A 57,671-nucleotide genomic window follows, 5' to 3' on the forward strand; every position below is an offset into this window, starting at 1 on the left:
GCGCAGATGATGAGAATAAACTTCTTTCTATTATCGTATCACAGCAAAGTTTGTAGGGGAAATATGGCATTCAAGATAATGCTTTTCTAATTCCGTAAATCGTATCACAGCAAAGTTTGTAGGGGAAATATGGCGAGCTTAAACGCGGAGGGTGCGAAATTTGGATCGTATCACAGCAAAGTTTGTAGGGGAAATATGGCTTATCGGTTGTAAGTTCATCGTTACGATCCATCGTATCACAGCAAAGTTTGTAGGGGAAATATGGCAACAGACCTTAGCCGTTTAAATTGGGCGTTCATCGTATCACAGCAAAGTTTGTAGGGGAAATATGGCGAGCAAAACAACCTTTGCATCTCCAAGCAAATCGTATCACAGCAAAGTTTGTAGGGGAAATATGGCACTGCCTTCGGCAGAGGATACTAGTTCTTTATCGTATCACAGCAAAGTTTGTAGGGGAAATATGGCCTCGCTCTTTGCCACTAATGTGGCAGGGAAATCGTATCACAGCAAAGTTTGTAGAAGTGATCATTCTCTTGTTGGATGGACAGTATTTACCGTGTTTGTCATAATTATGGCAGCAACATAGTTTACTAAAAAGACCACAACGATGTTTGCGCATCGCTGTGGTGCTCATAATAGACAGGTTCCCAATATGAGGATCAGCGTCACGTAAGGAAACAATTCACCAGAGCTGCCAAACTCAAGGGTGGATTATTTTTTTTGTGACATAGAATACACCAATGTATTCAATGCAACATTTAATGTTGGAAAGTTAATCATGACCACAAGCGTCTCAAATGTAGTCACTTTGCAGCATCGCCCTTCCGTCATTGGGTTATACCGTGACTGGAACAAGAAACAGGAGGCTGACCACCCTTGAAAACATTATTCTATTATTTGTTTATTATAGAATACGTGCGTTCTAGGAGTAGGAGAGAAGTAATTTAATTTGGGAATTATATCACGGTCAAAGCAGAGTAGGATATCCAGTGGAGTACTAGTCATGGGAAAAGGTAAGCAAAATATAGTTGAGGAAGTGCGTCTAGCTTAGACGCACTTTTTCATCGTATTAAAATCTATAAGGGAAATATGGCGTAAGAGAATACAAATTATTGAGAGATTAAATCATCATATTCTCAATTTGATTGTAATGTCACTACTATATTCTCTTACGACTCAAAATATGCCGTAACAATAAACATATATTTTTAAGCACCGCCATATGTTACACTAAAAATAAAAACCGGACCAGAGGAATGTATGAATATGGATAATCTATTGAAATACCGCTCTACTATCAAGTCTCGTCCATTTCTATATAAGGAAACAAAGAAGATGGCGGCGCTTTTGCTTCAAGGTTTGAATGAAATTGAAATAAAAGAGCAAGTCGTAAAGGAGAATATCTTCCAGGTTAACTCGGAGGCGCGGAAACGGGAAATATCATCCGTAATTATAGCCAGACTGAAGCCGCTCGATGATCTTGTTTTGAAAAAAATCGTATACGGTGATATGGACACGAGTAAATTATTAGTTATTTACACAATTATAAAATCAGATCGGCTGTTTTTTGAATTTATGCGGGAAGTATTTAGTGTGAAGTTGTCGACACTTGATGCAATGCTAACAGATTTAGACTTCACATTGTTTTTTGAAAATAAAAAGCAACAGAACGACACAGTCGGATCATGGAAAACATACACATTTTACAAATTGGAACAAGTTTACACACGAATTCTCGGTGAGGCGGGTCTGTTAAGGAAAAAAGACAAACAACGTGAGATTGTATATGGGATAATGGATATAGATGTAAGGGATCATCTTATTGGAATTGGGGATCGAGTGTATATTGAGTTATTGGTAGGTGAAGTGAAATGATGTCAATTCAAGAGCGGCTGGATGCAATATTGCCGAAAATTATGTCCCCGACATTCCGGGATAGTAAAGGAATGGGCAACGAAGTGGGTTACCATATTTTCGATTATGATCCGATACACGAAATGCTTGTCCAGGATCACATTCTATATATGAAAGAACAGGTTAACGGCAAAAGGAATGGCCTTACGATTCGTGAATTTGATTTATATGAAGTGACCATTGAGATTCTAGTGCAAAAAGGTTATCTTCAAAAGAATTTTAATATGGAGAAAAAAAAGGGGAGCGACTTCGTTTTGAACGCGACCCAAAAAGTGTTAAGACTTACGCTGAACAATGATTTAGTCATTGAATATATAGCGAATCGGATTCAGCCAAATGACATCGTCTTCTTGACGGGTGTTGGAAAAGTGTTTCCCATTATCCGATCACATACGATTTTGAACAATATACATAAAGCGGTCGACCAATTACCTGTAGTGATGTTTTTCCCGGGTCAATATGATGGACAAACATTAATGCTTTTTAATGAATTGAAAGATGACAATTACTACCGTGCATTTCCACTGATTGATTATAGATAGGAGGATTATACCATGGAAATTAAAAAAATGTTTGCAAAATCGATTGAGCGAGATATTAAAGGGGTTATTAAAATTGGCAATGAAAACGACGATATTCACCAGGAATTAGATGAGTATGTTGTAACGAATGAATTGGAAAAACACATAGGAGACTTCTTTTCTTCCTATAAAAAAGGTGTGAATGGTCATACTGATGAGGTAGGGGTATGGATTTCGGGTTTCTTCGGATCTGGGAAATCACATTTCTTAAAAATTTTATCGTATTTAACCGGTAATGCATCGGTAATGGGTCAAAAAGCAATCACCTATTTTGATGATAAAATCCAGCATACAGGTATTTTAGATGATATGAAATTGGCTGGCGAGACGACAAAAGACATTATTCTTTTTGACATTGATGCTAAAAGTGAATCGGATGCGAAAAATGATAAAAATGCCATTGTCAAAGTGATGAATAAGGCATTCAATGAAATGCAGGGCTTTTGTGGAGCAATTCCTTGGATTGCCGATATTGAACGACAAATGCTAAAAAGGAACGAGTACGATAGTTTCAAAGAAACGTTTAAAGAGATTTCAGGGAATGAATGGATCGAGACACGCGAGGACTTTTATTATGAAGAAGATGCCATTATTAAGGCACTTTCAACAACAACGAAAATGAGTGAGGATGCTGCACGGAATTGGTTCGAACGTGCGGAAAGTGAATATACAATTAGTATTGACCGTTTTGCGCAGCGTGTGAGTGATTATATAGCTGCAAAGGGTGGAAATCACCACGTTTTGTTTTTTATCGATGAGATTGGTCAGTATATTGGGGAAGACTCACAGCTCATGCTGAATTTGCAAACAATCATTCATGAATTTGGCTTGAAATGTAAAGGAAAAGCATGGGTAATCGTTACAAGTCAGGAAGATTACGATTCCTTTATGGCTGTAAAAGGGAATGACTTCTCAAAAATTCAAGGGCGTTTCGATACGAAACTCAGTTTATCGAGCGCTTATGTCGATGAAGTGATTACAAAGCGATTGTTGCTGAAAAACATGTATGCGCAGGACATGCTAACACTTATGTACCAGCAAAAGAGTTCAACGATCAATAACTTATTAACGTTTTCAGAACAAACAGCGACGATGAGAAAATATGGAAGTGAACAGGAATTTGTAGATGTCTATCCATTTATCCCATACCAGTTTAATTTATTACAACGGGCCATTACGGAAATCGCCAATCATTCGAACACGAGTAAGCATCAGTCACGCGGTGAGCGTTCGTTACTAAGTTCGTTTCAAGAAGCGGCTCTTCAATACGCGGGAGAAGATGAAGGGACGCTTGTACCCTTTTCTACTTTCTATCGCCCAATGGAATCTTTTCTTGAATCGAGCGTTCGTACAGTCATCATTCATGCGTCAAAAAATGAGCATTTAACAGTATATGATGTTGAAGTACTAAAACTCCTATTCTTAATGAAGTACGTGAAGGAGGTACCTTCTACACTAGAAAATATCGCTACTTTGATGGTGGATCATATTGACGTGGATAAGATTGAGCTGAAAAAGAAAATTGAGAAATCGCTCTTACGCTTAGCCAAAGAAACCCTTATTCAAAAGAATGGTTTCGAGTACATATTTCTTACAAATGATGAGCAAGATGTTGACCGAGAAATTAAAAATATTCACATCGGCACAGCGGAGGTTATTCAAAAAATAGGTGAAGTATTGTTTGGGAATATTTACACGGATAAAAAGTACCGCCATTCGCAGAAGGACCACTTTGACTTTAATGAGCTGATTGATGACCGACCAATTGGGTCACAATCCCATGATATTGGGTTACGTATAGTAACGCCTTATTTTAATGTAGGAACTGACCTTGATTCAGCTGAATTACGGTCCATATCTATGCGTGAAACAAACGTGATTGTTCATCTGCCATCAGACACATCCTACCTGGAGGAAATGGAAGAGGTATTAAAAATCCAATCATATTTGAACATCAAAAGTGGTGTGTCACTTTCACAAGTTATTGAAGACATTAAAGTACGAAAATCACGTGAAGTGACAGAACGAAAAAGCCGTGTACAAACATTTTTAACAGAGGCTTTGAAATCGGCTGATATTTATGCGAATGCACAGCAATTGAGCATTAATGCCAAAAATCCTGTTGAGCGAATTAATGAAGCGTTCAAAATGCTCATCAATGCGTTATACCACAAGCTCCCGTACATGACGCATCACATTGAATCGACAAAACAACTCCAAGAATTATTGGAGCAGCCGTCCATACAAATGGCAATGCTAGGTGAGTTAGAGGAAAATCAACTTGCATTACAAGAACTAGATACCTATATAGAACGTTTAAGTTCTCGGAATCAGCCACCCACTGTGAAAAACATGACGACCCATTTCTCAAAACAGCCATACGGTTGGAATGAAATCGACACAACCGGGCTATTGATCCGATTATATAAAACGCAGCAGGTGAAGCTATTATTGAACAATTCTTATTTGCAGCCGGAAGATAAAGAGATGCTGTCTTATCTAACGAAACGTGATTACGTCGATCGAGTTGTTGTGCAAAAACGTGAACGTATATCATCGCTGATAATAAAAGGTGTAATGGATTTAAGTCGGGATCTCTTTAATGTAACCGCATTACCGCAGGACGAAGACAGCCTTATGGAGACGTTTATACACTTGCTCAAAAAGGAAAAAGAGCATATAGGTACGCTCATCGCCCATTATGCCCATCGTAATTACCCTGGTGAAGAAGTTTTAATAGACGGAGAAAAGCATATCAAGGAGTTACTGGAGATACGGGACACCGCTACATTCTATGCCAAAGTTCGTGAACTACGTAATGAGTTGAAAGCGTACGCGACTAATGTTGAAGAAGTGAAAAACTTTTTTGATAATCAACGTTCCATTTATGACCGTGCCCTTGATAAGCTTATGTTGTTTGAAGGTAATGCAACGTATGTCAATGATGAAGAACTGTTGAAAACTGTAGATCAGATGAAGAAAGTCATCAGACATAGGGAACCTTACGATACGATTCAACAGCTACCTGACCTTTATCAGTCTTTTGACGATCGCTTTGTTGACTTACTAAAAGAAGAATGTAAACCGATTAAAACAAGCATCGAAGAAGACCAGCATGTGGTGATAGAGGAGTTAGAACTACACCCCAATGTAAAATCAATCTTTGTGGAAAATGTACGGGATCAATTTCTTTCGTTAAAGGATCGTTTAGAAAGTGTAAATAACTTTTATGAAGCGATTGCTATGCAAACAGAAAGTGATCGGTTGAAAGTCCGTTTTATGCATGCGATTCAGCAAAAGTTAGCCGAACTCAGTGCGGTACCTGTTCAGATAGAGCCCGAAGATGATTCCGCGGAGCCGGTACAACCAACAAAACCAGCAAAAAAGACAAAAACGATAAGTAAAATGACCATGCTTCGCGGCACAACGAAAATCGAGTCCCATGAGGACATTGATAAATTCTTACAAGATCTTCGGGCGAAACTAGAGGCAGAGTTTGATGAGGATACGATAATTACATTAGTATAACTTGCTTCGGTGAAAGAAATTACACCGAAGTGCAATTGATACTGGGAGAGCACGCTCTCCCTTTTTTTGCAGAGGGGGAGAATGAATGAACAAAACAGCGATTAAAAACTTTGCCGTTACTGCTAGAAGAAAGTTAATAGCAGATATTACGCAAAAAGCGTATCAATTAGGGATTACGCAAGAAGAGATTAAACAACCTGAACTATTCGAAGAAGGCTTCCGGATCAATCAACAACTTTATAAGAAATATGAAATAGAGCAACGTCAAAAACTCATTGATGAAATATCGGGTAAAGGCTTCGACCACGTGATTGAAGAAGTTGCCTACACTTGGTTCAACCGCTTTATCGCCATTCGTTTTATGGAAGTAAATGATTATTTACCGACGGGGATACGCGTCTTTTCTTCTTTGATTGAAGGAAAGACGGAGCCTGACATTGTCACGGAAGTAAACTTAGTTGTGGATGAATTGAATTTAGACCAACCGATTGTCTATCGACTTCAGGATGAGGGCGATACGGCCGATTTGTTCAAGTACGTCTTAATTAGACAGTGTAATAAGCTTGGTAAAATCATGCCTGGCATGTTTGAGAAGATTCATGATTACACGGAATTGTTGCTACCGGACCAATTGCTCGTTGATGGGTCCGTCGTGAGAGATATGGTAACAATGATTGGCGAGGCAGACTGGAAGCAACAAGTCGAAATCATCGGTTGGTTGTATCAGTATTACATTTCTGAGAAAAAAGATGAAGTATTCGCGGGGCTGAAAAAGAATCAGAAAATCACCAAGGAAAATATCCCAGCTGCGACACAGTTGTTCACACCAAAGTGGATTGTTCAGTATATGGTTGAGAATTCACTCGGGCGTCTTTGGTTGGAATCACACCCCGATGATGTATTACAACAACAATGGGCGTATTACCTGGAAGAGGCCGTGCAGGAACCAGCAGTTCAGGCAGAATTAGAAACATTGAAAAATCCAAACTTGAAACCAGAAGACATTACGGTTCTTGATCCATGTATGGGTTCGGGCCATATTTTAGTCTACGCATTTGATGTACTTCATGAAATTTACGTATCCGCCGGTTACGCAAAAAGGGATATTCCGAAACTCATTTTGGAAAACAATTTGTATGGTTTGGATATTGATGACCGTGCATCACAACTTTCTTATTTTGCTTTACTTATGAAGGCGTGCAGCTACACTCCGAGGATTTTGGATGAAACTTTAATCATGAATGTATGTGCGATTCAGCAAAGTAATACTATCAATAAAGATGATGCCAAAAACGTTATTGAGCAAAGTGATTTTGAGGGGGATAAAGAATCTTTACAACAAGACGTAGAGTATATTCTAGATGTTTTTTATGATGCGAAAGAATTTGGATCGATTCTTGATGTGGCTATTGTGAATTTTGAACAGCTAGACGAATGGCTTAAGTACCTACAAAATGAAGCGTTCAATGATTTGTTTTTGGATCAATATAAAGAAAATCTATTGGAAGAATTCCCGCCATTCCTTCAACAGGCGAAAATCATGAGTAGTAAATATGATGTAGTTGTTACGAACCCACCTTACATGGCAGCCGATGGGTTTAATGCAACCCTTGATAATGAATTAACTAAAAGATTTCCAGATTCTAGAACGAATTTATATTCAGTATTTATGGAGAAGATTAAAAGCTTCAATATTAATGCGGGATACAATGCAATTATTACGCAACATTCTTGGATGTACATTACTTCATTTAAAAAGTTGAGAACAAAGTTAATTGATAACCAAACAATCTATAATATGGTTCATTTGGGGACAAAAGCTTTTGAAGAGATAAATGGTGAAAAAGTTGAAACTACAAGCTATGTCTTAAGAAATATACAAAGTGGTTTTTACTGTGGCGCGTACGTTCGACTTGTTGACTATAAGAATTTTAGACAAAAGGAAAGTGAGTTTTTCAATAAGGATAATAAATACTTTTATGTTCAGAAAGAGTTCAACAGTGTAAAAGGAAGCCCTATATCTTATACAATGACCAAAATCATTCGTGAAATATTTTTGGGAAATGATAATATTGGAAGTGTTTCTTATCCGAAAAAAGGAATGTTCACGGGTGGAAATAAGAAATTTATAAGACAATGGTATGAAATTGATATTAATTATTTTTCTGATTCTATAAGTGATTTATCGAATGCCTTTATGAGTAAATTGAGATATTTCCCACTTAATAAAGGTGGAGAATTTCGTAAATGGTATGGCAACAGGGAAAACGTGATAAAATTCGATAAAGAAAATTATGAACTGATAGATAAAAATGGGGGACATAGATCTCCGCAGTTTTACTTTAAGAAATCTTTGTCGTGGTCAAAGGTAACGAAAAAAAGTTTATCATTTAGATTTACGCCACATGGAGCTATTAACAATGATGCTGGTATGGCGATTTATCAAAAAGAACTAGATATAACTATGTTAATAGGGTTGTTAAACACAAAGGTTATTCAAAAAGTAATTAGTTATTATAGTGACACAATGAATTATACACAGGGTGATATTGTTAAAATTCCTTTTATTGACTACGGTGGAAATGGTGTTGTTATACAAGTAATAGAGAAGTGTATCGCTATTTCGAAAGAAGACTGGGATTCTTTTGATTTGTCATGGGATTTTAAACGACACCCATTACTAGTTCGATTTAAAGGGGAAAGAACAATTGAAAGTGCTTTTCGGGCTTGGGAGCGGGAAGCAGAGTATAGATTTAATATATTGAAATCTAACGAAGAGCAGTTAAATGAGATTTTCATTAAGCTATATGGACTTGAAGATGAACTAACTCCGGAAGTTGAAGATGCTGATGTGACAGTTCGAAAGGCCGATTTGCCTCGTGAAGTAAAATCCTTCATCTCTTACGCAGTGGGCTGTATGTTTGGACGTTATTCATTGGATCAAGAAGGCCTTGTATTTGCAGGTGGCGAATTTGAACCTAGTAAGTATACAACGTTTGTTGCGGATGTTGATAATGTGATTCCGATTACGGACAATCAGTATTTTGAGGATGATATTGCAGGACGCTTCTTTGAGTTTGTACGGATTACGTTTAGCGAGGAAACGTTTGAAAAGAATTTGGACTTTATTGCAGAGGCGCTTATTAAACGTGCAACGGAGACGTCAAGGCAGCGAATTCGTCGTTATTTTTTAAATGAGTTTTATAAGGATCATGTGAAAATGTATCAGAAGTGCCCGATCTATTGGCAATTTGATAGTGGGAAAAATGACGGGTTTAAGGCCCTCGTGTATATGCATCGCTATGAGCCGGGACTCGCCGCACGCGTACGAACGGATTATCTTCATGTGCTTCAGAAGAAATATGAAGCGGAAATGGTTCGATTGGATATGATGTTGGAAGAAGAAGTATCAGTAACTGATAAAGCGAATGCGAAAAAATGGAAAGAAAAGTTGCAAAAGCAATTGTTAGAATGTCGACAATATGATCAGGTTATTGCACATATAGCCTATCAAAATATTGATATCGACCTTGACGATGGCGTTAAAGTGAACTATGCGAAGTTCCAGCAAGTTGAAGTACCACAAGGTGAGGGGAGAAAGTCGGAAGTGGTGAATGTATTGAAGGAAATATGACGAAGCTTATTATTCGGAGGTGAATAATTTGAATGAACTAGAATTGAAGAACTTGTTAAATGAATTTAGAGGCCTCCCCGCTGAAAATGAATGGGTTGAATTTAAAGAAGCAAAAAATGATTATAGTTTTGATAACCTTGGGCAATACTTCTCCGCCTTAAGCAATGAATCAAATTTATTTTCTCAAGAATTTGGCTGGCTCATTTTTGGCGTTGAAGATAAAGAAAAAAAGATTGTTGGTACTAAATATAGGGAAAAGCGTTCAGAACTAGATCGTTTGAAACATGAAATTGCTCAGAGTACGGGAGGACTTACATTCATAGAAATACATGAACTCTTCTATCCTGAAGGAAGGGTTGTAATATTTCAAATTCCCGCTGCACCTAAGGGCATTCCAACACCGTGGAAAGGTCATTATTTCGGTAGAAGTGGTGAGTCCAAGGTAGCGCTTAATATGCAAGAAATCGAACAAATTCGAGGTCAATCTCAATATAACGACTGGTCCGCCGTTGTTCTGCCAGAGGTAACGATTGAAGATTTGGACAGTAAAGCGATTCAGCGTGCTAGAAGCGAATATAAAAAGAAAAATCCTCGTATAGCTGATGATGTGGATAGTTGGGATGATTTTACTTTTTTAAACAAAGTGAAATTAACGATTAAAGGCCAACTGACTAGGGCAGCAATATTATTACTTGGAATTCCCGAATCGGAACAATACTTGGTGCCCGCATCGGCAAGAATGACATGGATTTTAAAAGGGGAACATAATAACGAGTTGGATTATGAACATTTTGGTCCGCCATTACTATTGAATACAGATGAATTGTTTTCAAAAATACGTAATCTAAGGTATCGTTATATCCCTGAGCAAAGTTTGTTCCCACTTGAGATCTATCAATATGATTCTTATGTAATTCGTGAAGCTTTACACAACTGTATTGCGCATCAAGATTATACACTTCATAGTAGAATTAATGTTGTAGAGAAACCCGATGAACTTATTTTTACCAACGTTGGAGATTTTATTCCTGGAAACATTTCCAATGTAATTCATAGCGATACACCACAAGAATTTTATCGAAATCGTTTTTTAGCTGAGGCAATGGTAAATTTAAATATGATTGATACGATTGGTTCAGGCATTAAGAAAATGTTCAATGAGCAGAGAAAGAGATTTTTTCCGATGCCTGATTATGATTTGAGTAATCCAGGTAAAGTTGTTGTGAAAATTCATGGAAAAGTGATTGACTACAATTATACCCGTGTTTTGATTAATAATTTGAATATGGATTTAGATGCTGTCATTGCATTAGATAAGGTTCAAAAGAAACAGCAAATAACAAAGCAAGAACTAGCAATGTTACGTAAACTAGGAGTCGTTGAAGGGAGAGCATCAAATCTATACGTGTCAGCAGAGATTGCCGAGATTACAGGCGATAAGGAAACTTATATTCGAAACAAAGCATTTAATAGGGATTATTACAAGCAAGTAATCCATTCTTATCTCGAGCAATATCACCAAGCTACTAGGGAAAATATTAATAACTTGTTAATGGATAAAATTTCGGATTCTTTAAATGAGAAGCAAAAAAATAAATATATTGGTAATTTGTTATATGATATGTCGAAAAAAGACAAAAGTATAGTGAATATAGGCTCGCCCCGTTATTCCAAATGGGTATTGAACGATAAGTCTTAAAACTTTTAAAATGAGATTCAGGACTGTTTATTATTCCATGAGAACGACTAATCTTGGGATCTTTTCAAAACTTTAATATGTATTAAATTTAAACAAAGTTATTGCCAAGTTTTAAAAAGTTTTAGAAATAAGTTATTAAAGCTGTGGAAAGTCTCTAGGGCTGCTGATATGACAGGTTTTTTCTATAACTAATGGATAAAAACTAAAAGAACTAAGTTAAACTTAAGTTTTAGGATATTATAAAATGAATATCCTACGGCGGGCGGAAGTTTATTTGAAAGAAAGAAAAAAGAAGACGAAATAAGGACAGTGACTAGAATTGTGTACTGCCCTTTTTCATTTGGAGGTGAATCTGATGAAAATGTCTGAAATACAGTTATTATTGAAAGCCTCGTTTGAAAAGGAGCTTCTAAACCATCAAAAACGACATGTCGTCTTTTGGTATGACGCGGAAGGAGAATTCTTGGAAGACATAAAGGAATTAGTACTGGAAGGTGTCTGTATTTGGATGCTAACGGAAAATAACTTGTTCGCGACTAAGTATGAATTAGAAACGGTGGATCCCGGTTCACATTTCTTGTTATACGCGAATATGGAAAAGCCAGCGCCGCGTGAAGATTGGTTGCTGTCGATTTTGAAAATGGGTTCTGAATTCCAGACGGATCGGGTGACGATTATGATGCGGGAACTTGGGATAACGGATGATACCTTGCGTCCTGTTTTTAAGAAATATACACGGTTTTTCAATAATAGGACAAGGTATTCGGCGTTTACATCATATAAAACAAACCGTTATACGGAGGAAATGATTGATCTTACCGTTCTCGCGGCTTTGGTAAAAAGTCCCTTCAATACACTTGACGATATCATACGTACACTATTCAAACTGCACGGGGATGAAATGCATATAGCATGGAACATTATCGAGAAGTATGGTGATATTGAAACGTTTTGGCTTCTTGCGGAGCGTTATTATGGGTATTCATTGAAAGAAAAATCACTATCCTCGTTACTGAACCATTTTGTTTTGACTTATTTGTCAGAACAGGTCTCTTTCATCGATTTCCCTGATAGTTGGCAACAATATGTTTCGAACAAACCAACGAATGCAATAATCTATATAGATAGCTGGATGAATCATCGCACGGATCAATCTATTTTCAATGAGCGGATGGATGAGTTGTCCGAAGTTTTAAATGTTAATGCTTCAATAGAGGAATGGGAAATAGAAAAAGTTGCTGAAGCAGATACCTTTCGTGCGTTCGATGAGAATGTGATCCATTATTTGCAGAAACAGTTGATTTCGGGAGCCAATCAGTTCGATTCATATGAAGAACTGATCAAAAAAAGAAGACGTTTACATTGGTATCCCGAGTATCAACATGACTATGAAGCGATTGAGTATGCTAGGTGTCTAAGTAAGTTTGCACATGAGAAAAACCGGCATATACCCGAACAGCCTGCTAATGAGCTGTTCCAACTGTACGAAAATGATTATTTTCAAGCGGATCTGTATTATCGGAAATTCTATACTGCCTATGATCGAGTGAAGAATAAGGAACGTTTGTCGGCACTTCAGACGATTGTTGAGGATTTGTATACGAACTGGTTTTTGCAGGAGCTTTCGGTGAAATGGACAAGCAGTTTGGAACGACAACAGCATCAGGGCTGGCCCTTAAAGGAGATTGAACAGCAGTCAAATTTTTATCGTACATATGTACAACCATACGTTTCAGGGGGAGAAAGACTATTTGTCGTTGTGTCCGATGCACTTCGATTTGAAGTTGCAAAAGAACTTATCGATACGCTGAATCATGAACGAAAAGCATCCACAACATTGAAAGCCATACAAAGTGTTGTACCCTCTTATACAGATCTTGGAATGGCGGCCTTACTCCCGCATAATAAGATTAGATATGAGGGTCAAGACGTTTTTGTCGATGGGATACGTGCTACCGGAATCGCGAACAGGAAAAAGATTCTGAACCGGTCTGTTGAAGAAACATTTGCGCTAACCTACCAGGATTTTATCGTGAGAAGTAGAAGCGAATTACGACAGTTGTTAGTTGGCAAAAAGCTTATCTATATTTATCATAATGAGATTGATGCAAGAGGCGATCATGCGGCAACTGAAATGGGTGTCTTTGAAGCTGTCGATGACACGATGAATGATATCCGGCTTATTATCAATCAGCTAGTGAATGCTGTAAGTGCATCGACAATCATGATTACTGCCGACCATGGTTTTATCTATCAGCGAGATCAATTAGAAAAGCGGGATAAAATACCGAAAGAAGTAGATGACGCACGTATATCGACACGTAGATTTATATTGTCTGACCAAGAAGTGAATGTAGATAGCACATTGACCTATTCCATGGATTACATACTAGAATCTGACCAACAGTTGTATGCTACGGTTCCAAAAGGAGCTGACAGGTTTCAAGTGCAGGGGGCAGGTGCGAATTATGTACATGGCGGGGCGATGCTTCAAGAAATTGTTGTGCCGGTCATCACGTTTAAGAATGACCGTAGTAAACATTCAGGGAATGATCTTCGAAAAGTAGAAGTGAAATTGACGAACCCGGTTCGGAAAATTACAGGTATCATCACATATTTGGAGTTTTTCCAAACGGAGAAGGTTGAGGGGAAAAGACGGCCGAATCGATTACTTGCTTATTTTGTGAATGAAGAAGGGCAGCGGATTTCCAATGAGAATATCATTATCGCGGATAGTCCTTCGGGGGATCCACGCGACCGAACATACAGGGAGAAGTTTGTCTTTAGAACAATGCGCTACAATCGAAAAGCCCGTTATTATTTGATACTTCAAGAAGAGGAAAAAACGCCGCATTCGATTTATGATAAAATCCCATTTTCAATTGATATAACAATTTCAGAGAATGGTAGTGATAAACACAGTGATTGAAAAGCGGAAGCATCTCGATGTATAGAGAGGCTTCCGCTTTTTCAATCCCCTAAACAAAACCACATCACCATTTAAAAACACCCAAAGCATCCAAAAACACAATCACAATAGCAAGAGGAGCCACATATTTCAATAAATAAAACCAGCCCGTAAAAAATAACTTCCCTACATTCGAGCCTTGTCTCATTTCCTCAAACAGCTCACTCTTCGAAAGTTTCAACGGAATGAAAATAGAAATCAACAGCGCACCAAGGGGCATCAACACATTACTCACTGTGAAATCGACCAAGTCGAAAAATGTCTTATCAAAGATTTTAACATCAGCCATGACTCCGTAGGACAAACAAGAAGGGACGCCTACGACAAAAATGGCCATGCCGATAATCCAAGTGAACCTTTTGCGTTTCGATGGATCATTTTTAGTCATCGTCGCAACAATGATTTCGATCATGGAAAAAGCCGAAGTAAGAGCAGCAAATAAAAATAAAAGCAAAAATGCTATAAAGAACAAGACCCCAAACGGCATTTGGTTGAAAACGGCGGGCAGTACGGAGAAAATCAATGTCGGACCTGCATCCGGCTCAAGACCGAATGAAAATACACCCGGAAATATAGCTAACCCAGCTAATAATACGATGACAATATTCATGGAAATAATCGATATCGCAGAACTCGGCAAGTTTTGCGTTTTAGGAAGATAAGAAGCATATGTGACCATAACGGACACGCCTAAAGTGAGTGTGAAAAATGCCTGTCCAAGCGCGAACAAAATAGTTTCCGACGTCAATTTAGTGAAATCTGGAACGAGCAGAAACTTTACCCCCTCCAGAGCGCCATCCAAACTAAGGGAGCGAATCACTAAAATGATGAATAAAACCAGTAAAGCGGGCATCATGATTTTACTCGCTTTTTCAATCCCTTTTTGAACCCCTTTAGCGACAACTACGATAGTTAGTACGATAAAGAATAATTGAGCAACCAGTGTAGAGAATGGGTTTGAAATAATCTGACCGAATAACGGACCGAAATCCTCTGTCGCAAGACCAGCCGTGCCTCCGCTCAACGCCTTAATCAGGTAAAGAATAATCCACCCGCCTACAACGCTGTAAAAAGATAAAACTAAAAAGCTGGAGATGACGCCGATTATTCCCGTAACATGCCAGAAAGAGCGGGGTGCCAGTTTTTTATAGGTCGAAATGGCATCACTTTGACTTTTACGTCCAATGATAAATTCACCGATTAAAAGCGGTAATCCTAATAACAGTGTGAATAGCAAAAAGACAAGTAAAAAAGCACCGCCCCCACCCGTACCTGCAACATAAGGGAACTTCCATATCGCCCCCAGTCCAATTGCCGAACCGGCAGCCGCCATGATGAATCCTATTTTTGACTTCCAATGTTCTTGTTGTTCCATAGTGTCCAATCCTTCCGATAACCAATCAATTCTTATATTGACTACTCTTCATCCTAACGTAATCATGGGTTGCTGTCACCCAACTAACAGGGGTGAAAAACTTGATTGCCAATAGCTGAATGACAAGTCAAATCAGCGAGGATTGGTTGTTTGGTCTGTTATACTATAAGTAAAGAATCACCGTTTGTTACTACTAAAAGGGGGCGAACAGAATGATTGGAAGAAATGATCCCTGCTCTTGCGGGAGTGGGAAGAAATATAAGAAGTGTTGCGGTTCCAAAGGGACGAACATCGTTGAAATGATTGTAAATGAAGAACTGGATAGAGTGCTGACCGGTTATTTCGATAATTACCCAGAAGGTACAGATCGTGAGAATATGATGAGAGTCATGCGGCAATGGGTGAGTCGTCTATCGGATAGTTGGGAAAAGGATCATATTGAAGAAGCTTCGAGTGAATTTTATTTATTTATCCAACATAAAGAGCTTTGGCATACATATTTAACACAGCAGATGGAGCTGGCAAAACGGGATGCAGTCCTTGCGGTATTAAAGGAATGGAACGAGCCATTCATGCTGCTCGCGGAAATCATACATGCCGATAAGGGGATGCTGACTGTACGTGAATTGTTCAGTGAAAAAAGTTATCAGGTAGCACGTAATGAGGGAATGCCGACAGATCCCGGCACGTTACTGTTTGGAGTTGTTCTACGCGACCCTCGAAAAATGGAAAACGCAATAGCGCCCGTGTCCTCCATGATGTTCCTCGCGAAATGGAGCAAGCAGACAAAGAAATCACTTGTAGAATTACGAAAAGCAGTCGCAGAAAAATCGCCCGAACAATTTTTACTGGACCATGCGCTCGATATATATGAGTTATTCATCAAAAGAAGTATGGCATCCATGAATGAACTTGTGGAAGAAGTGCTTGAACCATCACAACTTAGCGCCCTTACAGCTTTAGACGTGTCACTTCGGGAATTGGAACAAAGTGCGAACTCACAGGAAATTATGCACAAATTAGCAGTTGCTTATTTTTTAAATGACAATAAAGAAGTTCCGATAGAAGGGGATTTCTTGGCAGCTGCTGTGAAAACTGGAATGGAAATCGGTGCAGTCCAAGAAACCGGTCTTACTGAAGACGCGATTATGGAGTTATTTACTGCAACAAATGAAGGGTCTAAACGCTATGCAAAAGAGCTATCCACTTTGTACACGGACATGATGGACAGTGGGGATGAACCGATGGCTGAGCGTGTCTATGATATCGGGACCGATCCACGACCAACGGAAAAAGCGCTTTGGGAAACATCGATGACTACGGGAGGAGTTGTCCAGCCGGAACGTAAGCCCGGCATTGCAAAAGCGCGTGCACAACTCCTTGCATTTGAAGCCTACCTCGCAGAAACGGAAGAGGAACGTCGAAACTTAGCGGAAAAGGCAGCAATAATCGATGCAGCGAATCCCGATGTTCTACTCTTGCAAACGGAAATGGAAGAAGACGCTTCAAAGGTAGTGGAGCTGTATGAAAAAGCAATTGGACATGCAAGTCGTACCTTTGAAGCGGGCGAGAACCCATGGCAAAACATTCCGAACCGCCCATTTATGCGTGCAGCATTTGCCTATGGCGTTCATTTGTTTACAACAAGTGAGTACAATGAGGCCGCATGGATATTCAAAGACTTGCTGAAAATGAATCAAACGGATAACCAAGGTGCAAGGTATGAAGCGGTCGCTTCTCTTATTCATGCGAAACGTTTCACAGAAGCAGCAGAAATTCTTGTTCGCTACGAAAAAGGATCGCAGCACGATGCGACGTATCTGTATCTCGACTGGAAGCTTGAGTATGAAGGATCAGAAGGAAAGTCCGAAAGTGCCGATGATATGCTACAAGCGGCCGCAAAACTGAACGGCCATGTCCATCACTTAATGACGTTCAAGGTGCAGACCATCCCTTATCCAAAGTATGTAACTGTTGAACCGGGAAGTGTCGAAGAAGCGAGATACATTTGGTTATTGCTAAACGGCGGTAAGTAAGGGGTTAAAAAATAAATCATACAATGAAAAAAGAGCTATCCCGTACGCCAACCAACAGTTGACGTATGAGGTAGCTCTTTCGATTTCGTAACGTTATTTCCCGCCTAGCATGTTAAATAGTCCGCCTGCAATACTGCCTTCATCGGAAGATTTACCGCCCGGCGTTTGTGGGGCAGCCGCAAATACTCGACTTGCGAGTCTTGAAAATGGTAATGATTGAATCCAGACGCTACCAGGACCTTTCAATGTAGCGAAGAACAAACCTTCACCACCGAATAAAGCCGTTTTCACGCCTTTAACCATTTCAATATCATAATTTACATCTTTTGTCATTGCAACAAGACAACCAGTATCAACGCGAAGTGTTTCACCGGCACGGAGTTGTTTCTCAATTATCGTTCCGCCCGCATGAACAAACGTCATACCGTCGCCTTCAAGTTTTTGCATGATGAATCCTTCGCCCCCGAAAAAGCCTGCACCGAGTTTGCGTTGAAATTCAATGCCAATCGTTACACCTTTTGCAGCAGCTAGGAACGCGTCTTTTTGACAAACAATTTTACCGCCATACCGGCTTAAATCGAGTGGAATGATTTTGCCGGGATAAGGTGATGCAAACGAAGCATGTTTTTTTCCTGAACCCACATTTGTGAAAGTCGTCATAAACAAACTTTCACCAGTAAGTACCCGCTTTCCGGCGCCCATCAGTTTACCCATAATTCCTTTACCTGAAGAACCTGCACCGTCTCCGAAAATAGTCTCCATCTGGATACCGTCTTCCATCATCATTAAGCTGCCCGCTTCCGCAATAACTGTCTCTTGCGGATCAAGTTCCACTTCTACAAACTGCATATCGTCGCCGTAAAGCTTGTAATCAATTTCGTGATTATTCATGTTTGCCTCCATTAATACTCTATTTGTTAGTTATTTATACGTTCCGATTTGCCAAAGGTTTCATCGATTAGTCAAGCAGGCTCATTTTTTTTTAAGAATATCAATATATCTCCACAGATTGAAAATAAGTTCAAGTGCTTCAGGTTTGTGTTTCGTCTCGTGGAACGCTTCACGAAAAGAACGAATGACGCTTTCAAGTATGGGAATCCTTGGCTCATCTGAACGGATTTCATCAATTAGAAATTGCGTATATTGATATCCCTCTTGCTTTGTATCATCTTCTAAAAAATAGAGAAACCCGCTGAGCTTAGTGATCAGTCTATCCTTCATTTCATGTTGCGTCTCTTCATTAACGCTTAAATTATTTAATAGGTCCTTCCCAAGCATAAAATCATGGGTCTCCATCATATTTAGCATAACTGCATCAATCCGAGGCATAATAAAGAGAATTAGTGTTCTTGTATCAAGCTCTTCTTTCGAGCTGGCCGCACGAAAATGAATGATTTGCTGAATCATGCCTGTCATCATTACTGCACAATCAGTTGCATAGGGGATGGCCTCTTTCCCGTATATATCAATCAATCGTTGAGAGAGCCAGGAAAGTTCCCCCAGATGATGCTTTTTAATATAGTCCCTTAATTCAGTGTCCGCTGAGTAGAAAACAGCTTCATAGATCGGAAGAAGATTATTTTCACGGTTGACAAGCATGCGAATCGTTATTTGCTCAGCTAATATCCGCTTATTGGTAATATCCTGTCCGATAAGAAGTTCCCTTCTTCTAACTATCGACTCATCACGAGCACGTTCCAGTATTGCGATAAGACATTCATTTTTTGACGTGAAGTAGTTATAAAAAGTACCCTTTGATATTTTAGACTTATCAAGAATGTCTTGTACGGAAGTAGAGTTAAACCCTTTTTCTATGAATAGTTGTTGTGCGGCCAATAAAACTTTTCTTTTACGGTCATTCATGTAATCTTCCTTTTTATCATTTATTGTCGTAGCGGTAAGTATAATTTATACTACGAGTATAGCAGAAATTTATACGTTAATCCCTTTCAAAACAGCAATACGGACTTTTTTTATGTGAAAGCGTTTTCGTAAGTTGATTATTTTGGACTGTCGGTATAGAATGTTTAACATGATGTACAAAGGGTACAAATTCTATACGCAAGTATTAGTTGGAGGATATAAAATGGAGAATAGTTTAGATATCAAAAAAATGCACGAAAAACCACCTTATGCAATGATTGCAATCCTTTTCATAGGAGCATTTGTGGCTTTATTGAATAATACATTGTTAAACGTCGCATTGCCGACAATTATGGATGAATTCGCAGTTAGTCCAGCCACTGTCCAATGGTTAACAACAGGATATATGCTTATTAATGGTATTTTAATACCAGCGAGTGCGTTTTTCATCCAGAAATTTACGAATCGGAGCTTGTTCATAGCGGCGATGACATTTTTTACGCTCGGAACACTCCTTGCGATGCTTGCACCAGCATTTGGTGTACTTGTAGCAGCGCGAATGATTCAAGCGGTCGGATCTGCAATGATGATGCCACTTCTTATGAACGTTATGCTTACGGCATTTCCGATTGAACGTCGCGGCTCAGCAATGGGGCTATTTGGGCTTGTCATGATTACAGCACCAGCAATTGGTCCGACATTGTCGGGGTGGGTAATTGAACATTATTCATGGCGTACTCTTTTCGGCATCGTTTTACCATTTGCCATCTTGACACTCATATACGCGGTTGTGAAATTGCGTAATATTACACCAAACCGTGATATGAAATTGGATGTATTCTCGCTTGTTCTTTCAAGTATCGGTTTCGGAGGACTTCTTTATGGATTTAGTTCTGCGGGGGACAAAGGCTGGGACGCACCGATTGTTTACGGCACGATTATTATTGGCGCCATTGCACTCACTTGGTTCATCGTCCATCAACTTCGTATGAGTGATCCGATGTTGGATTTCAAAATTTACAAACACCCGATGTTTGCTTTAGCATCGGCAATATCAATCGTCTTATCGGTATCGATGTTTTCGGGAATGATTCTTACACCGCTTTATGTCCAAACAATACGCGGTATTTCACCTTTTCACTCAGGTCTGCTGATGCTTCCGGGTGCAATCGTGATGGGACTCATGTCACCGATTACGGGTCGATTATTCGACAAGTACGGTGCAAGGATTTTAGCGATTATCGGTCTTACCATTACTGTAATATCAACATTCTATTTGAGTAGACTTGGTTTGCACACAGGTTATTATTACTTGATGGCTATTTACACCGTGCGTATGTTCGGGATATCAATGGTTATGATGCCGATTATGACGAACGGCTTAAATCAGTTGCCGATGATTTCGAATCCACATGGTACCGCGATGAACAGTACGTTACAACAAGTTTCCGGCGCAATTGGTTCCGCGATCCTGTTAACGATTATGACAAAACGGATGGAATCTTCAGGTGCCGAACTTTTTGCAGAAGCGAAACAATCAGGCACAGCACCAACAAGCGCTGAGGGCCTTGCACAGTTAAAAGAGCAAATTGAAACGCAAGCGATGTTGGACGGCATTAATTTCTCGTTTTTCTTATCTACACTTGTCGCAGTGGTCGCGCTTATTTTGACGCTCTTTGTAAAACGTGTAATGCCTCCAAAGAATGATGGAGAGTATTGCGGTACGCAAGAGCAAAAATAAACGGTTTGACACAAGGAAACAGCAGCTCCGCACGGGTCCTACAAGGCCCATGCGGAGCTTTTTAAATTCTGTTATACTTAATGATAGAGCAAAAATTGGACATTAACTAAGGAAGTGTATAAGGATGATTGGACGAAATGACCCATGCCTATGTGGCAGTGGTAAAAAGTATAAAAAATGTTGTGAGAAGAAAAATGAGGTTTCCGTTGAGCAACTTGTAAATGGAGAACTTGAACGAGTCATTGCAGGTGTTTACGAACAATCACCCGATCCGAAAGATGTTGCCGAATTTGACAATTTTAAACGACAATGGACAAGTAGACTGACGAACCACTTAGAAGGTCATAGTATTGAAGAGTCTGTAACGGAGTATTTCTTATTCGTCGCACGTCAGGATATGTGGAGGAATCATCTTGCAAAAGTGCAGAGTGGTCCCGTGCGAAGCGCTTTACAATCTGTACTTGAAACATGGCAACAGCCGACTGTACTCTTTGGAAGGATGAATAAAGAAAAAAACGATTTTGTCGAAATCAATGAACTGCTTGGAAACAATACCTATTACTTGGAAAAGGAAGACGGGATGCCTGCCGACAAAGGTTCACTTGTTTTCGGTGTTGTGTTACCGGATGAAAGAAAGCATGCGAACGGCGTGTATATTATTACGTCGCTCCTTTTCTTACGGGATCTGAACGGTTCGATTGGAGACGCGATTGTCAAACTTGCCGATGCGGGCAATTTCGAGGATATGAATGATTTTTATAAAGAGCATATGCTAGATATCTATGAAATTTTAATGGCGAAGGACAATGTAACGTTGGATGAATTGATCGAACATGATTTGACGCCTGTTCATCGGGAATCATTGGTACTGTTGGATGACGTACTGAAGGAAAAGGGGTTCGATGATGAAGCGCGCCTCTTACTGAAAAATATGTGTGCCTCTTATATATTGAAAGAACGACCGAATTTCCGAAAGCCAGGCGTTATGTCTGCTGCAATATTCCTCATTGCCATTGATCTTGGAATTCTTGGAGAAACCGATTTGTCCAATAAGGAAGTGGCGGAACTGTTTGATGTATCGACAAGTTCGATGACGAAACATGCTGAAAGTATCAACGAATTTATCCATAAGATGTATGATAAAATGGTGGAAGATAAAAAAGTCAACGCGTAAAAAGATATAAACCACCTCGATGCCGGTTACTGAGATCATCTGCACCTTTCACAACTGGGCACTGAATGAAATACGGATAATGAATAGATAACCTTGGACGAGTCATTGTGACCGTTCAAGGTTTTTTAGTTCAAAAAAATGAAGGGATTCTCATAGATTTGTCGAATTTAAAGTAGTGTAAGCGTTTTCAGACAAGTTCGATGGAAGAAAGGGGATTTTTGCAATGCAATTGAACAACTATATCGGAGGTTCGTGGCAGGATGCTGGTAAGGCAGACTATACGGCCGTCTTAAACCCGGCGAACGGTGAAGAATTGGCGCAAGTAAGGTTATCGACAATAGAAGATGTGAGTCTAGCAGTGGCAGCTGCGAAAGAAGCCCAAAAAAAATGGGCGCTCGTACCCGCTCCAAAACGTGCAGACTATTTATATGAGATAGGCTATTTAATGAAAAAAAAGAAAGAACATTTAGCCCAGGTACTTACAAAAGAAATGGGAAAAGTCATTGAAGAGGCACGCGGTGAAGTCCAAGAAGGGATTGATATGGCCTTCTATATGGCAGGCGAAGGTCGTCGATTGTTTGGAGAAACCGTTCCATCCGAACTTCAAGATAAGTTTGCAATGTATGTTCGTGCACCGGTCGGGGTTGTCGGCCTCATCACACCGTGGAACTTTCCAATCGCGATTGCAACGTGGAAGTCATTTCCTGCCATTGTAGCGGGCAATACATTTGTTTGGAAACCTGCTACGGAGACGCCAATGATGGCCTACGAGATGGCTCTTATTTTTGAAGAGGTTGGTCTTCCGAAAGGGGTGGCGAATATCGTTTTCGGTTCTGGTACAGACGTTGGAACAGCTATGATCGAGCATCCGGACGTCCGCGTCATTTCATTCACAGGGTCGACTGAAACGGGTCGTCATGTTGCGGAGACGGGCGGTCGTCAGTTGAAAAAAGTATCACTTGAAATGGGTGGCAAAAATGCTGTCATTGTCATGGATGACGCAGATATCGACCTTGCAGTTGAAGGGATTCTATGGAGCGCATTTGGAACAGCAGGTCAACGTTGTACAGCATGTAGTCGCGTTATCGTGCATAAGGATATAAAGGTGGAACTTGAGCAGAAACTGATAGAGGCTATGAAAGGGTTATCTATTGGTGACGGACTCGATGAATCGGTGAAAATCGGACCTGTTATCAATGAAAAAGCACTCGAAAAAATTCATGGGTACGTTGAAATCGGTAAAGAAGAAGGTGCAAAACTACTTGCGGGTGGAACTATCTTGACGTCGGGCAAGCTTGTGGACGGGCATTACTACGAACCAACCGTGTTTACGGATGTTGCATGGGATAGTCGTTTGGCGCAAGAGGAAATTTTCGGTCCTGTCGTATCATTGATAGAGGTTTCAAGTTTAAATGAAGCGATTGAAGTGAACAACAGCGTCAAGTTCGGCCTATCAAGCTCCATCTATTCACGTGATGTCAATAAAGTATTCCGGGCACAGCGCGACCTGGATACGGGGATTGTCTACATCAATGCTGGCACGACCGGTGCTGAAATCCACCTGCCGTTCGGGGGAACTAAAGGTACAGGGAATGGACATCGAGACTCAGGCGTAGCGGCACTTGATGTCTTTACGGAATGGAAAAGCATATATATAGACTACAGCGGTAAATTGCAACGGGCGCAAATCGATACAGACTAAAAATTCATATAAGGGGATGGGTATATGAAAGTTGTCGTACTTGGTGCAGGGTTAATGGGAAAAGAAGCAGCACGCGATCTTGTGAAAAGTGATGATGTGGAGAAAGTGTATCTAGCTGACCTGAACGTCAGACAGGCTGAAGACTTTGCGGAAGAGCTCATGTCTGACAAACTGGATATTTTACGCTTAGATGCAACGAATGACGTGCAGTTAAGCGAAGTGATGGCACTTGGGGATGTCGTTATTAATGCACTATTTTATACGTTTAATGAAAAAGTGGCGCGAACAGCAGTGGATATCGGTGTGCATAGCATTGATCTTGGTGGCCATATTGGCGGCGCGACGGATGCGGTGCTCGACCTAGCAGAAAAAGCGACAGCAAAAGGGATAACACTCATACCGGATCTAGGGGTAGCACCGGGCATGATTAATATTCTTACAGGCTACGGCGCTGAAAAGTTGGATAAAGTCGAGTCCATCAAACTATATGTAGGCGGGATTCCAGTGAAGCCGGAACCGCCGCTTAATTATAATGTCGTATTCTCGTTGGAAGGCGTGTTCGATCATTATACAGATTCTTCGCTCGTTATACGGGATGGTAAGTTGATGGAAATTCCCTCGTTATCGGAAATCGAAACAATCCATTTCGATAAATACGGTGAGTTGGAAGCTTTCCATACATCAGGCGGTACGTCAACTTTGTCAAAATCGTACCCTGATGTGAATACGCTTGAGTACAAAACAATCCGCTATAAAGGGCATGCTGAGAAATTCCAATTACTTGTCGATCTTGGCTTGTTATCACGCGACAATGAAGTAACGGTCAATGGTACTGCGCTGAAAATACGTGACGTCATGAGAGAGCATTTGTCACCTCAACTGCGACTCGGTGAGAAGTCGGATGCCGTATTGCTTCGCGTCATCGTCAGCGGCGAGAAAAGCGGCATGCCGGTAACATATGAGTATGATCTGGTGACAGAAAAAGATACGCAAGTAAACGAAACCGCAATGGCTCGCGCAACGGCGAATACCATTTCCATCGTTGCACAAATGATTGGGAACGGTACAATTACAAAACGAGGGGTTCATCCTCCCGAGAAAATTGTTCCGGGTGACCGATACATCGAGGAAATGAAAAAACGCGGCGTCATTATTGAGGAAAAGATTGAAACGAACGAAGCGCATGTTTAATAGCTGAAAAGTAAAGAACAAGACGGAGAAATAAGCCATTTAGAACAGCCATCCGTTTTCACGAATGTAAGTTAAAAGGGTTAAAGAGAACAGGGATTCCTCTGCTCTCTTTTTCCTTTTTTACGTTTAAGGGCCAAAACAGGCTTTGCTTCCGTCTACTGATTGTAGGGTGGATTAAATTATGCAGAAAGTTGATAGATGCAAGAAAAAGCGAACATGACCCAACTCACAGGTCAATTCAAAATCCCGGATTCGGTAAATAATCGGTTTACAACTGCGATTGAAACCTTTACAACTATCGACTCGTATGTATAGGTAATGGTCATAGACAATATAGTAGATAAAGGAGGAAATGAACGCATGAGCAATTATACACTTGATAAGTTCATCGCACAGACAAAACAGGATGAACGGGAAAATGATTTCTTCGAGCTGGAAACGCCGCGGATACTGGAAGTTAACTTGAACGATCTAGTGTGGGCAAAGACGGGTTCCATGATTTCGTATACAGGGCAAATAAAATTTGAACGTGAAAAAGTATTGGAACATGGTATTGGGAAAATGTTCAAAAAGGCATTAACGGGTGAAGGCAGTTCGCTTATGAAAGCACAAGGAAAAGGGAGGCTCTATTTAGCCGATCAAGGGAAGAAAATAACGATCTTTGAATTGAATAATGAGGCCATTACTGTTAACGGCAACGACCTTCTCGCATTCGAGCCGACAATTGAATGGGATATTCAACTTATGCGTAAAGTGGCGGGCATGATGTCCGGTGGCTTGTTCAATGTAACGTTAAAAGGTACAGGCAGAGTCGCCATCACCTCCCACTTCGAGCCTTTAACGCTTCTCGTCCGTCCAGGGGAACCGATCATAACCGATCCGAATGCAACAGTCGCTTGGTCGGGTAATTTAACACCGGAATTCCGCACCGACATCAGTATTCGAACGTTTCTTGGCCGCGGGAGTGGAGAATCTATTCAAATGGAATTCTCAGGCGAGGGGTTTGTCATTGTTCAACCGTTTGAAGAAGTGTACATGAGCGGAAACACATCTTCTTAATGAAAAAACACCAAAACTTCTTGACTGTAGAAGATGTAAACTCTTCTACAGTTTTTTGAGATTCCTAAAAAAACACTTGCAATCAATCAGTATTGAGTATATTATAATGACTATATGACCGTAATTGCATTTTAGTCACTTAGTTACCTTTTATTCAAAGTGAGGTGGAGAAATGGATCGTAGGCAAGAGATTCTGGAAGCGGCAGCGAAATCATTCTCTTTGTTTGGCTACAAAGCGACAACGATGGATCAAGTTGCTAAAATAGCAAACGTCGGCAAAGGAACAATCTATACGTTTTTTGCCAATAAAGAAGACCTCTTCAACGCCATCGTTGTAAAATTGATCAACGAAATGCGTGCAGAAGCCGATTCTGTTGCCGTAGAAGGTGCTTCATTCGAAAAGAATGCGCATGCACGATTGATGCAAATGTTGAAATTCCGTGAAACGCATCAATTATACGCGAAACTTATCGACGAAGAGAAAGAACTTCGTACGCCCGCAGTGAAAGAAGTGCTTGAAACAATCGAAAAAGAAATCGTTTCTTACATTAAAGAGAAGATGGAAAAAGTTATCGCAAAAGGTGAACTGAAGCCGTGTGATACGGAACTTGTTGCGTATCTTTTATTTAAATCCTATCTTGCACTTATTGTCGATTGGGGAAAAACGCATGACGACGAACTTGCGGAAAAACGCATCGTTGAATTATTGAGTGGGACAATTTTTAAAAGTCTCTTAGTGTGAGACTTCTTTTTTTGAGTAAAACTGACCACTTGACACTAACGGTCAATCAGTAAAGGAGGAAATTAATAGATGAAAAAATCAATGACATGGGCAGAGTGGAAACAACTACTGCGCACACGGAAAATGATTGTACCAATGATTGCAATCCTGTTCATACCTGTGCTTTACGCAGGAATGTTCTTATGGGCATTTTGGAATCCGTATGCAAATATGGCGGATCTACCTGTTGCGATTATCAATCTTGACGAGGGCGCGGAAATGGATGGAACTCAACTTGCGCTTGGTAAGGAACTATCGGATAAGTTGATAGACAGTAAACAATTCGATTTCAAGTCGGTTTCCAAAACGGACGCTGACAAAGGTCTCAAAGAACAAGATTATTACGTAGTCATCGAAATACCGAAAAATTTCTCCCAACATGCAACAACACTTCTGGATGAAAATCCTGAAAAACTGACGATTATGTATAAACCGAACGAAGGATTTAACTTCCTATCCGCACAAATCGGTGAAACAGCTATGGATCGTATCCGGGCAGAAGTGAATGAACAAGTCGCTTCAACTTACTCGGAAAAGTTATTCGACTCAATTGCTGAACTTGGCAACGGGTTTGGAGATGCCGCAGATGGCGCAGGGGAATTAGCTAGCGGAGCCAATGAATTAGCTGGCGGTGCGGATGATTTAAAAGGCTATCTTGCACAACTTGCATCCAGTACGATTACGCTTGCTGATGGATCGGACAAACTTGCAAAAGGCGCAAATGATGCTGCAAAAGGTGCCAAGGATTTGAATAACGGACTTGGCGGACTTACTTCAGGTGCAGCCGAACTTCGTAATGGTGCACAACAAGCATCTAGTGGAGCCAATGATTTGAAAGCGGGGATCACACAATATACACAAGGCGTTGGTCAGCTTACAACAAGTTATGCACAAATTGCTCAAAAAGAAAAAGAATTCGATGGGTCAGTTGGCACGTTGGATGAAAAGTCGGCTTCACTAAATACGGCAGCCAGCAAACTTACGGACGGTGCACAAAATGTTAACACAGGCATTAACGGGCTTTCAGAACAACTTGCACCCATTATTGCATCACTTCCTGAAGAACAACAAGCGGGTTTAAATGCTGCACTTGCCGAACTAAAACAAGGCAGCGGGCAAGTAGCAGGCGGGTTACACGAACTTTCCACTGGTACAGCAGCGCTTAAAGAAGGGACAGCACAGTTGAATGGTGCAGCAGGTCAACTTGCTGGTGCACATGCTCAAGCATATGCTGGGTTGGACAAATTGAATGGATCTTCTGTGCAACTAATTGACGGCGCGAATGCCCTCGCTGACGGAAACGGAGCGCTTGCATCCGGTCTTTCGACATTATCCGAAGGAGCAACGGCTGCACAAAAAGGTTCAGCTAGTCTTGCAACAGGTCTTGCAACATTGACACAAGGAACAGGTACATTAACTGAAGGTACGGGAACCCTTGCATCGAAATCACAAGAACTGGCTGAAGGCTCTGTGAAATTGGCGGATGGCGTAGATGAATTGAAAGAAGGAACGCTAACACTTCAAGAAAAATTGAAAGAAGCAAACGCAACGGCGTCAGAAGTGAAACCGACAGACAAGACATATGAAATGGCGGCATCACCTGTTGAAGTAGAAAAGACGGCCATTAATGAAGTGCCGAACTACGGAACGGGCTTCGCTCCATACTTCCTATCACTTGGACTATTCGTTGGTGCATTGCTTTTATCAATCGTATTCCCACTTGTCGAACCGGCATTAAAACCTACAGGTGCATTCGGGTGGTTCTTCAGTAAAGTATCCGTACTTGCAGTTGTTGGTCTACTACAAGCTTTGCTTGCAGTCGCCATTATCAAGTTTGGGCTTAGAATGGAAGTTCAAAGTATGCCGTTGTTCATCTTGACAGCTATTATTACAAGCTATACATTTATTGCACTTGTACAAATGCTCGTGTCAATTCTTAGCGATGCAGGACGATTCGTAGCAATTCTTGTCCTTATTATGCAGTTGACGACAAGTGCGGGGACATTCCCACTTGAGTTAATACCAGCACCATTACAAATCTTCAATACTTTATTGCCAATGACATATTCCGTTCAAGCATTCAAAGCGGCTATTTCAACCGGGGATTTCCAATTCCTTTGGATGAACAACGGTATACTCATCGGATTTATGGTTGCATGTCTTGCAATTACATTGGGTTACTTCACTCTTCTATTCAAAAGAAGATACTCGAAGGGTTCGATGGAAACAGCGGAAGCGTAACAGGAACTGATTTTCGTCTGGATTTCAGAGCAAAACAAAAACCACTTATGACTTTAGAATTCTAAGTCATAAGTGGTTTTTCATGTTGATTAAGACCCTACAAAATCACCACCATCGATATGGATTGTCTGACCAGTCATATAACTGGAGTCCATAGAGGCGAGAAATACATAAGCAGGTGCATTTTCCGCGGGTTGTCCTCGACGTTTTACAGGTGTATCCGCTCCGTGCTGTTCAACTTTTTTGGCGTCGAATGTGGCTGGGATGAGCGGTGTCCAGATTGGACCGGGAGCGACCGCATTTACGCGGATACCTTTTTCTGCTAAGTTCAGGGCAAGCGAACGGGTGAATGAGGTAATGGCCCCTTTTGTCGCCGAATAATCGAGTAGACCGGGTGACCCGTTATACGCAGTGACAGAAGAGGTATTGACGATGGAATCGCCATCGGTCATACATTGCAGGGCCGCCTTCGTCAAATAGAAAAGACCGAAGAAGTTCGTGTCGAATGTTTCGCGTAATTGATCTGACGATATAGCTGCAATATCATTTTGCGGGAATTGTTTGCCTGCATTATTGACGAGGATATTCAAACTGCCGAATTCGGCTACTACTTCATCGATTAATTGTTCGCAATGCTCTTCTTCACTAATGTCGATGCGGACTTTCTTTGCTTTCCCGCCATACTTTTCAATAAGCTTCACGGTTTTATCCGCATCAATATCCTCGGCTTCGTCAAGGTAGGCAATAGCTACGTTTGCGCCTTCTTTCGCAAAAGCAACCGCAACAGCGCGCCCGATACCGCTGTCTCCACCTGTTATCAATGCATTTTTACCTTTTAATTTACCGGACCCTTTATAGTTCTCATCATCATAAATAGGGGCCGGATCCATTTCTGCCTCAACACCAGGTTGCTGATTTTGCGTCCGCGGGGGAACCTCTTCATCAATTTTTTCGAATTTATCTTTTGCCAAGTTGCTTCCTCCTTTATACGTTTAACTCTATAGGAACTGTTCCCTTTGAGTGAACGATGTAAACGGAAACAATATGACATCCATTATGTAAAAAAACGTGGGATCTCTTCTAATTGCAGTGAATTTCTTGGAGAATTTAACTAGGTTCAGTTGGGTGGATGAAGTTAGTGGGGGTTAATGAGCTCATGTAGGCGGTTGTTGATCACTTGTTGGGTTTTACGATCGCATTTTGTAGATTTATGATCGGATGGAAGGGGCTAATGATCACTCTCGTGGGTTTTATGAGCGCACGTAAATGATTTTTGATCATTTGTATGAGATCTATAATTTAACGTGAGAGTTTTATATTCAAGTGTCAACGATTAATGGGCAATCTTCACTTTTTACTTCATTCGATTTAAATAAAAAGCTGCACGCAAGACACGCGCACAGCTTTTTTGAATTCATTCAGAAGAAATATAATCCAATACTAATAATGATACCGCTTAGTATGAGGACAAATAGGCAGTAGCCCATAATATCTTTTGCACGCAGACCTGCGATAGCTAGTGCGGGTAACGCCCAGAACGGCTGAATCATATTTGTCCAAGCATCGCCCCATGCAATGGCCATCGCCGTTTTCGAATAACTGACACCGAGTGATTGTGCCGCGTCCAACATAATCGGAGCTTGAACCGCCCATTGCCCGCCACCAGAGGGAACGAAGAAATTTACGAGCCCAGCTGCGAAAAACGAGAAAAGTGGGAAGGTATGCTCATTTGAAATGCTCACAAACCATTCGGACATAACGCCTGCAAGACCAGAAGCGACCATCATACCCATAATCCCTGCATAGAACGGAAACTGGATGATAATACCACCCGCTGTTTTCACCGCATTCGCGACAGCAGCAAGGAAGCGTTTCGGTGTTCCATGAAAAATGATACCGAGCGTAAAAAATATCAAGTTCACAATATTTAAGTTCAAATCGAAGCCGTTGGAAACGAAATGCTGAATCAGATAGACGAGGCCGAGTACACCGATAAGCATGGAAAGAATAATACTATTTTCCATCCTGCTCGCCGGAGTACTATCTTCTACCACTTCAACCTCAATTTTTTCTTCCAATAACTTAGGATCGACCGTTACCGTGTCTTCCGGCTTCGGCATCATGAAACGATTTAAAATCGGTACGGAAATAATAAGTGCAGCGATGATTAATAAGTTGTACGTCGAGAAAATCGTTTCAGATGTTGGTACGACGCCCATGATACCAGCAAATGGATGATCCACAGTTGCGACGGAAAGTGGAATCGACCCGCCAAGTCCTCCGTGCCAAATAATGAAGCCCGAGTATGCGCTTGCAATGAGAAGTCTATAATCGACCGTCGTTAATTTCTTAGCAATTTCTTTCGCAAAAAGCGCCCCGATGACCAGACCGAAGCCCCAATTGATCCAGCAAGCAATCAATGACACGACAGAAACAAGTAAAATGGCGGAACCAGGCGATTTCGCCAAACCTGCAAGTGAGCTCAATAGTTTCTTGAAGACAGGACTACTTGCCAAGACATGTCCAGCAACGAGTACAATAACCATCTGCATTGTGAATGAAAGAAGCCCCCAGAAGCCGTCTCCCCAATGAACGACCATATCAAGCGGCCCAGAATCGGTAAAACCCAGCCCCATCAGAAATACAACAATCGTTAGAATAGCAACGAAAATATATGGATCCGGCAAATAGCGTTCCATAAGTGTGTTGGACCATCGCGTTAATACTTTCATAATTACATCCCCCCTTCTGTAGTTTATCGTATTCATACAATTCAATCGACATGTTTCTAGCATAATAATTACTTATTCGACAAGTTCATTTGTAAATACGTTTCAATATCCTCCATAATCGGACCCTAAGCGCAAGGGAACTGAGAATAGTCCAATAAAAACACCCAAGTTCAATTAAAAACGCCCATAAACCCCCGAAGTGCGATCAATCGGGAGAGAAATCCGCTCAAAGAACCCCAAGTGCGATCAATTGGAAGAGAAGTTCGCTCAAAGAACCCCGAATTGCGATCAAAAGGAAGCGAATTGCGCTCAAAGAATCTCGAAGTGCGATCAATCGGAAGAAAAGCTTGCCCAATGAACCCCAAAGCCCACCCAAAAAAGTTTCTACATTGTTTTTTCAACCCCGCTTCGATAGACTTATTTAAAAGGGTAGAAAAAGGGGGGTGGAACCAGTGGTGGATAAGGAAATGGCGATCGATTGTTGTCTGCTTGCTGGACGCCTCATGATGCAATCGGGTGCCGAGACGTACCGTGTAGAAGATACGATGAGTCGAATGGCTGATACACAGGAATTATCGGCGACGCATAGTTTTGTCACGCCGACCGGCATCATCTTTTCACCAGGAAGCCCGCATCATACAAAATTGGTTCGGATTAAGAACAGGACCACTGATTTGGAAAAAGTGGCACTTGTCAATGATGTCTCGCGAAAGCTTTCTGCGGATGAATATACATTGGAAGAAGCCTATTCGAAGCTGTTGGAAATCGAGAAAGTGGATGTCATGTTTCCGCTTTGGCTGCAAGTGCTTGCCGCCGCCGTTGTAAGTGGCTGTTTTCTTATCATGTTCGAAGGACTTTGGATAGACGTGCCGGCTGCTTTTGTTGCAGGGGGAATCGGGTATATTATTGTGACGCGTATCCATGAATTGACTCGTGTTAAGTTTTTCGCCGAATTTGTCGGTTCATTATTCATCGGCTTGATTGGATTTGGCGCTGTTCAAATCGGTCTTGGAACAGACCTTGATAAAATTATCATTGGTTCTGTCATGCCACTTGTTCCTGGGCTTCTTATTACAAATGCAGTTCGTGATTTGATGGCGGGTCATTTTATGTCAGGGTTATCGAAAGGTGCAGAAGCGACTTTAACTGCATTTGCAATCGGTGCAGGTGTTGCATTGGTATTCTCTTTTTGAATGTGAATGGGGGTGGGGTGATTGATGTGGATTATACAGGGAGTTCTTAGTTTCCTGGCATCAGCTGGCTTCGGGATTATTTTCAACACGCCGAAGAAAATGTTATTCTACTGCGGTTTCGTCGGGATGACGGGTTGGCTCGTTTACCGTGCATTTAACATATATTCGGATGATCCCGTTCAAGCGTCATTCCTGGGTGCATTTGCTGTTGCAGTCTTTGCACATCTTCTGGCGAAAAAGTTTCGCACACCGATGATCATTTTCAGTGTTGCAGGGATTATTCCACTTGTTCCCGGAGGAATGGCCTATAATGCGATGCGCCACATTGTCGAAAATGACTATTTGAATGCTATATCATTCGCAACCGGCGCATTTATGGTGTCCGGCGCGATTGCAATGGGGCTTGTTTTCGCAGAAGTAATGATTCAAATCATTTTCAGGAACACTTTCGGACGTAGAAATAAAACGGAGTGACCTTATCTATAAGGTTCCTCCGTTTTATTTTTCCTTCATTAAATTGAAATGTCCTCTGCTGTGACAGGCGCACCAATATAATATCCTTGCACTGCATCGACACCCATTTTTTTAAGTATGTCGAACTGTTCCTTGGTTTCAACGCCTTCTGCTACGACATACATACTCATCGACTTTCCGAACTGAATCATACCGTCTACTAGTTGTTGCGTTTTCGGCTGGGTCAGCAATGACTGGATGAATAGTTTATCAATCTTTATTTTGGAAATAGGTAAGTGCTGCATATAACGGAATGAAGCAAAACCTGTGCCGAAGTCATCGAGTACGAATTCGACACCTTCATCCTGTAGCTCTTTCATTTGAATGGATATTGATTTTTCTTCTTCGGCTTGAAATGCGAACTTTTCCGTGATTTCCAGCTGTATATAAGTAGCGGGACATTCCGTTTTTTCCAGGATATCCAATACGCTTTCCTTCATTGATGGATTGGTGAACTCTCGGGCGGAAGAATTTATTGCAACTTTTACGGGTCGCTTTCTGGCGTTCCAATCGGCGGCAAGTGTTGCGGCTTCTTCAAGAACAAATGCACCTATTTCATGAATCAATCCATTCTCCTCTGCAATCGGGATGAGCTCATCTGGCATGACATAGCCAAGTTCATCGTCATTCCATCTAACGAAAGCTTCAAATAGAGTCACTTCATCAGACTTTATATCAAATTGAGGTTGGTAAACAACTTGTAAATCATTGCGGTTTAAAGCGGTAAGCAGCTTGTGGTCGATAATAGCGCGTCTGTTCAATACCTGATGTGAAGCGGCGGATAGCGATACAATTTTACCACCACCGTTATCAATGCCTTCTTTCGTTGCTGAAAGGGCTGCTTTCATTAAATGTGTATAGGTTTGTTGATCTTCCGGAAAACGAACGATACCTCCACTTACAGAAAGCGGCAAAGCTGTACCGCCAAGGTAGATTGGTTGTTGTTTCAGGAATTGAATGAATCCTTGAATGAACCAATCACCGAAAGGCGTTAGGATGACAAATTCATTCACTCCGATTCGAGCAATCGGATTATCCAGAAAAAAGCGTTTTAACCGATTCGTGAATGATTTGATAAGTTCATTCTCCGAATCATGGAATTGTAACTCTTTCAATGTATAATAGTGGTCAATTGTTAAATAGACAAATGAAAAATGGCGTTTGTTAGAAATGTATTCATCTACAGTCGATTCAAGTTTGAATCGGCTCATAAGACCGCTTTCATAGTCGATGAATGCAATTTGCTGAAGCTTATCCCGTAAATGAATGTCAGCTGTAATATCCAGCTCAAGAAAAGTAACGGATTCAAGTTGTGCATCCTCCGTAATAAGAGGGATGCCAATTAAATTGACAAAATAGGATTCCCCTAAACGCGTAGACTTTTTTGCATTGCCAAACCACGTTTTGCCACCTTTTATATGACTCCATATCAAGTATGCTTGTTCCTGATCCTCTTTAGTGTCGGGAAACATCTGCCAAAACATTTTTCCTAGAATACGCCGGGGCGTCCACTTACTAGTTTCCAAAAAGTTTTTATTTGTAAAGATGATGGATCCATCACCATCCGTACGGGTCACCATATAAAATTGTGTAAGACTTTTCATGATATCCGGTTGTTCTGACATGAATTGCCCATTATTTGATTTCATAAAATATCTCCTTCAGGATGTGTTGAATTTTATTTGGAGCCTACGGTGGATGTCACAGATTTTGTAGGGAGTGGAAAGGTTACATACATGTGTTTCGCGGGTATAAGTCTAATTAAAATCCGGATTCGATCACACCAAGACCGTAATTTACTAGTATAATAAGGTTCTATCTAGTGTACATCATAAAAATGCCAATTGGGTAGTGTGAAATCAATTTGATGATAAATAGTTAAATAGTAGGGGGAGTAAAAGTGAAAAGAGCGAAAGGGATCACCATGATTGTATCGGGAGCAATGCTTTGGGGTGCGACGGGTCCAATGATGGAATGGATTTTACGAACTAGTGATATGTCGATTTCTTTCATGTTAACAGTGCGTTTGTTTCTAGCAGGAGCATTTATACTGATGATGTTAAAAGTACGTGGAAAGAAAATAAGCCTTCCTTGGCGTCAAAAAGTATGGGCACGCCAACTTATACTTTTCGGTGTATTTGGTATGCTTGGTATTCAATATACATTTGTCGCGTCTATTGATACGAGCAATGCCGTCATTGCGACGTTGTTCCAGTTTCTAGCACCCATTTTCTTGATAGTATTTGTCACGGCAACGCAAAAGAAATGGCCGCCGATTGCACAAGTATTAGGTATGTTAGTAACACTCATAGGATTATTCCTACTGCTGACAAATGGCTCTTTAGCGGGCTTTGCGCTCAGTAAAGTTGCCGTTCTTTGGGGAATTGCACTTGGTTTTGCATTCTCATTTTACACATTATACCCAGTCCGTCTTATGCAGGAGTGGGGAGTCCTTCTATCAATTGGATGGGGGATGGTCATCGCTGGTACAACGCTGTTTTTTACAAATCCAATGAAGATTGTAACAGATATGGAGTACCTGGTGGATTGGCGGATGGCGACCATGCTTCTACTCGTCATCATCGTTGGAACCTTTGCCTTCATCCTGTTCATGGGTAGTATGAAATACATTACGCCTGTCGAAACAAGTATTTTATCAAGCTTCGAACCGTTAACCGCCATGGTAATCTCCGTCATCTGGTTTGGCCAGGTGCTTGGAATGTGGCAACTAACAGGCTCAGTCATCATGCTTATCGGAGTAACATGGCTATCCATCGCGGGGAATAAAAAGTTAGAAAGCGACGGGCGCTGACGCGATTGACCGCTTTCGAAGGTTAAATGAGCGGAAACCCCGCGCAATTGATCGTACTTGAGTGTTGAATGAGCGAACCGTACCCCCTTATAATGCCAACCTATCATGCAAAAAAGCACCTCACATGTGAGATGCTTTTTTTGCATTGAACTATACATTCAGTCAGTAACATAGTCAACACTGACATGATCATCCGTTTTAACAATCAAATCTTTTGGAACACGCAGATAAACGGTAATTTGTCGTGTATCCGAGCTATGGGAGCCGAAATTTCGTCGGGTTGCTCCTGTGAATTGATCCAACAAAAAAGCCTCTTGGTAGGACGTATACGTAATTTCAGTAAATGAAGGGGTCACCAAGGTCATTTTACCATTCTCCCATTTTGGCTTCGTATAGTTCATCTGTTCCGAGAAATCGTAATTATTGATTGCGAGAAAGGGTTTGAAAATCGTTTCTTCAATCAACCCGTCATTGACATCCTTGCGCTCAATATAAACGTTTGGTACCAGATCGAAAGCTTTAGACGTGATGGTAAGCATATCGCCTATCCTATGGGTGCGCTTATCGATGATTTGTGAAGAGTCAATCGAGCTTAAATCGCCGGCTTGTAAGGCGATATCGACAGAATAGAAGGAATCAACAGGTATTTGTTTAGGTGTCTCTGCTGCAGTCTTTTTATCTAGTATACCGACAACAACAGTCGCGATTACTAAAATGAAAACATATGTCGCAAAAAACACATATATCCATTTTGTATTCATCTTACGTTTGGCATGTTTAGTCGTCCGCAAGAAGTACCAGATGATAAGCACAACTGCGAAAATGGGTATGAGTCCAAATGAAGTCATTTCCTCACCTCCGTCTTATTCGTAACCGCTACTGATAAGGCGAATAAAACAACTACCGTGATGACTACTTTCATTAGGAAAATCAGAAAGGATGTCTCAGTACCGAAAAAGGCAATTGTTTTTTCAATGAAAAATACTCCGCCTACAGACAGATTGAGAGCGGGTAACGCAATCAGTACAATCACGATAAGCGGGATGACAAGTTTGCTACGCTGCACGAACGAGCCGATTGTATAACCAAGCCCTGCAAAGAGGATTGTGTAAAGAATGGAAGTTGCAATTCCGATGAAAAAGCTGAAAGGCGAGTCAAGCAGCCCGGGTGATTCGATAGTAATGGTGCTGTTTTGTGCGTAGACAATAAATTTGCCGATTGAACCTGCTAAAACTGCTGTAATACCACCAACAACGGATGCTAGAAGAACCAGTAAAAAACTGGATAAATGATGGCTGAGCCGGTTCGAGACGAATGAGAAAGCATCGTTCCGATAGGCGAGTGTTGTCACAAGTATGCCTGTTATAAATGCCCATACAAGTGTCAAGACGACGGGCGTATCGCCGGTGGAAGTGGCGTCGGTGATTCTTAACGATTCCGAGGCTTCGTATGAACTATAAGAGTTGACCCCGAAAAAGATGCCGATCAGTTGCATAATAAGCAAGGAACTGAAAATACCCGTATAAGCGTTCATTTTATAGCGGAATTGTTTTTTTACAATATCAGTCAGTCGTGGCACTGTTAAATACATCATCTATCCCTCCTTTTGAACCGCTTGTCAGGGCAACGTACGCATCATTCGCCGGAACGGGAACGATTGTAATACCTTCTTCATTCAAGCGGGCCTGTTCATCCATTGTGAACGTATTTTTCACAAGCACTTCTATGAATGAACCATTCACTTGACTTCCGAAACTGCTTCTTTCTACCACGTGAGCACGCACTTTTTCCTCTTTTCCGACCAACTTCACATACATGTCCTGCAAATCCGTAATAGGCCCGTGAAAAGGGATGGTTCCGTCGCGTACAAGCAGAATATCCTCCAGCAAGTCTTCAATTTCCTCCAGATGATGACTTGAAAGTAAAATTGTTCGTGGATGGGCGATATAATCTTTCAATAATGCGCGGTAAAAGTCTTTCCGTACGACTGTATCCATACCCGTTGTCGGTTCGTCGAAAATCGTCAATGGGCAATGGGCTGCGAGGCCGATGATTGCGTTGAATGTATTCTTTTTTCCTTTAGAAAGATGTTGATGATGGGCAAAAGGATGGAAACTGAAAAAGTCGAATAGCCGCTTGGCAAGACGTGCATCCCAATTTGCATAGAAACGATCTGCTTCTTTCAGTATTTGTTGTAACGTGAGCTTGTCGGAAAAACTCATCGTATCATCCACTAGAATCGTATTCGCCGATACTTTCAAACTGTTGAATGGATTCTCGGAAAAGACACGGACTTCTCCAGATGAAACCTTGATATGCCCCGCGATCAGTTTCATCAATGTGGATTTACCAACCCCGTTGCGTCCGATAACGCCTGTTAGGACATTTTCTTGAATGCTGAAATTCATATGATTCAATACGCTATGGGCTCCGCTTTGATACGATTTCGTGACATTGTTGAATTCAATGGCAGTCATGATGTTCCCTCCCCACTTTTTTTACGTTCCATTTCAATCATGGCAACTAGTTGATTATCATCGACGCCAAGTAATTTTGCTTCAGTGAGCAAGTCTTTGATAAGTCCATGCAATGTTTCTTCTTTTCGTTTGGCAATGAGCTTTTCATGACCGTCAGATGCAACGAACATACCAAGTCCACGACGTTTATAGATGATTTCTTTATCAAGCAACAACGTCAATCCCTTGCCCGCTGTTGCTGGGTTTATATTGAATTGCTCTGCAAGCTGGTATTGGGAATACACTTTTTCATCCGCCGAAAGCGTCCCATCGATAATCTCGGTTTCAATCCATTCTGCTATCTGAATATAAATCGGTTTTGCACCAGCCGCGTTTTTCATCCACGTCACCTCCTGTGTGGTAGTGCATTACTGTTGTAATGTACTATATGCTAATTAAAAGAAATATGCAACTAAGGCAATAAATTGGGTGGTTGGTGCTAACAATCCGGTGCCAGCTGCTGCCACAATTTGAAAAGCACAAATGGTGTCAGTAACTAAGCATCGGGTATGTGACCCTCACCCCTATATGAAACTATGAAAAAAAGTCATTTAGAAAAATTCTATAATTCTGTCTGATTGGCTATACACACCCCGAGTCCTTGTGGCATAATAGGGACTATCAGTAACTAATTCGTAAAACGAAAGATTTGTTGGGGGTCAAGAGAATGAAAAAGATTTTTTCCTATGCGATGCCATATAAATGGCCCATTGCGATTGCGTTGTTTTTGATGCTCATGGAGTTGGCTGTCGAGCTAATTCAACCACTGCTTATTGCAAAAATTATTGACGAAGGAATTATTGCGGGAAATGAAACGGTTATTTGGACATGGGGAAGCGTAATGATGGGACTTGCAGTTATCGCTTTCTCCGCAGGTGTCATTAATTCGTTTTTTGCGTCACACGCGGCACAAAGCTTCGGTTATGATTTACGTCAAGCATTATTCCGCCAAGTACAAGCTTTTTCAATGGCGACGTTCCTTAGATTTCCTACTTCGGGACTGATTACGCGGTTGACGAGTGACGTAACAATGGTGCAAAACGTTCTGTTCATGGCACTGCGAATCATGTTGCGTGCACCACTAACTGTTATCGGCAGTTTGATCATGGCGTTTGTGGTCAATGCAAAACTTGCACTATTCTTCTTGATAGGTGCACCATTCCTACTCGTATTCCTTTTTATAATGGCAAGAAAAGGAGTCGGCTATTTTTCGCGTGTCCAGCAAAGGCTTGATCATGTGAATGGGGTCATTCAGGAAAACCTGAAAGCTATTCGGCTGATTAAAGCTTATTTACGCGGAATGTATGAGGCAAGTCGCTTTTCAAAAGTATCCGATTTTTTAAGGAAGGATACAGTAAAAGCAATGCGTATGATGGAACTTATTTTGCCTGTTCTCCTCCTCGTTATGAATATTAGCTTGATGGCTGTGCTATGGTTTGGAGCAGTTGAAGTGAGCAATGGTGGAGCGCAAGTCGGTGAACTGGTTGCGGTTATAAACTATGCAATGCGGATGACAGGGGCTTTCTCAATGTTTGCGTTCATCATCGTTGCCTTATCGCGTGCGAAAGCGTCTTCCGAACGGATGGAAGAAGTTCTTCGTGCGGATGAGGACCTGGAAACGCATAATATGGAAAGCTCAGGTCTTAGACAACGTGAAGGTGATTTACGATTTGATCATGTTTCCTTCCACTATCCTGGGAAAGTAGAACCCATTTTGGATGATGTATCTTTTCACGTGGCTTCCGGTGAGAAACTCGCCATTATGGGTGCGACAGGATCGGGGAAATCTACTTTACTGAACTTGATTCCACGTATTTTCGAAGCAACTGAAGGGGAAATTAGTGTAAATGGAATCGAAGTGAAGGATTGGCTGTTGAAAGACCTACGCGATTGCATCGGACTTGTACCCCAACAATCGATTTTATTCACAGGGTCGATTTTGGATAACTTGGCATGGGGAGATACGGATGCCCAAGTCGATGAGTTGGAAGAGGCGGCAAGAAAAGCGCAAATTCATGAATCAATTGATTTGTTTCCGCAAAAGTATGGTACCCGGGTAGGACAAAAAGGAGTTAACTTGTCGGGCGGGCAAAAGCAGCGTTTATCCATTGCACGGGCTCTTGTGAGAAAGCCGTCAATCCTTATACTGGATGATAGTACAAGTGCGCTTGATGTGAAAACGGAAATGGCACTGTGGGATGCGCTTGAAGGGGAAGATGCCACAATGCTCGTCGTCACTCAAAAAATCCGAACAGCTCAAGGAGCAGATAAAATCCTTCTGCTTGACGCTGGAAAAGTGGTCGGCTATGGAACACATAAGGATTTGATGAAGCAATCCGCACTATACCGGAAAATAGCGATATCCCAATCAGAAGGCGAGGTGGCGTCTGATGTCTAACGCAATCCGAAAGCCATTCGGCTATGAACCGATTATTAAAAAAGAGGATATTAAAGGACCGAACCGTAAGAAAAAAGAGCGTGCGAAAGACTGGAAATCTGTATTGCAGCGGATTTGGAAACTTGTTGACGAGCAACGGGTGCTTCTTATTACCGTTCTCTCACTTGTTTTTGTCAGCTCTGTATTGGCTTTGCTTGGCCCTCTTATGATTGGGAAGATTATTGACAACCACATTATTCCCATGCGGTTCGATGGCCTCGGCCTATCCATTTCATTGCTCATCGCGATTTATATCGGGTTATCATTTGCAATGTATTTTCAAAGTTTTTGGATGGTAGGGATTGCACAGCAAACGATATTCCGTTTACGGACAAGTTTGTTTGCGCATCTTCAAAATCTACCTGTTCCATTTTTTGATAAACGCCAACACGGTGAACTGATGAGCCGTGTGACGAATGATATTGAAAACGTCAGTCAAACGTTGAATACTTCCTTCATCCAAGTATTCTCTAGTATTTTGACGCTTACAGGAACATTTGCGGTCATGCTGTATTTGAGTCCGCTACTGACATTATTGACGATGATTATTATACCCGTCATGTTCATTGCGATACGGTGGATTACACGCCGTACGGGAATTCTGTTTAAAGAACAGCAACAGGCCGTTGGTGAATTGAATGGGATGATTGAAGAAACGATTTCAGGCCAGCGCATCGTAAAAGCGTTCTCACAAGAGGAAAATGTAATGGAAGAGTTTGCACAAAAAAGCGGCAGGCTTCGTCGCACAGGATTCTGGGCGTTGACTTATTCTGGATTTATCCCGAAAGTGATGAACTTATTGAACAATGGGAGCTTTGCTGTCGTTGCAGGCGTTGGAGGTTTATTGGCGCTTAGGGGAGATGGAGTTGTCACTATCGGCACTATCGTTATATTCTCGGAACTTGCACGTCAGTTCACACGGCCGCTCAATGATCTTGCCAATCAGTTCAACACAGTTCTATCAGCGTTTGCTGGAGCGGAACGGGTATTTAAAATTATTGATGAGCCAATTGAAAAAGATGATGCGACGGAACATCTAGATACAGTTTTACAAGGAGACGTCGAATTCCGTAATGTATCGTTCGGCTATGCAGTCGAAACGGACGGCTATACGATTGATGATGTTTCTTTTCATGTGAAGTCCGGAGAGACCGCGGCTTTTGTCGGGGCGACAGGGGCAGGGAAAACGACAATTATGCAGTTGCTTTCCCGGTTTTACGAAATCGATAAGGGCGAAATCTATATTGACGGCATACCCATTAGTGAGTTGCCGCGGAAAACGTTGCGCGGTCAGACGGCATTTGTTTTGCAAGATCCGTTTTTATTTGAAGCAAGTGTGTTTGAAAATATTCGTTATGGAAAACTGGATGCAACGGATGAAGAAGTGATTGAGGCGGCAAAAAAGGCCAATGCACACAGTTTCATCAGCCGCCTTGAAGATGGCTATAACACGGTTTTGACTGCAGACGGCGGCGAGATTTCTCAAGGGCAAAAACAGCTATTGTCCATTGCAAGAGCGCTCGTTGCGGATCCAGTATTGCTTCTTTTGGATGAAGCAACAAGTAGTATCGATACTGTAACTGAACTTGAAATCCAGGAAGCACTCGACCGGCTTATGGAAGGCAGGACGAGTTTCGTGATTGCACACAGATTGAACACGGTTCGAAAAGCGGATACGGTCTATGTAATGGAGCAAGGAAAACTGATTGAATCAGGTAATCAACAAGAACTCATCGAACGCAAAGGTGTGTACTACACCATGTTAGAAGAATCTAAAGTCTGAAACGGAAAAAAGGGCTACAAGGACGGTTAAAAACCATCTTTGTAGCCTTTTTCTATAAGCGTTATTTCACTCTCTCAATATCCAAGTTTGTACCATCGTCGAAATTGACTTCAAGATCAAACTTTGTGTATGTTTCCAAACCGTAATATTGCAATACTTTTTCAACCACTTCGTCTTCTGGTGTGTCTTTTGTAATCAGTATATCCATGAATAGTTTATCAAGCTCATCCATCGCTTCGTTGTCTTTCAGCTTGGTGTTTGTTAATTTATTTTCGTATTCCCCTTCGGCTTTCTTTGTTACATCGTATTCAGTGTCAATGGCATCGTTGCCGTCAACGTCTATTTCAAGGTCAAATTGATCGAAGCCATAGCCATCACCAGTTTCAAGGCTTCCACCTTCTTTTTCGTTTTCGTGAATAATATCAGCATCTTCTCGATTATCCTCGTTTGCATTTTTCCCGAAGTTACCACAACCACCCATTAATAGTGCGCTTGACAAAGCAATAATAGCAGCAGCTTTTAAATTGGCCAATTCCTCCATCACCTTTCGTTTAATCGTCCTACTTATTATTTTGCCTAAAAATAAGGAAGTTAAACAAAAGGAAAACTTTAGAAAATGTAAAGGTGTGTAGTTTATTCGTATGGGATTAAAGGAAGTCCACTGAATCCCACTTTGGCGCTTGGGGATGCCTCTCGCAATAAGCCTGGCAGAAGATCGTTGCCAGTCTTATTGCTTCGGCTACCCCTTGACGCTCCTTCGCTGGTTTGTGCCACATTCCCGGTGTCGAGTTACTGACACCATTTGCTCACTTCAAATTGTGGCAGATGCTAGCATTCGGCTACAATGCTGACACCGAGTTCAGTACAGAAATCACCATTTTGCGTGATGCTCTTCTGTGCAGCCTAACATTTGTCGAATGGCTAATAAAGAACCATCGTGAAGACGGACTCGTCCATTAAAGTATCCGACTACTTGATGGACTTCTGTTTGGACGATTTTGACGTTCGTTGTTGATGCTCTTTCAAAAAATGGGGTGAATGTCAAATCCACTATATCCGAGAACTTGGTCCGGATTTGCCACGGCTTCATGTAGTTTTTAGAATCATATGTAAAGAGGACATCTTCATGGATTTTCGTCATGATGCCGTCGATAAACACCGCGTTCTCCGTCATTCCTGTTCCATCCGTCCATTTCCCGCCGAAGTTAAGCCCGATTCGTCGTCCACCAAGACGCTGGGATGCCATAGCCCAATTCCATTCCGCTTTACGTGGCCAAACGCCGCGGCCGTAATCGAGAACCGCGAAACTGAATTCAGGATTAAAGTCATAGCGTTTGTCACCGATTTTCACGAATCCCGAGGTGGGGAGTGTATGGTGTTTTGCCGTGAATTGGAATACTTCCCGGCTTTTTGGGATTACCACGTTCAAGGAATCGTCGTTATCCGGGTGTACAATATGGAAATCAGCATGGAGCACTTCATTGTCAAAGTCAGGGATTGTTACAGACAGATGTGTTTCACCTTGAATATGAACAATTTGTAGCGTCAAATTGTCATTTGTAAACTTGACACTCGTAAGCACTTCTTCGGGCATCTTGACAGTCCGACCCATTGGAATAGTAATCTGTTTTTCATAAAATCGTTGCGTTTCGTAATCTAAAATATAAACAAAACAAACAGCGGCGTAATCGAGATGACTGATCGTCGCGGAAAAGAGAAGATCCTCACCGTACACACACCAATAATTCCATTTCTTCTTCCTCATGAAATGGCCTGTCAAATTGCTTTGGATGATAGGTTGTCGAGAAAATCCTATCGCTTCCGGATTCAATAACCCTTTGCCAACACAAAGTGCAACGGGCTCGGTAATTTCTCTCTCTGCATGCTGCATGTCGAACGCCTCCAGCTACTTGTCTTTTTTGAATATACTTGCTATAATCCTTATTGTACCAAACTTTCGGGGGATTAGCTCAGCTGGGAGAGCGTTTGCATGGCATGCAAAAGGTCAGGGGTTCGAGCCCCCTATTCTCCATACATAGATTTACCAGGGATGTCCGTTATTTACGGGCGTCTTTTTTTGAAGAATGAACACATTGATGAAAAAATGCAAGAAGGGTCCGACTCATGCCTTTTGCTATGTATGCATTCCAACCTTCTCCAATTCATACGATGGCATGAGGAGGGGGTTTACGATGTACGATAGAGAAGCCGCAGTGCGCTACGCGGATAGATGGTGGAACGACCGCAACCCGGCATTTCCTTCGTTTGATGTAGACTGTACGAATTATATTTCGCAATGCCTACTGGCGGGAGGCGCGCCGATGCATGGCTATCCCGATCGCGAAAGAGGCTGGTGGCTTCAAAATGGGACGTGGAGTTTCAGTTGGTCCGTTGCCCATTCGTTACGATGGTATTTGGCGGGTTCGAAAAAAGGACTCACCGCAACGCAAGTTTCCACTGCTGAAGAGTTAGGATTGGGAGACGTTATTGCCTACGATTTTCAAGGGGATAGCCGATTCGATCATTCAACAATCGTCACGGCAAAAGACGGCGCCGTACCGCTCGTCAACGCGCATACCTATAACGCGCAACATCGCCACTGGGCATACAAAGATTCATATGCCAGCACACCCGCAGCGCGCTACATCTTCTTTAAAATCAACGACAATTTTTCATGAATGAAAAGTGTGACCTTGCACTTGGATCGTCTATATGTACAGAAAAAGTCGTCCATTCCCTCGGGGTGGACGACTTTCATTCGTTGCTCAATCAAACCATAAAACAGCAAGTGTACCCTCGCCCGCATGTACAGCAAGTGTCGAGCTGACATCACCGATTTCCACTTCGAGTCCAGGTAGCTGATCAGTAATCTGCTTTTTTAGCTGCAGGGCTTGTTCCATGACATTGCCGTGCATCAAATAAATTTTCTTTTTGCGTTCATGTTGACTTTCCGCTACTTTATCGACCAAGTATTGGAGCGCTTTTTTCTCGGACCGAACTTTTTCAATCGCCAGCAATTCTCCCTCACTTGAAATCTGGACAATCGGTTTCACTTTCAACAAGCTTCCAAGGAAGAATTGTACGCCGCTCATGCGCCCGCCTTTGTACAATTGTTCAAGTTGTCCGATTAAAATATAATTGTGCAAAGTACCCGCCATTTTTTCAAGCTGTTCTTTTACTTCAGGAACGCTTGCACCGCTCTCAACCATTTCCATCCCACGTTCGATCAAGCCTGTAATTCCGTAGGACAAGGCTTTGGAATCGATGAAGGTAACGGGGAAACCGGCAATGTCGGCACCCGCTGTTGAAGATGCGAGTGTGCCACTTAATTTTGCGGAAACGTGAATAGCGATAGCTTGTTCATAGTCTTTTGCAATTTCCTTGAAACGTTCAGAAAACTCACCAGCCGATGGTTGTGAAGTTTTTGGGAATTCTTCAGCTGCTTTTATTTTTGTATACAATTGAGGTGGTTCTAGGTCAATTCCATCGACAAATTGTTTTTCACCGAAATGTATATTCAATGGGACCGAAAAAAAGTCGGGATGGATCTGTAATGCCTCAGGAATGTAGGCTGTGCTATCCACAATCCATGCTAATGGTTTTTTATCCATAAGAAAAACCCTTCCTTATCTACATTTTTACTATACATAATACTATAACATGCAAAGTAATAGAATCGTATTCCGAAAATTCAATAGGGTTAATTAAATCAAGGATGAATGACCGCAATTTTGAATGAATCCGCAAAAAGTGAAGCAGATGGGGTATAATGGTCAAAGTATGTGTAAGGAGGAAATGCCGATGAATGAACAAGCACTATCTGTGAGAGACGCAATTATAACGCGTCGTTCGATAAAGAACTTTAATGGACAACCGGTTGATCAGGAAAATATTGCTGAAATACTTGAGGATGCTGCATGGGCTCCGAACCATGGCAATCGCAATCCGTGGCGTTTCGTCATTGCGGCCGATAAAGATTACGTGAAATTTCTTGATGTCTTGCGTGAATATGCTGTACCAAAGTGGAAAGAGTTGCCTAAAGAAGACGTGGAACGGCAAATGAAAAAGTTTAAGGGACCGGGTGCAGTCGCATTTGTAATTGTTCCCGAGGATGTCCGTCAAAAGGAACGACTTGAAGATTACGCAGCGGCAAGCATGTTCATTCAGAACATATTGCTTCTCGCGTGGGACAAGGGAATTGGGACGTGCTGGAAAACGCCTGGATTCCTTGATAATCCGAAGTTCAGAGCAGAACTTGGCGTCAAGCCCGAAGAGCGGATCATCAGTATGCTACAATTTGGCTACTTTGATGAAAAGCCAAAAGGTCGCCCGCGTAAACCGTTGGAAGAAATCGTTACGTATTATGGCCATGATAACGAAGCGCAATAACTTGATGCCTGGAATGCATGTTAGTATGCATTTCAGGCGCTTTTTTGTTTAAAATGACATCATCAAACCTTTTATGGAAAAATGAAAAACCGAATCCTCTTGGTGGGGATTCGGCATGTACAATCATTTTTTCAAATCATCTTTCGAAAAGCCGGCAATTTCATAATAATAATCACCGATTACACGTAGACCTTGGTCGAAGTTTTCCAAATGGAAATGTTCGTTTGGCGCGTGGAAGTTTTCGGAAGACAATCCAAAGCCCATCAAGACTACAGGTAATCCTAGAATTTCATCGAATGCGGCAACAATCGGAATCGATCCGCCGCCACGTGTATAAGCAGTCGGCACATTGTAAATTTTTTCGTAAGAGCGTCCTGCCGCTTGGATAGCTGGGTGGTCAAATGGTGTAATGAATGGTTTTCCTTTGTCGAACTCGCTGACTTTCACAGTGACGCCAGCTGGTTTATGTTTCTCGATATGGGCTTTCAACTTCTCGACGATTTCGTCTGGATCCTGATCGGGTACTAAGCGGCATGTGATTTTTGCGCCTGCTTCAGCGGGCAACACGGTTTTGATGCCCTCGCCTGAAAAGCCACCAAATATGCCATTCACTTCAAGTGTCGGACGGGCCCATGTTTGTTCAAGGTAGGTAAAGCCTTTTTCCCCGAACAGTTCAGCTACACCGACTTCTTCCTTCAGTGCTTCTTCATCAAAACCAAGTGCTTTATATGCTTCCCGTTCTTCGTCTGATAAAGGTCGGACTTTATCGTAAAAACCGTCAACTGCAATCGTGCCTTCCTGATCGCGGAACGATGCAAGAACTTCAGCAAGTGCATGAATCGGATTTTGGACACCGCCGCCATATAAACCGGAGTGAAGGTCACTTTGAGAGCCTTGGACGTCAATCTGAACACCAGTAAGTCCGCGTAAACCATAACATACAGCAGGTTGTCCGGGACCTTGCATACCAGTATCGGAAATAACGATGATATCAGCCGCAAGCTTGTCCTTGTTTTCCTTAATATACTTTTCGAGATGCGGGCTACCGATTTCTTCTTCACCTTCAATGATGAATTTCACATTGACTGGCAAGCTTCCCGATTCTTTCATAAGTGCTTCAACAGCTTTGACATGCATGAACACTTGTCCTTTATCGTCACTTGCGCCGCGTGCAAACAATTTGTTGTCACGCACTTCAGGTTCGAAAGGTGCGCTGGTCCATAGGTTCAACGGATCTACAGGTTGTACATCATAATGGCCATACACGAGTATTGTCGGTTTGCCTTCCGCATGAAGCCAATCGCCGTAAACGACTTGATGGCCATCTGTTTCGTCAATCGATACATTTTCAAGTCCTACTGAGTTGAATGAATTCATCAACCACTCGGCAGCCGTTTTCATATCACCTTTATGTTCAGATAATGAGCTAATACTCGGAATACGAAGGAATTCTTTTAATTGACCAAGATGTTCTTCTCGATTTTCTTTGAAATAGCCGTCCAGTGTTTGTAAATGTTCCACTGCAATCCCTCTTTTCGATTAATTTCGTGAATAGAAATAGTATAGCAGAAGGAGAAATTTTGAGTTAGTAGAACAGACTGGAATAAGTATATTATGGTATGATAATTGGAAAGTTAGTAATTGAACGAATTTGAACGATTCCCAGGAGGGACAGCAATTGTTTATCGCACTCGCATTCTTTTTGTTCATGTCGTTTTTCCTCTCAGGAAGTGAGACGGCACTTACAGCAGTTAATAGAATGAAGATTAAGCTTCAAGCCGATCAAGGAGACACTAAAGCAATTAAATTGCAGCAACTGATTTCTAAACCGGACCGAATGATTACAGCTATCTTGATCGGAAATAACATAGCGAATATTATGATGCCGACAATCGTTACAATGATTGCATACGATAAAGGGCTGAGTGTCGGTTTATGGACCGGTGTGTTAACCGTGGTTCTTATTGTTTTCGGCGAAGTATTGCCTAAAACGATTGCAGCCACTTTTGCTGATCGGATTGCCTATGTTGTCGCACCACCCATTTCAATTATTGTGAAGCTTTTGTTACCGCTTACAGCTTTGCTTGGGTTATTCACCAATGTTTTCATCCGCATCATTTCCAAAGGTACAGTTACGCAAGCCACATTAACGAAAGCTGAACTACGATCAATGGTGGACATCGCTTCTATAGAAGGAACTTTTGAACAGGATGAATCAATCCGGTTGAAAGGTGTACTAGATTTCCCGGAAAAAGACGTATCCGATGTTCTTGAAACGCATCGGACGGATGTCGTCGGGTTGCCGATTGAGGCAGAATACGAGGAAGTGCGTGACACGATTCTTGAGAATTCTTACACACGTTACCCGGTCTACGAAGAAAGTCTGGATACCATCATTGGTATTTTCTATTCAAAAATGATTATTGGATGGTCGATGGAGCCGGGGCAAAAGCTAGGCGATATGATTGACCGCGATTTGTTATATGTCGTGCAGTCTGCAAGTGTAGAGAAAGTTTTTAAGATGATGCTTGCGAAGAAAAAGCATATCGCAATTGTTTTGGATGAATATGGTGGGACGCTCGGTATTATCACACAAGAGGATATTATTGAAGAGATGATTGGGCAGGATATCGAGGATGAGACGGATGAAGATGAAGAGGTACTTGTCTACGAGAAAACAGACACGATGCTGAAATGTCACGGTCGACTAGAAATCATCGATGCGATGGATCTATTCGGGATCGAACTACCGACCGACCATGAAACGCTTGGAGGATTTGTTCTACAAGAATTGGGACATGTACCTGAACCGGGCGAACGATTCACCTATGAAGACCTACTTATTGAAATCGAAGAGATGGACCGCAATCGAATAATTAGCATGGCCATTACAATTCGGGATGAAGATAACTGAATGGATAGGTAAACCCCGATGCCTAGGGATGGCATCGGGGTTTTTGGGGTCTGTAGAGGCTAGGCAGGCCGCTTTCACTTTTCTTATTGTCCAGTTCAAGCGGCCAGATGCTCGGGTCATAAGCCAGTCCAGCTAAGCGGCAAAGAGCGCCGCTTTTCTGGCCCGTCTTATGCCTGTCGCATCTAGGCAGGCCGCTTTCACTTTTCATTGTCCAGTTCCAGTCGCCAGCCTCTCGAGTCGCTTCAGCCTTAGGGAGAAAGGCAAAGAACGCCTTTATCCCTAAGGCTTCCAGCGCTTGTCGAGGCTAAACGGCGCCTTCCACTTTTCTTATTGTCCAGTTCAAGCGGCCAGATGCTCGGGTCATAAGCCAGTCCAGCTAAGCGGCAAAGAGCGCCGCTTTTCTGGCCCGTCTTATGCCTGTCGCATCTAGGCAGGCCGCTTTCACTTTTCTTCCTTACATGTTTGTAAGTTAAATGAAAGAGAATAAGATGGTTTGAAATGTTCAAATTGCTGATAATGGATACAGTAGCAAGAAGACAGGAGCGTTTGAATATGAAAATCAACTTAAATGAATTATATGAAGAATATGGACGTTACATATATCACCTTTGCCTAAAATTGACGCGTAACAAAGAAGAGGCTGAGGATCTTATGCAAGATGTCTGGGTGAAGGTTGTTCGCTATAGTGGGCGGATGGATGGCGTTGATCATATGAAAGCTTGGTTGACAACAATCTGTATGAACACTTTCCGTGACCGTTACCGCAAAGACGTTCGACGCAGTAAACACGTTATGAACCAGCCTGATACATTAGACGTTCCGTTACTGGATTTGGTTCCCAGTGATAATTTATCGCCAGCGGAACTGCTTGAGCAAAATGATATCCAATCGCTTGTTCAACAAAAAATTGGTCAACTCGATGCGATTTACAAAACGACTATTGAATACTTCTATGTCCATCAGTACTCGTTAATTGAAATTGCGGAAGCGATGAAAGTATCAATTGGTACAGTGAAATCACGGTTGTTCCGTGCAAAGAAATACTTGAAAGAATTAATGATTGAAGACACTGCGGTACAAGAGTACGTCATCGCATAAGGGCATGGCCGTTTTCTGGCTATGCTTTTTTGTTTGCAAATCATGTACGCAGGGAATTCATTAATTGATAGACAGGGTAGTTGAACGGGGTTGATGGAATGAAAGAGAACGAGAAAAAAAGGTTCAGCAAAAAGAAATGGATTCTACTCACAGGTTTTGTTTTGTTTGGATTGCTTTATATAAGCGTTATATTATGGCATACATATAAACCACTTCCGGAAGGGATTTCATATGCAGGGGAGATTCACTGGACAGATGATGTCGAGCTGTTCACCGACTTGACGTACGCGCAAAATAAAGACGGGGATGGCATGGAGCACGAATTGACTATTTTCGATGAAGTGTACAAAATGATTGACGAAGCTGATCAATTCATCGTACTTGATTTTTTCCTGATGGACCATTACACCGATGAAGGCGTTGACTTTCCGGAAATTGCGGAGGCGTTGACTGCCAAACTCGTAAAGAAAAAAGAGGCACATCCCGATATGCCCATCACGTTCATCACGGATCCATTGAACACGGGGTATGGTTCTTATGAATCCAAATGGTTTGGCAAGATGGAAGACGCAAGGATTGACGTCGTCTACACGGATCTTGAACCGTTGCGTGATTCCACGCCCCTTTATTCAGGTCTATACAGAACGTTATTCCAGTGGGTGGACTTTGGCCATAACGGATGGATTGCCAATGCAATGTCGAGCAAGGCTCCTAAGATGACGCTTGCTTCATACATCACTTTACTGAATGTTAAAGCCAATCATCGAAAAACCATTGTTACGGATAAAGAAGCGCTCGTCACATCGGGGAATCCGCATGACGCGAGTGGTTTTCACGGTAATGCCGCATTGACGGTGAAAGGCGGCATCCTGAACGATATTTTGGAAGCGGAAGAGGCGGTCGTGAACTACACGACCGGGGGAACGTTGCCACGTGTCGATGCAAAGCGCTCGAACGGCGGAGAGTATGCCGTTCAATACTTGACTGAGAAAAAGATTCTCGATGCGATGCTTGATGATATTGCAAAAGCACAAAAAGGGGATACCATTCGGATAGGTATGTTTTTCATTGCCAAACGCGATCTCGTCAATGCACTCGTTGAGGCTTCGAATCGCGGTGTCCACGTCGAAATGATTTTAGATCCGAATGAAAATTCTTTTGGAAATGAAAAGTCGGGCCTTCCGAATCGACCTGTTGTGCAGGAAATGGTGGAAGACTCCGCAGGGAAGATCCATGTCAGGTGGTACAACACAGTCATCGGGCAATACCACACGAAACTTGTGGTAGTTAAGACTGCGGATGAAACCTATATTTCAAACGGCTCTGCCAATCTGACGGATAGAACGCTGGATAACTATAATTTAGAAGCGAACTTACGAGTGATTGCGAAGAGTGATAGTGAACTGGTGCGTGATATTGACGCCTACTTTACTAGACTTTGGGAAAATGAAGATGCGATGTATACACTGGATTTGGAAGAATATCAGGATAGTTTTACATTCTTCCAACGGGGGATTTACTCCCTTCAAAAGCTGCTGAAATTGACGACGTATTGAAGCGGTAGGTGTTTTATGGGCGTTACCGTTGCTGATTGATTGCTTGGCAAGGAGTAATAATCGCCAACTGCCGCTGATTGATTGCTTAGCGGGTTGGAATGATCGCGAACCGCCGCTTATTGATCGCTGGGCGGGTTGGAATGATCGCGAACCGTTGCTTATTGATCGCTTGGCGGGATGGAATGATCACGAACCGTTGCTGATTGATCGGTTGGCGGGTTGGAATGATCGCGAACCGCTGCTGATTGATCGGTTGGCGGGTTGGAATGATCGCGAACTGCCGCTGATTGATCGGTTGGCAGGTTGGAATGATCGCGAACCGTTGCTGATTGATCGCGAACCGCCGCCAATTGATCGCTTCGCAAGGAAGATTGATCGCCCCGCAGACCCATACACCCGAACAACAAAAAAGGCTGTCCGATTATTCATCGGGCAGCCTTCTACTTATTCCAAATCATCTAGTTGTTTATTCAACTCAGCAAGTTTTTCTTCCAACTTGGCGAGCCGGACCTCCGCTTTTGTTACATAACTGTCATTACCAGTTGATTCGAGTTTCTCGATATCGCCTTGCAAACTGATATAATCCATTTTGAGTTCAGCAATCTCACTTTCTAGTTGACGTTTATTCATAAAAGAAAACACCTCGCATTTTCTCTTAGTGTAGCATATTGGATGTTGCTTTTCTTGTCAGATTGTCCACTGATCGTTTCGGATACTCAAGATAATAGCGGATTGCTTCGCATACGGCATCTTTACCGTCGCCGAGACCAAGTGCGGTTTGTCTTGCGATCGCTTTTTTACGGAGCGGTTCGTGTAAGAGAGGCTCCATAATGGCATTTAGTAAACTCGATTGCTTCACTTTGCGACCAAGTCCAAGGTGGATGAATCCATGTTGCTCTTTGGGGAATGCTAGGCCGACTTCGAAATCATTTTGTGCAAGTACAACACAAGGAATCCCCATTACAGCCACTTCATATGGCATGTATCCCGAGGCACATAAAATGATATCGGCAGTTGAACATACTTCTGCAAAATTATACGGCGGAAGTTTTATGAATGTATTTCGTCTACCAAGCGCCATCATTTGAAGTGCACTCGAATCATGTGGATAGCGCTCCCCGATTAGAACAGTCACTTTTAAAGGAATTTGCAATTGCATCATATGCCTAAGTGCACGATACGATAAGTTACCGATATCTTCATCGCCAAACGAAATGACGAGGTGTGGAATATAATTCGATTGCTCTTTTCGAAGACCAATTTTTTCAAAAGGGACCATCAAATCATCAGCTATAAAACTTTCGGTTCCGACGACATAATGCTCTGGAACACTGTCGTTTGAATCTGCATACAATGTCTGGAATACAAGGTCGGCACTGTTTCCACCGTCTCCAAAATCATCGAAATGGATAATAGAAGGTACGATTGTCCTTACTTTTTCGACCTCTTCCCGTATTGTGGACCCACTATCGCGTATTAAAAGATCAGGTTTCATTACCGATAACGCATTTAAAAAAGCGCGGTTTCCAACCGCAGTGACGCTTTCGAATCCTTCGGGTGCCGGCGGAGAGTTCTCTCCACATATGAATTGAATAGTCACTTCTTCTTTCAATGTATTTGCAATCATAGCGGCTCGACGTTCGGGGTATGTCCCTTTTTCATCTGCCCGTGAAATATGGATGGCAACTGTCTTTTTCTCTTGTCCGTCTATTGGAATCAACCCTTTCTTAGAAATTCAATGAGTCTGTCCTTCTAGCGTATGTAAAGAAAAAGTAGGATATGCCTTTTTTGAAAGCAAGAAAATGCACCGTTATGTAAGTGGGAAACACCTTATTGATCCTATCAAATAGCCATCCATTCAAATCAATGGACAGCGACGGTTATTATGTTAAACTAGCATTTAATTAAAGTTTGGAGTGGGGTGATTCCATTGTTCGATTCATTATTGTTTGACCTGATGCTAGTCATCTTAATTGGGATATTATCGCAATGGATAGCGTGGAAATTCCGCATGCCTGCGATTGTTATTATGTCTGTCGCTGGGCTGCTTGTCGGTCCTATATTCGGTCTCATTAACCCGCAAGAAAGCATGGGAGATTTATTCGGACCGATCATTACATTTGCAGTGGCAATCATTCTTTTTGAAGGTAGTTTGAACCTCGATTTCAAGGAAATTAAAGAATTCAGCAAACCGATTGGACGCATCGTGACGATTGGCGCATTTATTGCCTGGATTGCAGGATCGCTTGCGGCGCATTACTTGGCCGGTCTTTCATTTGCGGTTGCATTCATTATCGGCGGTTTGTTCATCGTAACGGGTCCAACGGTTATTTTACCGCTGTTACGGCAGGCAAAATTGAAACCGCGACCCGCCGCCATTTTGAAATGGGAAGGGATTGTCGTTGACCCATTCGGTGCACTTCTCGCTGTATTCGCTTTTGAGTTCATCAAATTCCTTAATAGCGAAGTAACACTAAAAGCACTTCTCTTATTCTTTGCAGCATCTGTATTTGCTGTACTGATTGGGTGGGTAGCCGCCCGGATAATCGGCAACGCATTCGAACGTGGCAGCATACCCGAGTTCCTGAAAGCACCAATCTTATTTGTCGTCGTTATTTCCGTTTTCGTTTTGTCAGATGAAATTATGCACGAAACCGGACTTCTAGCTGTTACAGCGATGGGGATTACCATGGCAAATATGCATTTGACGACACTCCATGACGTTCGGCAATTTAAAGAGAATATATCCGTCCTTCTTGTTTCGGGTATATTCGTAATGTTGACCGCATCACTTGATCCGCATATTCTTATTGAAATTTTCAAACCGAACATTATTTTATATGTCCTTGCTATGCTCTTTATCGTTAGGCCTTTGTCCATTTGGTTATCGACAATCGGCACGGATATGAGTATACGGGAAAAAATACTTGTTGGGTGGATTGCGCCACGCGGTATTGTAGCACTTACTGTATCGGGTTATTTTGCAACGATTTTGTTGGATTCGGGATATAAGGATGCAGAAATATTAACAGCATTGACATTCGCTCTTGTCTTTTTCACAGTTGTTGTACACGGATTCTCCATTGGTTTTATCGCCAAAAAGCTGAACCTTACAACGACGGACGAATCGGGTGTACTTATTGTCAGCGGCACACGTTTTGCGGCTGAACTTGCAAAATCGGTCAAAGATACTGGCAATGAAGTACTTCTAATTGACCAATCATGGGCAGGTTTATCACATGCGAGAAAGTTAGGGCTTTCCAGTTACGTCGGTGATATCCTATCGGAACAAATTGAATACCATCTCGATTTGACGCCTTATCGCTATATGCTCGCGATGACGAAGAGGGATACGTACAATGCGCATATTTGTGCGGACTTTGCACCTGATTTAGGGCATGAACATCTATTCCAAACGGCATTCCATGTCGGAAAAGACGTCGATTCCTTCAACATTACAGGAGGACAAAAGCTATTTTCACCGGCCATTTCAATTTATGACTTGGATGAGCGGATGAATGCAGGGCATGTAATCCGAAAAACAACCATTACGAAACAATATAGTTATACACAATACCTTCGTGAACGGGACGATAAATCAATTCTTCTGTTTATCCTACGTGTAGATGGTACAATTGAATTCTTCACATCAGAAGTCGAACTACGGGCCGTGGCTGGGGATATAATTGTTGCATTGACGTCTCCTGCAAAAACAATTGAACGTGTGAAAGAACGTCTGGAAGTGGGAAATGGAAATAAGCCAATTCCATATGAGAAAATCGAAGAACGGTTTTCGGAAGTGGAAAAAGCGGTAAAACCAGCTATTCCAGGGGATGCACCCCTTTCAGCACAATAAAGCGTCGGAAAAGTGGTTTGCTGAGACCGTTTTCGGGTCAGCAACCACTTTTTTTGATACGATTGGAATTATAGAAAAAGCAGTGAGGAGGGTGAATAGTGAAAGTTTTGTTTTTGGACGGGACCATTATCGGCAACAAAACAGGTGCTGTTCTTGAAATGGTACGTTCTTATATAGAAGAGACCGGCTGTGGATACGAACTTGAAATACTGAAATTGGCGGATTATACACATCAATTCGTCGATGGTCGACCAGCCAGCGACTACAACGATGACATGAAAAAACTTGTCCACAAATTCAATGAAGCAGACGGTTATATTGTGGCAACACCCGTTTTCCAAGGTTCGATCCCCGGTGTATTGAAAAACGTTTTTGACATGCTTCA

Annotated in this window: 43 protein-coding genes, 1 tRNA gene and 1 CRISPR repeat array (1 of these 45 running past the window's edge); of the genes, 28 read left to right on the top strand and 16 right to left on the bottom strand. The window is 41.8% G+C overall.

The annotated features are described in order from the left end of the window. The first annotated feature begins 32 nt into the window (after positions 1-32). Positions 33-465: direct repeats of the CRISPR family, unit length 36 nt; unit sequence ATCGTATCACAGCAAAGTTTGTAGGGGAAATATGGC. Between the two features lie 801 nt (positions 466-1,266). The 6 genes from FILTAD_RS01255 (at position 1,267) to pglZ (ending at position 14,285) form a co-directional block, all read left to right on the top strand. Next, positions 1,267-1,875: a DUF1819 family protein gene (locus FILTAD_RS01255; RefSeq protein ID WP_203229614.1), complete on the top strand. Its 609-nt coding sequence runs from the start codon at positions 1,267-1,269 to the stop codon at positions 1,873-1,875. Beyond that, the gene (locus FILTAD_RS01260; RefSeq protein WP_124068693.1) at positions 1,872-2,456 is read left to right on the top strand and encodes a DUF1788 domain-containing protein; all 585 of its coding nucleotides are present in this window, start codon (positions 1,872-1,874) and stop codon (positions 2,454-2,456) included. Before FILTAD_RS01255 ends, FILTAD_RS01260 begins: the two co-directional genes overlap by 4 nt. Before the next feature lie 12 nt (positions 2,457-2,468). Beyond that, the gene (gene brxC / locus FILTAD_RS01265; RefSeq protein ID WP_124068694.1) at positions 2,469-6,023 is read left to right on the top strand and encodes a BREX system P-loop protein BrxC; all 3,555 of its coding nucleotides are present in this window, start codon (positions 2,469-2,471) and stop codon (positions 6,021-6,023) included. Between the two features lie 85 nt (positions 6,024-6,108). After that, entirely contained in the window at positions 6,109-9,657 is a 3,549-nt protein-coding gene (gene pglX / locus FILTAD_RS01270; protein WP_124068695.1) for a BREX-1 system adenine-specific DNA-methyltransferase PglX, read from the top strand. A gap of 19 nt (positions 9,658-9,676) precedes the next feature. Beyond that, positions 9,677-11,356 carry an RNA-binding domain-containing protein gene (locus FILTAD_RS01275; RefSeq protein ID WP_238988114.1) on the top strand — a complete coding sequence of 560 codons (1,680 nt, stop codon included), beginning with the start codon at positions 9,677-9,679 and terminating at the stop codon, positions 11,354-11,356. A 355-nt stretch (positions 11,357-11,711) separates the two neighbouring features. After that, complete coding sequence (gene pglZ / locus FILTAD_RS01280) at positions 11,712-14,285, top strand: BREX-1 system phosphatase PglZ type A (RefSeq protein ID WP_124068697.1); 2,574 nt, start codon at positions 11,712-11,714, stop codon at positions 14,283-14,285. Between the two features lie 64 nt (positions 14,286-14,349). Here pglZ and FILTAD_RS01285 read toward each other — a convergent pair whose 3' ends face one another. Further along, positions 14,350-15,699: a sodium-dependent transporter gene (locus FILTAD_RS01285; protein WP_124068698.1), complete on the bottom strand. Its 1,350-nt coding sequence runs from the start codon at positions 15,697-15,699 to the stop codon at positions 14,350-14,352. Between the two features lie 212 nt (positions 15,700-15,911). Here FILTAD_RS01285 and FILTAD_RS01290 point away from each other — a divergent pair, with 212 nt between their 5' ends. Beyond that, entirely contained in the window at positions 15,912-17,735 is a 1,824-nt protein-coding gene (locus tag FILTAD_RS01290) for a YecA family protein (protein ID WP_124068699.1), read from the top strand. A gap of 93 nt (positions 17,736-17,828) precedes the next feature. Here the strand turns inward: FILTAD_RS01290 and FILTAD_RS01295 are convergent, their stop codons facing one another. After that, complete coding sequence (locus FILTAD_RS01295; protein ID WP_124068700.1) at positions 17,829-18,626, bottom strand: TIGR00266 family protein; 798 nt, start codon at positions 18,624-18,626, stop codon at positions 17,829-17,831. Positions 18,627-18,707: 81 nt separating this feature from the next. Next, positions 18,708-19,598 (bottom strand): TetR/AcrR family transcriptional regulator, encoded by an 891-nt coding sequence (locus tag FILTAD_RS01300; RefSeq protein ID WP_124068701.1) that lies wholly within the window; start codon positions 19,596-19,598, stop codon positions 18,708-18,710. Between the two features lie 223 nt (positions 19,599-19,821). Here FILTAD_RS01300 and FILTAD_RS01305 point away from each other — a divergent pair, with 223 nt between their 5' ends. The 7 genes from FILTAD_RS01305 to FILTAD_RS01335 all read left to right on the top strand — a co-directional run bounded on the left by FILTAD_RS01305 (position 19,822) and on the right by FILTAD_RS01335 (position 29,487). Further along, positions 19,822-21,339 carry a DHA2 family efflux MFS transporter permease subunit gene (locus tag FILTAD_RS01305; RefSeq protein WP_124068702.1) on the top strand — a complete coding sequence of 506 codons (1,518 nt, stop codon included), beginning with the start codon at positions 19,822-19,824 and terminating at the stop codon, positions 21,337-21,339. Between the two features lie 124 nt (positions 21,340-21,463). Further along, positions 21,464-22,513: an SEC-C metal-binding domain-containing protein gene (locus FILTAD_RS01310; protein ID WP_124068703.1), complete on the top strand. Its 1,050-nt coding sequence runs from the start codon at positions 21,464-21,466 to the stop codon at positions 22,511-22,513. A gap of 223 nt (positions 22,514-22,736) precedes the next feature. Then, entirely contained in the window at positions 22,737-24,215 is a 1,479-nt protein-coding gene (locus FILTAD_RS01315; protein ID WP_124068704.1) for an aldehyde dehydrogenase family protein, read from the top strand. 24 nt (positions 24,216-24,239) lie between these two features. Further along, complete coding sequence (locus FILTAD_RS01320) at positions 24,240-25,406, top strand: saccharopine dehydrogenase family protein (protein WP_124068705.1); 1,167 nt, start codon at positions 24,240-24,242, stop codon at positions 25,404-25,406. Positions 25,407-25,766: 360 nt separating this feature from the next. Further along, on the top strand, positions 25,767-26,465 hold the full coding sequence (locus FILTAD_RS01325; RefSeq protein WP_124068706.1) for an AIM24 family protein: 699 nt from the start codon (positions 25,767-25,769) through the stop codon (positions 26,463-26,465). A 172-nt stretch (positions 26,466-26,637) separates the two neighbouring features. Next, the gene (locus FILTAD_RS01330; RefSeq protein WP_124068707.1) at positions 26,638-27,207 is read left to right on the top strand and encodes a TetR/AcrR family transcriptional regulator; all 570 of its coding nucleotides are present in this window, start codon (positions 26,638-26,640) and stop codon (positions 27,205-27,207) included. Positions 27,208-27,276: 69 nt separating this feature from the next. Next, positions 27,277-29,487: a YhgE/Pip domain-containing protein gene (locus tag FILTAD_RS01335; RefSeq protein ID WP_238988115.1), complete on the top strand. Its 2,211-nt coding sequence runs from the start codon at positions 27,277-27,279 to the stop codon at positions 29,485-29,487. 89 nt (positions 29,488-29,576) lie between these two features. Here the strand turns inward: FILTAD_RS01335 and FILTAD_RS01340 are convergent, their stop codons facing one another. Together FILTAD_RS01340 and FILTAD_RS01345 are read right to left on the bottom strand one after the other, a co-directional pair. Then, the gene (locus tag FILTAD_RS01340; RefSeq protein ID WP_124068708.1) at positions 29,577-30,458 is read right to left on the bottom strand and encodes an SDR family oxidoreductase; all 882 of its coding nucleotides are present in this window, start codon (positions 30,456-30,458) and stop codon (positions 29,577-29,579) included. Between the two features lie 447 nt (positions 30,459-30,905). Then, positions 30,906-32,219: a short-chain fatty acid transporter gene (locus tag FILTAD_RS01345; protein ID WP_124068709.1), complete on the bottom strand. Its 1,314-nt coding sequence runs from the start codon at positions 32,217-32,219 to the stop codon at positions 30,906-30,908. A gap of 467 nt (positions 32,220-32,686) precedes the next feature. On the opposite strand from FILTAD_RS01345, the gene FILTAD_RS01350 reads away from it, so the two are divergent. Continuing rightward, the gene (locus tag FILTAD_RS01350) at positions 32,687-33,412 is read left to right on the top strand and encodes a threonine/serine exporter family protein (protein WP_124068829.1); all 726 of its coding nucleotides are present in this window, start codon (positions 32,687-32,689) and stop codon (positions 33,410-33,412) included. A gap of 24 nt (positions 33,413-33,436) precedes the next feature. Further along, positions 33,437-33,886, top strand: coding sequence for a threonine/serine exporter family protein (locus FILTAD_RS01355; protein WP_415579264.1), 450 nt, complete (start codon positions 33,437-33,439; stop codon positions 33,884-33,886). A gap of 38 nt (positions 33,887-33,924) precedes the next feature. Here FILTAD_RS01355 and FILTAD_RS01360 read toward each other — a convergent pair whose 3' ends face one another. Then, positions 33,925-35,574 carry a sensor domain-containing protein gene (locus FILTAD_RS01360; protein ID WP_124068711.1) on the bottom strand — a complete coding sequence of 550 codons (1,650 nt, stop codon included), beginning with the start codon at positions 35,572-35,574 and terminating at the stop codon, positions 33,925-33,927. Between the two features lie 251 nt (positions 35,575-35,825). Here FILTAD_RS01360 and FILTAD_RS01365 point away from each other — a divergent pair, with 251 nt between their 5' ends. Beyond that, positions 35,826-36,737: a DMT family transporter gene (locus FILTAD_RS01365; RefSeq protein WP_124068712.1), complete on the top strand. Its 912-nt coding sequence runs from the start codon at positions 35,826-35,828 to the stop codon at positions 36,735-36,737. Positions 36,738-36,895: 158 nt separating this feature from the next. Here the strand turns inward: FILTAD_RS01365 and FILTAD_RS01370 are convergent, their stop codons facing one another. The 4 genes from FILTAD_RS01370 to FILTAD_RS01385 are packed head-to-tail and all read right to left on the bottom strand — an operon-like array spanning position 36,896 to position 39,594. Next, entirely contained in the window at positions 36,896-37,585 is a 690-nt protein-coding gene (locus FILTAD_RS01370; protein ID WP_124068713.1) for a hypothetical protein, read from the bottom strand. After that, on the bottom strand, positions 37,582-38,328 hold the full coding sequence (locus FILTAD_RS01375; RefSeq protein WP_124068714.1) for a hypothetical protein: 747 nt from the start codon (positions 38,326-38,328) through the stop codon (positions 37,582-37,584). The genes FILTAD_RS01370 and FILTAD_RS01375 overlap by 4 nt, the downstream gene beginning before the upstream one ends. After that, positions 38,300-39,214 (bottom strand): ATP-binding cassette domain-containing protein, encoded by a 915-nt coding sequence (locus tag FILTAD_RS01380; RefSeq protein ID WP_124068715.1) that lies wholly within the window; start codon positions 39,212-39,214, stop codon positions 38,300-38,302. The genes FILTAD_RS01375 and FILTAD_RS01380 overlap by 29 nt, the downstream gene beginning before the upstream one ends. After that, complete coding sequence (locus tag FILTAD_RS01385) at positions 39,211-39,594, bottom strand: GntR family transcriptional regulator (protein WP_124068716.1); 384 nt, start codon at positions 39,592-39,594, stop codon at positions 39,211-39,213. Before FILTAD_RS01385 ends, FILTAD_RS01380 begins: the two co-directional genes overlap by 4 nt. A 326-nt stretch (positions 39,595-39,920) precedes the next feature. On the opposite strand from FILTAD_RS01385, the gene FILTAD_RS01390 reads away from it, so the two are divergent. Together FILTAD_RS01390 and FILTAD_RS01395 are read left to right on the top strand one after the other, a co-directional pair. Further along, positions 39,921-41,651 (top strand): ABC transporter ATP-binding protein, encoded by a 1,731-nt coding sequence (locus tag FILTAD_RS01390; protein ID WP_124068717.1) that lies wholly within the window; start codon positions 39,921-39,923, stop codon positions 41,649-41,651. Continuing rightward, the gene (locus tag FILTAD_RS01395; RefSeq protein WP_124068718.1) at positions 41,644-43,473 is read left to right on the top strand and encodes an ABC transporter ATP-binding protein; all 1,830 of its coding nucleotides are present in this window, start codon (positions 41,644-41,646) and stop codon (positions 43,471-43,473) included. The genes FILTAD_RS01390 and FILTAD_RS01395 overlap by 8 nt, the downstream gene beginning before the upstream one ends. A gap of 61 nt (positions 43,474-43,534) precedes the next feature. Here the strand turns inward: FILTAD_RS01395 and FILTAD_RS01400 are convergent, their stop codons facing one another. Together FILTAD_RS01400 and FILTAD_RS01405 are read right to left on the bottom strand one after the other, a co-directional pair. Continuing rightward, positions 43,535-44,005, bottom strand: a complete 471-nt coding sequence (locus FILTAD_RS01400; RefSeq protein ID WP_160117541.1) for a YusW family protein — start codon at positions 44,003-44,005, stop codon at positions 43,535-43,537. 339 nt (positions 44,006-44,344) lie between these two features. Beyond that, on the bottom strand, positions 44,345-45,364 hold the full coding sequence (locus FILTAD_RS01405; protein ID WP_124068720.1) for a DUF2804 domain-containing protein: 1,020 nt from the start codon (positions 45,362-45,364) through the stop codon (positions 44,345-44,347). Between the two features lie 68 nt (positions 45,365-45,432). Here FILTAD_RS01405 and FILTAD_RS01410 point away from each other — a divergent pair. Beyond that, positions 45,433-45,505, top strand: a tRNA-Ala gene (locus FILTAD_RS01410). Positions 45,506-45,665: 160 nt separating this feature from the next. Next, complete coding sequence (locus tag FILTAD_RS01415) at positions 45,666-46,151, top strand: amidase domain-containing protein (RefSeq protein WP_124068830.1); 486 nt, start codon at positions 45,666-45,668, stop codon at positions 46,149-46,151. A gap of 87 nt (positions 46,152-46,238) precedes the next feature. On the opposite strand, the gene FILTAD_RS01420 is transcribed toward FILTAD_RS01415, so the two are convergent. Next, positions 46,239-47,084: a DegV family protein gene (locus FILTAD_RS01420; protein WP_124068721.1), complete on the bottom strand. Its 846-nt coding sequence runs from the start codon at positions 47,082-47,084 to the stop codon at positions 46,239-46,241. Positions 47,085-47,274: 190 nt separating this feature from the next. On the opposite strand from FILTAD_RS01420, the gene FILTAD_RS01425 reads away from it, so the two are divergent. Beyond that, positions 47,275-47,862 (top strand): nitroreductase family protein, encoded by a 588-nt coding sequence (locus tag FILTAD_RS01425; protein ID WP_124068722.1) that lies wholly within the window; start codon positions 47,275-47,277, stop codon positions 47,860-47,862. A gap of 123 nt (positions 47,863-47,985) precedes the next feature. Here the strand turns inward: FILTAD_RS01425 and FILTAD_RS01430 are convergent, their stop codons facing one another. After that, positions 47,986-49,383: a dipeptidase gene (locus FILTAD_RS01430; RefSeq protein WP_124068723.1), complete on the bottom strand. Its 1,398-nt coding sequence runs from the start codon at positions 49,381-49,383 to the stop codon at positions 47,986-47,988. A 157-nt stretch (positions 49,384-49,540) separates the two neighbouring features. On the opposite strand from FILTAD_RS01430, the gene FILTAD_RS01435 reads away from it, so the two are divergent. From FILTAD_RS01435 to FILTAD_RS01450, 4 genes are all read left to right on the top strand, one after another. Continuing rightward, complete coding sequence (locus tag FILTAD_RS01435; protein ID WP_124068724.1) at positions 49,541-50,776, top strand: hemolysin family protein; 1,236 nt, start codon at positions 49,541-49,543, stop codon at positions 50,774-50,776. A gap of 552 nt (positions 50,777-51,328) precedes the next feature. Next, a complete protein-coding gene (locus tag FILTAD_RS01440) occupies positions 51,329-51,874 on the top strand; it encodes an RNA polymerase sigma factor (RefSeq protein ID WP_124068725.1) in 546 nt (181 codons plus the stop codon). A gap of 98 nt (positions 51,875-51,972) precedes the next feature. Beyond that, positions 51,973-53,430, top strand: a complete 1,458-nt coding sequence (locus FILTAD_RS01445) for a phospholipase D family protein (protein ID WP_124068726.1) — start codon at positions 51,973-51,975, stop codon at positions 53,428-53,430. Positions 53,431-53,458: 28 nt separating this feature from the next. After that, positions 53,459-53,959, top strand: coding sequence for a hypothetical protein (locus tag FILTAD_RS01450; protein WP_124068727.1), 501 nt, complete (start codon positions 53,459-53,461; stop codon positions 53,957-53,959). On the opposite strand, the gene FILTAD_RS16025 is transcribed toward FILTAD_RS01450, so the two are convergent. Together FILTAD_RS16025 and FILTAD_RS01460 are read right to left on the bottom strand one after the other, a co-directional pair. Next, a complete protein-coding gene (locus tag FILTAD_RS16025) occupies positions 53,875-54,060 on the bottom strand; it encodes an SE1832 family protein (protein WP_124068728.1) in 186 nt (61 codons plus the stop codon). The genes FILTAD_RS01450 and FILTAD_RS16025 overlap by 85 nt on opposite strands. Before the next feature lie 25 nt (positions 54,061-54,085). Further along, complete coding sequence (locus tag FILTAD_RS01460; RefSeq protein WP_124068729.1) at positions 54,086-55,150, bottom strand: PseG/SpsG family protein; 1,065 nt, start codon at positions 55,148-55,150, stop codon at positions 54,086-54,088. A gap of 210 nt (positions 55,151-55,360) precedes the next feature. Between FILTAD_RS01460 and FILTAD_RS01465 the strand changes: the two genes are divergently transcribed. Together FILTAD_RS01465 and FILTAD_RS01470 are read left to right on the top strand one after the other, a co-directional pair. Then, complete coding sequence (locus FILTAD_RS01465; protein WP_238988116.1) at positions 55,361-57,286, top strand: cation:proton antiporter; 1,926 nt, start codon at positions 55,361-55,363, stop codon at positions 57,284-57,286. Between the two features lie 98 nt (positions 57,287-57,384). After that, positions 57,385-57,671, top strand: partial view of an NADPH-dependent FMN reductase gene (locus tag FILTAD_RS01470; RefSeq protein ID WP_124068730.1) — the 5' portion only. The gene runs 277 nt beyond the window's last position; 287 of the gene's 564 nt are visible here — the first part of the coding sequence; the start codon lies at positions 57,385-57,387; its stop codon lies beyond the right edge, outside the window.

The organism is Filibacter tadaridae (assembly GCF_900609045.1).
GTDB lineage: Bacteria > Bacillota > Bacilli > Bacillales_A > Planococcaceae > Sporosarcina > Sporosarcina tadaridae.

Bases quoted from the DNA above. Each gene is read 5' to 3' on its own strand.
- FILTAD_RS01255 (WP_203229614.1), top strand. From the start codon at position 1,267: ATGGATAATCTATTGAAATACCGCTCTACTATCAAGTCTCGTCCATTT.
- FILTAD_RS01260 (WP_124068693.1), top strand. From the start codon at position 1,872: ATGATGTCAATTCAAGAGCGGCTGGATGCAATATTGCCGAAAATTATG.
- brxC (WP_124068694.1), top strand. From the start codon at position 2,469: ATGGAAATTAAAAAAATGTTTGCAAAATCGATTGAGCGAGATATTAAA.
- pglX (WP_124068695.1), top strand. From the start codon at position 6,109: ATGAACAAAACAGCGATTAAAAACTTTGCCGTTACTGCTAGAAGAAAG.
- pglZ (WP_124068697.1), top strand. From the start codon at position 11,712: ATGAAAATGTCTGAAATACAGTTATTATTGAAAGCCTCGTTTGAAAAG.
- FILTAD_RS01285 (WP_124068698.1), bottom strand. From the start codon at position 15,699: ATGGAACAACAAGAACATTGGAAGTCAAAAATAGGATTCATCATGGCG.
- FILTAD_RS01290 (WP_124068699.1), top strand. From the start codon at position 15,912: ATGATTGGAAGAAATGATCCCTGCTCTTGCGGGAGTGGGAAGAAATAT.
- FILTAD_RS01295 (WP_124068700.1), bottom strand. From the start codon at position 18,626: ATGAATAATCACGAAATTGATTACAAGCTTTACGGCGACGATATGCAG.
- FILTAD_RS01300 (WP_124068701.1), bottom strand. From the start codon at position 19,598: ATGAATGACCGTAAAAGAAAAGTTTTATTGGCCGCACAACAACTATTC.
- FILTAD_RS01305 (WP_124068702.1), top strand. From the start codon at position 19,822: ATGGAGAATAGTTTAGATATCAAAAAAATGCACGAAAAACCACCTTAT.
- FILTAD_RS01310 (WP_124068703.1), top strand. From the start codon at position 21,464: ATGATTGGACGAAATGACCCATGCCTATGTGGCAGTGGTAAAAAGTAT.
- FILTAD_RS01315 (WP_124068704.1), top strand. From the start codon at position 22,737: ATGCAATTGAACAACTATATCGGAGGTTCGTGGCAGGATGCTGGTAAG.
- FILTAD_RS01320 (WP_124068705.1), top strand. From the start codon at position 24,240: ATGAAAGTTGTCGTACTTGGTGCAGGGTTAATGGGAAAAGAAGCAGCA.
- FILTAD_RS01325 (WP_124068706.1), top strand. From the start codon at position 25,767: ATGAGCAATTATACACTTGATAAGTTCATCGCACAGACAAAACAGGAT.
- FILTAD_RS01330 (WP_124068707.1), top strand. From the start codon at position 26,638: ATGGATCGTAGGCAAGAGATTCTGGAAGCGGCAGCGAAATCATTCTCT.
- FILTAD_RS01335 (WP_238988115.1), top strand. From the start codon at position 27,277: ATGAAAAAATCAATGACATGGGCAGAGTGGAAACAACTACTGCGCACA.
- FILTAD_RS01345 (WP_124068709.1), bottom strand. From the start codon at position 32,219: ATGAAAGTATTAACGCGATGGTCCAACACACTTATGGAACGCTATTTG.
- FILTAD_RS01350 (WP_124068829.1), top strand. From the start codon at position 32,687: ATGGCGATCGATTGTTGTCTGCTTGCTGGACGCCTCATGATGCAATCG.
- FILTAD_RS01355 (WP_415579264.1), top strand. From the start codon at position 33,437: ATGTGGATTATACAGGGAGTTCTTAGTTTCCTGGCATCAGCTGGCTTC.
- FILTAD_RS01360 (WP_124068711.1), bottom strand. From the start codon at position 35,574: ATGAAATCAAATAATGGGCAATTCATGTCAGAACAACCGGATATCATG.
- FILTAD_RS01370 (WP_124068713.1), bottom strand. From the start codon at position 37,585: ATGACTTCATTTGGACTCATACCCATTTTCGCAGTTGTGCTTATCATC.
- FILTAD_RS01375 (WP_124068714.1), bottom strand. From the start codon at position 38,328: ATGTATTTAACAGTGCCACGACTGACTGATATTGTAAAAAAACAATTC.
- FILTAD_RS01380 (WP_124068715.1), bottom strand. From the start codon at position 39,214: ATGACTGCCATTGAATTCAACAATGTCACGAAATCGTATCAAAGCGGA.
- FILTAD_RS01385 (WP_124068716.1), bottom strand. From the start codon at position 39,594: ATGAAAAACGCGGCTGGTGCAAAACCGATTTATATTCAGATAGCAGAA.
- FILTAD_RS01390 (WP_124068717.1), top strand. From the start codon at position 39,921: ATGAAAAAGATTTTTTCCTATGCGATGCCATATAAATGGCCCATTGCG.
- FILTAD_RS01395 (WP_124068718.1), top strand. From the start codon at position 41,644: ATGTCTAACGCAATCCGAAAGCCATTCGGCTATGAACCGATTATTAAA.
- FILTAD_RS01405 (WP_124068720.1), bottom strand. From the start codon at position 45,364: ATGCAGCATGCAGAGAGAGAAATTACCGAGCCCGTTGCACTTTGTGTT.
- FILTAD_RS01415 (WP_124068830.1), top strand. From the start codon at position 45,666: ATGTACGATAGAGAAGCCGCAGTGCGCTACGCGGATAGATGGTGGAAC.
- FILTAD_RS01420 (WP_124068721.1), bottom strand. From the start codon at position 47,084: ATGGATAAAAAACCATTAGCATGGATTGTGGATAGCACAGCCTACATT.
- FILTAD_RS01425 (WP_124068722.1), top strand. From the start codon at position 47,275: ATGAATGAACAAGCACTATCTGTGAGAGACGCAATTATAACGCGTCGT.
- FILTAD_RS01440 (WP_124068725.1), top strand. From the start codon at position 51,329: ATGAAAATCAACTTAAATGAATTATATGAAGAATATGGACGTTACATA.
- FILTAD_RS01445 (WP_124068726.1), top strand. From the start codon at position 51,973: ATGAAAGAGAACGAGAAAAAAAGGTTCAGCAAAAAGAAATGGATTCTA.
- FILTAD_RS16025 (WP_124068728.1), bottom strand. From the start codon at position 54,060: ATGAATAAACGTCAACTAGAAAGTGAGATTGCTGAACTCAAAATGGAT.